The organism is Mesorhizobium sp. RCAM 06353 (assembly GCF_059683585.1).
Window position 1 is genome coordinate 576,715 of record NZ_JCASIY010000002.1, and the last position, 57,671, is coordinate 634,385.

Annotated in this window: 37 protein-coding genes and 9 pseudogenes (1 of these 46 running past the window's edge); 33 read left to right on the forward strand and 13 right to left on the reverse strand. The window is 59.4% G+C overall.

Annotation, left to right across the window (positions count from 1 at the left end; all coding sequences use genetic code 11):
- Positions 1-191, forward strand: the 3' portion of a protein-coding gene (gene panD / locus AC56QX_RS39025) for an aspartate 1-decarboxylase (protein ID WP_497118594.1). It extends 262 nt beyond the left edge of the window; 191 of the gene's 453 nt are visible here — the last part of the coding sequence; the start codon falls outside the window, past its left edge; the stop codon is at positions 189-191.
- Positions 192-594: 403 nt separating this feature from the next.
- Positions 595-1,584: an IS5 family transposase gene (locus AC56QX_RS39030; RefSeq protein ID WP_497118595.1), complete on the forward strand. Its 990-nt coding sequence runs from the start codon at positions 595-597 to the stop codon at positions 1,582-1,584.
- A gap of 68 nt (positions 1,585-1,652) precedes the next feature.
- Here AC56QX_RS39030 and AC56QX_RS39035 read toward each other — a convergent pair.
- A pseudogene (locus AC56QX_RS39035) lies at positions 1,653-2,222 on the reverse strand (recombinase family protein); the annotation flags it as partial.
- A complete protein-coding gene (locus AC56QX_RS39040; RefSeq protein WP_497118596.1) occupies positions 2,209-2,394 on the reverse strand; it encodes a hypothetical protein in 186 nt (61 codons plus the stop codon). The pseudogene AC56QX_RS39035 and the gene AC56QX_RS39040, both read right to left, overlap by 14 nt.
- Here AC56QX_RS39040 and AC56QX_RS39045 point away from each other — a divergent pair.
- Both AC56QX_RS39045 and AC56QX_RS39050 read left to right on the forward strand, forming a co-directional pair.
- A complete protein-coding gene (locus AC56QX_RS39045; protein WP_497118597.1) occupies positions 2,393-2,710 on the forward strand; it encodes a hypothetical protein in 318 nt (105 codons plus the stop codon). The two genes, AC56QX_RS39040 and AC56QX_RS39045, sit on opposite strands and share 2 nt — an antisense overlap.
- A 2-nt stretch (positions 2,711-2,712) precedes the next feature.
- Positions 2,713-2,922, forward strand: a pseudogene (locus AC56QX_RS39050) (transposase domain-containing protein); the annotation flags it as partial.
- A 603-nt stretch (positions 2,923-3,525) separates the two neighbouring features.
- On the opposite strand, the gene AC56QX_RS39055 reads toward AC56QX_RS39050, so the two are convergent.
- The gene (locus AC56QX_RS39055; RefSeq protein ID WP_497118598.1) at positions 3,526-4,089 is read right to left on the reverse strand and encodes a hypothetical protein; all 564 of its coding nucleotides are present in this window, start codon (positions 4,087-4,089) and stop codon (positions 3,526-3,528) included.
- Between the two features lie 95 nt (positions 4,090-4,184).
- Complete coding sequence (locus AC56QX_RS39060; protein WP_497118599.1) at positions 4,185-5,168, reverse strand: IS5 family transposase; 984 nt, start codon at positions 5,166-5,168, stop codon at positions 4,185-4,187.
- 53 nt (positions 5,169-5,221) lie between these two features.
- Between AC56QX_RS39060 and AC56QX_RS39065 the strand changes: the two are divergent.
- Positions 5,222-5,644 (forward strand): annotated as a pseudogene (locus tag AC56QX_RS39065) (transposase); the annotation flags it as partial.
- Between the two features lie 1,319 nt (positions 5,645-6,963).
- A complete protein-coding gene (locus AC56QX_RS39070) occupies positions 6,964-8,118 on the forward strand; it encodes a porin (RefSeq protein ID WP_497118600.1) in 1,155 nt (384 codons plus the stop codon).
- Positions 8,119-9,034: 916 nt separating this feature from the next.
- Here the strand turns inward: AC56QX_RS39070 and AC56QX_RS39075 are convergent.
- A pseudogene (locus AC56QX_RS39075) lies at positions 9,035-9,360 on the reverse strand (radical SAM protein); the annotation flags it as partial.
- A 633-nt stretch (positions 9,361-9,993) separates the two neighbouring features.
- Here AC56QX_RS39075 and AC56QX_RS39080 point away from each other — a divergent pair.
- The 3 genes from AC56QX_RS39080 to AC56QX_RS39090 are packed head-to-tail and all read left to right on the forward strand — an operon-like array spanning position 9,994 to position 12,748.
- Positions 9,994-10,683 (forward strand): response regulator, encoded by a 690-nt coding sequence (locus AC56QX_RS39080; protein ID WP_497118601.1) that lies wholly within the window; start codon positions 9,994-9,996, stop codon positions 10,681-10,683.
- Between the two features lie 27 nt (positions 10,684-10,710).
- Positions 10,711-12,174, forward strand: a complete 1,464-nt coding sequence (locus tag AC56QX_RS39085; RefSeq protein ID WP_416361697.1) for a type II and III secretion system protein family protein — start codon at positions 10,711-10,713, stop codon at positions 12,172-12,174.
- A gap of 10 nt (positions 12,175-12,184) precedes the next feature.
- Positions 12,185-12,748 (forward strand): CpaD family pilus assembly lipoprotein, encoded by a 564-nt coding sequence (locus tag AC56QX_RS39090; protein ID WP_258581019.1) that lies wholly within the window; start codon positions 12,185-12,187, stop codon positions 12,746-12,748.
- Between the two features lie 346 nt (positions 12,749-13,094).
- Here the strand turns inward: AC56QX_RS39090 and AC56QX_RS39095 are convergent, their stop codons facing one another.
- From AC56QX_RS39095 to AC56QX_RS39105, 3 genes are all read right to left on the reverse strand, one after another.
- Positions 13,095-13,454 (reverse strand): hypothetical protein, encoded by a 360-nt coding sequence (locus AC56QX_RS39095; protein ID WP_258581020.1) that lies wholly within the window; start codon positions 13,452-13,454, stop codon positions 13,095-13,097.
- A gap of 149 nt (positions 13,455-13,603) precedes the next feature.
- Positions 13,604-15,442, reverse strand: coding sequence for an HrpF/NolX family T3SS translocon protein (locus AC56QX_RS39100; RefSeq protein WP_497118603.1), 1,839 nt, complete (start codon positions 15,440-15,442; stop codon positions 13,604-13,606).
- Positions 15,443-15,734: 292 nt separating this feature from the next.
- A complete protein-coding gene (locus AC56QX_RS39105) occupies positions 15,735-16,439 on the reverse strand; it encodes a secretin N-terminal domain-containing protein (protein WP_475461241.1) in 705 nt (234 codons plus the stop codon).
- A 305-nt stretch (positions 16,440-16,744) separates the two neighbouring features.
- On the opposite strand from AC56QX_RS39105, the gene AC56QX_RS39110 reads away from it, so the two are divergent.
- The 13 genes and pseudogenes from AC56QX_RS39110 to AC56QX_RS39170 all read left to right on the forward strand — a co-directional run.
- Positions 16,745-17,119 carry a nodulation protein NolB gene (locus AC56QX_RS39110; RefSeq protein ID WP_497118604.1) on the forward strand — a complete coding sequence of 125 codons (375 nt, stop codon included), beginning with the start codon at positions 16,745-16,747 and terminating at the stop codon, positions 17,117-17,119.
- A gap of 9 nt (positions 17,120-17,128) precedes the next feature.
- The gene (sctJ, locus tag AC56QX_RS39115; protein ID WP_497118605.1) at positions 17,129-17,995 is read left to right on the forward strand and encodes a type III secretion system inner membrane ring lipoprotein SctJ; all 867 of its coding nucleotides are present in this window, start codon (positions 17,129-17,131) and stop codon (positions 17,993-17,995) included.
- 12 nt (positions 17,996-18,007) lie between these two features.
- Positions 18,008-18,640, forward strand: a complete 633-nt coding sequence (locus tag AC56QX_RS39120) for a nodulation protein NolU (RefSeq protein ID WP_497118606.1) — start codon at positions 18,008-18,010, stop codon at positions 18,638-18,640.
- Positions 18,637-19,260: a type III secretion system stator protein SctL gene (gene sctL / locus AC56QX_RS39125; protein WP_183455251.1), complete on the forward strand. Its 624-nt coding sequence runs from the start codon at positions 18,637-18,639 to the stop codon at positions 19,258-19,260. Before AC56QX_RS39120 ends, sctL begins: the two co-directional genes overlap by 4 nt.
- Positions 19,257-20,615 carry a type III secretion system ATPase SctN gene (gene sctN, locus AC56QX_RS39130; protein ID WP_497118607.1) on the forward strand — a complete coding sequence of 453 codons (1,359 nt, stop codon included), beginning with the start codon at positions 19,257-19,259 and terminating at the stop codon, positions 20,613-20,615. Before sctL ends, sctN begins: the two co-directional genes overlap by 4 nt.
- A complete protein-coding gene (locus AC56QX_RS39135) occupies positions 20,591-21,127 on the forward strand; it encodes a hypothetical protein (protein ID WP_258599962.1) in 537 nt (178 codons plus the stop codon). Before sctN ends, AC56QX_RS39135 begins: the two co-directional genes overlap by 25 nt.
- Before the next feature lie 227 nt (positions 21,128-21,354).
- Complete coding sequence (gene sctQ / locus AC56QX_RS39140) at positions 21,355-22,230, forward strand: type III secretion system cytoplasmic ring protein SctQ (RefSeq protein WP_497118886.1); 876 nt, start codon at positions 21,355-21,357, stop codon at positions 22,228-22,230.
- A complete protein-coding gene (sctR, locus tag AC56QX_RS39145) occupies positions 22,223-22,888 on the forward strand; it encodes a type III secretion system export apparatus subunit SctR (protein WP_475439107.1) in 666 nt (221 codons plus the stop codon). The genes sctQ and sctR overlap by 8 nt, the downstream gene beginning before the upstream one ends.
- 29 nt (positions 22,889-22,917) lie before the next feature.
- Positions 22,918-23,166 (forward strand): EscS/YscS/HrcS family type III secretion system export apparatus protein, encoded by a 249-nt coding sequence (locus AC56QX_RS39150; protein ID WP_183465589.1) that lies wholly within the window; start codon positions 22,918-22,920, stop codon positions 23,164-23,166.
- Positions 23,167-23,174: 8 nt separating this feature from the next.
- The gene (gene sctT, locus AC56QX_RS39155; protein ID WP_497118610.1) at positions 23,175-23,990 is read left to right on the forward strand and encodes a type III secretion system export apparatus subunit SctT; all 816 of its coding nucleotides are present in this window, start codon (positions 23,175-23,177) and stop codon (positions 23,988-23,990) included.
- The gene (locus AC56QX_RS39160; protein WP_497118611.1) at positions 23,987-25,024 is read left to right on the forward strand and encodes an EscU/YscU/HrcU family type III secretion system export apparatus switch protein; all 1,038 of its coding nucleotides are present in this window, start codon (positions 23,987-23,989) and stop codon (positions 25,022-25,024) included. Before sctT ends, AC56QX_RS39160 begins: the two co-directional genes overlap by 4 nt.
- A gap of 164 nt (positions 25,025-25,188) precedes the next feature.
- Positions 25,189-26,817, forward strand: coding sequence for an IS1634 family transposase (locus tag AC56QX_RS39165; protein ID WP_497118612.1), 1,629 nt, complete (start codon positions 25,189-25,191; stop codon positions 26,815-26,817).
- 546 nt (positions 26,818-27,363) lie between these two features.
- Positions 27,364-27,797, forward strand: a pseudogene (locus tag AC56QX_RS39170) (IS66 family transposase); the annotation flags it as partial.
- A 14-nt stretch (positions 27,798-27,811) separates the two neighbouring features.
- On the opposite strand, the gene AC56QX_RS39175 reads toward AC56QX_RS39170, so the two are convergent.
- Together AC56QX_RS39175 and AC56QX_RS39180 are read right to left on the reverse strand one after the other, a co-directional pair.
- Positions 27,812-31,336: an indolepyruvate ferredoxin oxidoreductase family protein gene (locus tag AC56QX_RS39175; protein WP_497118613.1), complete on the reverse strand. Its 3,525-nt coding sequence runs from the start codon at positions 31,334-31,336 to the stop codon at positions 27,812-27,814.
- A gap of 268 nt (positions 31,337-31,604) precedes the next feature.
- On the reverse strand, positions 31,605-33,788 hold the full coding sequence (locus AC56QX_RS39180) for a T3SS effector XopP-like protein (protein WP_497118614.1): 2,184 nt from the start codon (positions 33,786-33,788) through the stop codon (positions 31,605-31,607).
- 2,270 nt (positions 33,789-36,058) lie between these two features.
- Between AC56QX_RS39180 and AC56QX_RS39185 the strand changes: the two genes are divergently transcribed.
- The 8 genes and pseudogenes from AC56QX_RS39185 to AC56QX_RS39220 form a co-directional block, all read left to right on the forward strand.
- On the forward strand, positions 36,059-36,340 hold the full coding sequence (locus tag AC56QX_RS39185) for a nodulation protein NopC (protein ID WP_475461261.1): 282 nt from the start codon (positions 36,059-36,061) through the stop codon (positions 36,338-36,340).
- Positions 36,341-36,744: 404 nt separating this feature from the next.
- On the forward strand, positions 36,745-37,635 hold the full coding sequence (locus AC56QX_RS39190; RefSeq protein WP_497118887.1) for a SctD/MshK family protein: 891 nt from the start codon (positions 36,745-36,747) through the stop codon (positions 37,633-37,635).
- A 420-nt stretch (positions 37,636-38,055) separates the two neighbouring features.
- A complete protein-coding gene (gene sctV / locus AC56QX_RS39195) occupies positions 38,056-40,161 on the forward strand; it encodes a type III secretion system export apparatus subunit SctV (protein ID WP_497118615.1) in 2,106 nt (701 codons plus the stop codon).
- Between the two features lie 15 nt (positions 40,162-40,176).
- Entirely contained in the window at positions 40,177-40,707 is a 531-nt protein-coding gene (locus AC56QX_RS39200) for a tetratricopeptide repeat protein (protein WP_475461266.1), read from the forward strand.
- Between the two features lie 168 nt (positions 40,708-40,875).
- Positions 40,876-41,030: pseudogene (locus tag AC56QX_RS39205) on the forward strand (IS6 family transposase); the annotation flags it as partial.
- 2,360 nt (positions 41,031-43,390) lie between these two features.
- A complete protein-coding gene (gene glyA / locus AC56QX_RS39210; RefSeq protein WP_497118888.1) occupies positions 43,391-44,728 on the forward strand; it encodes a serine hydroxymethyltransferase in 1,338 nt (445 codons plus the stop codon).
- Positions 44,729-44,783: 55 nt separating this feature from the next.
- Positions 44,784-45,958, forward strand: a pseudogene (gene metK / locus AC56QX_RS39215) (methionine adenosyltransferase).
- 106 nt (positions 45,959-46,064) lie between these two features.
- Positions 46,065-47,054: pseudogene (locus tag AC56QX_RS39220) on the forward strand (adenosine kinase); the annotation flags it as partial.
- Between the two features lie 562 nt (positions 47,055-47,616).
- Here AC56QX_RS39220 and AC56QX_RS39225 read toward each other — a convergent pair.
- A complete protein-coding gene (locus AC56QX_RS39225) occupies positions 47,617-47,889 on the reverse strand; it encodes a lysozyme family protein (protein WP_183455267.1) in 273 nt (90 codons plus the stop codon).
- Between the two features lie 637 nt (positions 47,890-48,526).
- Here AC56QX_RS39225 and AC56QX_RS39230 point away from each other — a divergent pair.
- The 3 genes and pseudogenes from AC56QX_RS39230 to AC56QX_RS39240 form a co-directional block, all read left to right on the forward strand.
- A complete protein-coding gene (locus AC56QX_RS39230) occupies positions 48,527-50,617 on the forward strand; it encodes a prolyl oligopeptidase family serine peptidase (protein ID WP_497118616.1) in 2,091 nt (696 codons plus the stop codon).
- Between the two features lie 187 nt (positions 50,618-50,804).
- On the forward strand, positions 50,805-51,500 hold the full coding sequence (locus AC56QX_RS39235) for an OmpW/AlkL family protein (protein WP_497118889.1): 696 nt from the start codon (positions 50,805-50,807) through the stop codon (positions 51,498-51,500).
- Positions 51,501-51,632: 132 nt separating this feature from the next.
- Positions 51,633-52,453 (forward strand): annotated as a pseudogene (locus AC56QX_RS39240) (DPP IV N-terminal domain-containing protein); the annotation flags it as partial.
- A gap of 146 nt (positions 52,454-52,599) precedes the next feature.
- Here the strand turns inward: AC56QX_RS39240 and AC56QX_RS39245 are convergent.
- The gene (locus AC56QX_RS39245; protein ID WP_497118617.1) at positions 52,600-53,904 is read right to left on the reverse strand and encodes a lysine N(6)-hydroxylase/L-ornithine N(5)-oxygenase family protein; all 1,305 of its coding nucleotides are present in this window, start codon (positions 53,902-53,904) and stop codon (positions 52,600-52,602) included.
- 957 nt (positions 53,905-54,861) lie between these two features.
- A complete protein-coding gene (locus tag AC56QX_RS39250; protein WP_258581040.1) occupies positions 54,862-55,614 on the reverse strand; it encodes a carbonic anhydrase in 753 nt (250 codons plus the stop codon).
- Between the last annotated feature and the right edge of the window lie 2,057 nt (positions 55,615-57,671).

Below are 57,671 nucleotides of genomic sequence, written 5' to 3' on the forward strand. Positions count from 1 at the left end.
ACTCCATCTATCTGGACGAAGCGCACATTACCTCACTGAAGCCGCGGATTGTCACGTTCGACCAGGACAACAACATACTCGACCGCCTAAGCTACTCCGTCGATCTTGACGCAGATGGCCGCTACACCTTCTCGATCCTTGACGAGACTGATGAGGCTTTGGCTATTCCTGCGCTGGTCTCCGGGGCGTGACACCCGCCGCACATGTGACATCAGCGTTCGTCAATTGGTGGCCTGCTGGCAAGGCCGAGCCTGGCGCGTTGGCCATCGGCGAAATTCTCAGCAGGCGACTGCGCCTTGAACCGATGAACTGTCAGTTTGCCGTCCTCAACAACATGAACGACCCATCCCCCACCGCAACGTTTGACACGCACGTCGTTTGGTTCCCCAGCCACCATCGCTGCCCCTCATTTTAGTCACCCTGGACCGAGCCTGGAAGTCGCTCCATGCACAGCGAAAAACACGGGACCTTACGTTACGTCAAGCACAGGTTTTCTGATGGCTGATGGCTGATGGCTGATGGCGTTGGTGCACGGATCTTTTATTGGTGTGGGTTTAGGCAAGCGGTAACCGCAATAGCCTTTGTAGCGTAGCCATGCCTTTCAAACACAATACCAGCCGCCGCCATCGTATTGAGAAGATGAAGTTCAGGGTGACGAACTGGCCAGAATATGAGGCAGGACTTCGTCATCGCGGCAGTTTGACCCTGTGGGTGACGCCGGAAGCCCTGTCCAGGTGGCAAGCGCCAAGACGCAAGACACGTGGCGGCCAGCACCGCTATTCTGATCTGGCGATCGAGACCACCCTGACGCTGGGCCTTGTGTTTGGCCTGCGGCTGCGCCAGGCAGAAGGCTTGCTGGAATCGGTTCTGCAACTGATGGGGCTGGCGCTCGCTGTCCCCGATCATACCACCCTGAGCCGTCGGGCGCGGACATGGCAATCGCCCAACAAACGGCATGATCGCCAGGTTCCGCCGGAGGGACCAGTGCATGTTCTTGTCGACAGCACCGGCCTGCAGGTCTACGGCGCGGGTCAGTGGCTGGAGGAGAAGCACCGCGCCAGATCCCGTCGCAGTTGGCGCAAGCTGCATCTGGCACTGGATGCCGACAGCGGCAAGATCATTGCCCATACCCTGACTGATCAGGACACTGGCGATGTCTCTCAAGTTGAGCCACTACTCGACCAGATTGGCGGTCCGATCGGACAGTTTACTGCTGACGGCGCCTATGACAGAAAACCGACTTACGACGCAGTCATCGATCATAGCGCTGCCGCCGCAATCGTCATTCCGCCTCGCGTCAACGCGGTCGAACCATTCGACGATAGACCTGCCGGCCAAAGGGACCAGCATATCGCCGCAATCGGCAGAGACGGCCGGATGAAATGGCAGGTCTCCAACGGTTATGGCAAACGCTCGCTGGTCGAGACCGCCATAGGGCGATACAAGTCCACCATCGGGCGGCGTTTGCGGGCACGGTCGCTTCCCGTTCAGCAGACCGAAGTCGCCATCGGCTGCGCCGTCCTCAACCGCATGCTTGCCTGCGCACGCCCGAAATCCGCCCGCCGCAAGGCGGCCACGGCATAGTCTGCCGCTTCAAAGATCGACATCCGCTCAAGTCCGAACCCATGCACCAACGCCCTGCTGTACCCGAAGATCCGAAGATCAGGATCAAGCCCCAGACCGTATTCACGATGCCAGATATAGCCGATCGGAACACTGAGGCGCAGTTCCCCCCGCCGCGCTTTGGCGCGAGCCGCGTCAAGCATGCGCGTTCGCAATATGCCGAGCTCAAACTCGCTGATGCTGCCCTTCATGCCCAACAACAATCGATCGTTAGGCCGACAAGGATTGTACACCCCGTCGAGATCTATGACGCGCGCTTCAACCAGGCCGCACAGTTCCAGGAGGTGGTGCCAATCCCGCCCGTTACGGGAAAGGCGCGATGCGTCGAGGCAGAGCACTGCGCCAACTTTGCCTGTGCACAGGCCGCTCACCAGTCGCTCGAAACCAGGGCGGTCGACAGCGCCGCTGGCGGTCCGACCAAGGTCATCGTCGATCACCTCGACATCATGGAATCCCCAGCGGCGCGCAACATCCACAAGTTCATATTGTCGCCGCTGGCTTTCCAGGTTGTTCTGGACCTGACCGGGGGTCGACTGTCGAACGTAGACCACAGCTTTGCGCTTCAGCACCGTCGCTGGAAGGAGATCATTGCCCGTCATCGCTCGTCTCCTTCGTCGCGACGCCGGCCGCGGCCATCAGGAGGGTCGCCAGCCTGGCGACAACAACGCTTCGTTCCGGGTCGCTCAGGCCTCGCATCTGCGGCGTATCGAGCGGCATGCTCATCTGCTGGGTCAGCATCGGTGGCGACGAGGGTCGTGGTAGTGCCTTCATGGCGCGCCTCCTGGATGGCCGTGAGTCCATCCGTCGAAGTCTGCCTGAAACCGCGCTCGGTAAGCAGTCTATGAAGCTCTACAAGTCCAATCACCGCAACGCGCGGTTCGCCCATCTCCATGTCGGCGCAAAACGCCCGATCCAGCATCCACTCTGCGACCTGAATGATCTCACCCGGCCTAATCTCGACCCGAATGATCGAACCGTTAGCCCGATCCTCCCGACCTTCATGCCGAAAACGGCCGCCATAATATGGATGCCAGCGATAATGAAACTCTACCATCTGCCCGACATGGGCAGAATGACCCTGCGATGACCACCGGCAGAAAATCCTGGCTGTTCAGCGATACCGTGGATGGAGCCAGGGCCAGCGCCGTCATATACAGCCTGATGCTGACCTGCCGCGCCTGTGGCGTCGAGCCCTTGGCCTACTTGCGCCACGTCCTCAGCGAATTGCCGCAGCGCGCCACAGACGCCGACATCACCGACCTGCTGCCCTTCAACTTCGCCAAAACCGCCGCTGCATGATCCGATGCAGCTGTCTGACAGCGACCCCGTCAAACGGGCCGCGTCAACGCGCATGGAAATGAGCGCTTACCCTAAACCACACCAATAAAAGATCCGTGCACCAACGCCGCGGAATGACACTGTCCTCCACGGGCACTGAATCAGGAGAAGGCCACCGCCCGTTCCGGTGGCCGCTCTCTATGCCGAGGGCACGGAGCCGGCCTGCGCCCGTCTCCGCCGATCCCGGTAACGATCGCTTGTCCAGCGGCTGCTTGCGCACCCGGCACTGAGGCCCGCTCCGGGCCACATTGCTTGTTTCCGCGCCATGACATCGCCGGCCAGGCCGGTCAAGCGGCCCGTGAAGGTGGAAAATCTTCCGCGCCAGTCCGCGAGCGGACCCGAGAAGATCCCCCACCTTCCGCACCACGCCACTTGACAGTCCCGCCCGCCGCCGTGGGGCGGGCTTTCGCCATTCCCCCGGAAAGACCGGGGAGGCTTCGCCCGAAAGGGCTTTCCCTTCGGGAAACACACACTCAGGACTCAGACCATGACCGAACTCGCAAACTTCATCCGCCTCAACGAGGACGGCACCTATCTCGATGGCGTCGTGCGCTGGCGTCTGTGCTAATCGAAACCACGTTCTTCCACAGGTGCAATCTTGCTTCTGTCAAATAAAATCACCTCGTACGAGCTTCCATATTCCGTCTTCACTCCATCCAAGCCGTATCTCTGCGCCAAGGTAGCCCATGCGCCTAGTTCATCAGGTTCCACTTGATCACCCTGCTCGTCCATGACGGCTAATTTGAGGGGCTCTTGCGCCTCGATAACAAAGTACTTTCCAGAACTACCTGCATAGCCGCGTGCCGCGTTTACATCGTTTTCTGAGGTCATCCAAATTGCTTCGCCCGTGTGCCCGCTTTGCCCCGAACCGCCCCACACCCCATCCCTATTAGCGTGGTTGAACTTTGTTCCCGCCGGAAGTTCTTCCATCTTCTTCCTCTCCCAACCAACTGAGGCTGCCTGATGTATGTGGTGAACGGTTTGCCCCTTGTCCTCAGCCGAAACCTGACTACTCGGTACGAGGACGATCACGGTCGCAGCAAGGATCATCCCCTTCCAGAAAGACGGGGGATGCACTCGATGAATCGGGATGGCCGCGGTGGCGGTCTCTTTCGGTGAGGATCTCATGTAAGGATTTCCTTGTGCTCGTTTGTGAATTGTCCGCCATCGGCGTTGGTCCGCGGATATGAAATCGAACGCATTTCGATCTTTAATGTAGTTGGTTATGCCTGCGTGACTTGACGCCGGATAGACTCCGGGCGTGCCCATGCCAGCATGCGGTTGAGAACGATGCAACCGATGGCAACCTCGGTCTGTGGAGCCGGAAGAGAGCGTGCTCGCAGGCGCCGTCCGATCAGCCCCTTGTATCGTCCGATGGCTGTTTCGCTCAGCGCCCGCTTGCCGTAGCCGGTGGCTGCCTGCCATTTCAGCCGACCGTCGCTTGCGATTGCGGCAATGTGCTTGTCCCTTTGACCCGGCGGTCCGGTATCACCGCTTTCCACCGCCGTGGAACGCGGTGGAATGACGATGTTCGCGGTTGCGCTGTGCTGCAGGATAGACCGATAGGTTGGCTTGCCGTCATAGGCTCCGTCGGCTGTGAACTGGTCGATCTCGCCGTCGATCTGATCGAGCAGCGGTGCCACCTGGGAAGGATCATCCGTGTCCTGATCTGTCAGCCTTTGGGCAATGATCGCGCCACTTTTGGCATCCACTGCCAGATGCAGCTTGCGCCAGTTGCGACGTGATCTGGCGCCATGTTTCTGCTCCAGCCATTGCCCGGCGCCGTAGACTTTCAATCCCGTGCTATCGACAAGCACATGCAGCGGGCCGTCCGGCAGCGGCGGGTTTCGTCGGGCTGATGGCTCCCACTTCTGTGCCCGACGGCTCAGCGTCGTATGATCTGGAACTGGGACTTTCAGCCCCATGAGATCCAGCAGCGAGTGGAGCAATCCCTCGGTCTGGCGCAGCCGCATTGCGAAGACGCAACCCAGCGTCAGCGCTGTCTCAATGGCGAGATCGGAATACCGGGCTTGGCCGCCGCGGGTCTTGCGTCGCGGAGCGCGCCATCCCGCCAGTGCCTCCGGCGTTACCCATAAGGTCAGGCTACCACGCCGGCGCAGACCTGCTTCGTAGTCACGCCAATTCGTCACCCTGAATTTCATCTTTCCGACGTGATGACGACGATCTGCGTTGTGTTTGTACGGCATGGCACTCGCATCAAGCTGATTTCGATCCTGCCTGCCTATCGCCAAACCGTTGACAAAGGATCCATGCACCAACGCTGGTCGGCGCCAAAGGAGCCGACACCCGCTTCATCGTCACCAATCTGGCCAGTGGCAAGGCCAAGGCGCTCTACGAGGACCTCTACTGCCGGCGCGGCGCGGCCGAGAACCACATCAAGTCCTGGAAGACGCATCTTGCCGCCGACCGCACATCCTGCACAAGAGCGACGGCCAACCAGTTCCGGCTCTTCCTGCATGCCGGCGCCTACTGGCTAATGTGGGGCCTGCGCGCTGCGATGCCGAAACGCTCGAGCTTTGCCGTCGCCCAATTCGACACGCTGCGATTGCGCCTCATCAAAATCGCCGCGCGGGTGGTCGAGATGAAAACGCAAATCCGCCTGCACCTGCCGACATCCTGCCCCGACCAGCGTATTCTGCGCATCGTCCTCGATCGCATCCCCAACTCGCGACATAACGATGGGGCGCAGGCGCCCCGAAACGAACCCGCCGACCGCAACCTGCAAACCCCGCCTGCCTTCACGACGGATCATCGCCGGCGCCCGACGAGGCTTGTCAAAATGCACCCCGAGGGCGGCCAGATCGCCGAGGCAGGCCGCCGAAAGCCGATCGCCGTGCATCAAGGCGGCTAGCCGGTTAGCTACGGCGCTGTCGCTTCCGCCCGAGACCATCGCCCACACCGTTCGGCTGTACTTCCGCTCTCATTTTCAGCCGGGCGCCTAAATGTAACGTTGCTGGAGCGCGGCATTGCCGAATCCTGACGAAGTACGAGACTTTGCTCGCCGGCTGCTGGTTGAGGCTTATAAAGACCATCTGACATCTCGATGAGCTCGTGGTCACGCGTTGATCAGGACGGGAATGCGACGGGATTATCGAGGCCGCCGCAATGCCGAAACTGCCACGCACCTGCTTACCTGATTGCCGATAAAAGGACCGCGCCCAAGGCGCACGATGATCGATGCATCGGCAAAGCGCCAGGTGGTGCCGCAAGTCGAACATCGTTCTCACACGGTCTGAACAATCGCACCGAGAATTCGCATGCTGCTGCAAAAACCGAACGGGCCATCCCGGCCAGCGATCCAGAGTCGGTTTACAACGGTTCGCGTCGGTCTTCCCAGACCTGCGAAACCACCTTGTCCGGACTGGTTTCCACGCGATCATGGCCGGCTTCATACTGACTAGGCGCGGTCCTCCGCCCCAACCGGCCCGGCCGTCCTTCGACAATCGCGTGCCCGCCCTTTCTCGTGGATTGTGTCAGGGTCCGTTGGGGTCTCGTCTGATCATCGAGCGGTTCCGCCGAATGATGTCTCCCGAGGTTCCAAGCCGAACAAATGCTGTCACCATTGAACGAAACTGTCGCATATCGAACAAACAAACCAGATTCCAAACATTTGCCCTTCGTGCTCAGCCTGACGCCCAAAAACAAGAAACGCGACGCGAATGAGACTGGCCAATTTGAGGGTCAGCGCGCAGCTCACGTCTTCAGCGTGGCACGTGACTTGCACAATCGACTCTGAAAGCGGTTGTGACGGTCTGCCGATAATAGCGGAGATGACTATGGCCATGGCTCAGAAATGCGATTCCACGGGCCAACTAACAATTTTGGCTGACGAGTAGCGTCGAGCGCAGGGCGCCGACCCAGATCAGTGTGACGGATAATGGCGGAGAAGCAGCGCTATGCCATTCTCCTTCGATCATGGGCCTGGTGAAGGGCTCATTCTTGGTCGCCCGCCCCCTTTTAATCTTTGAATGGAGATCAAGAATGAATATCAATAGCCTTCTTGTCGGCTCCGCTGCGGCCCTGACCGCAATTTCCGGTGCGCGCGGCGCCGACGCCGAGCTGGGACCCGCTGAACACGTCAAGATCTGCGACGTCTACGGCGCTGGCTACTTCTACATTCCCGGCACCGAGACCTGCCTGCGCATTGGCGGCTATGTTCGTCATGACATCGGCGCCGGCGACCTCGGCTCGAATGACGGCGCAAGAATTTCAGCTGTGAGAACTGGCGAGGATCGGGGAACATGGCGGAACAACACGCGCTTGGCATTAAAAACCTGGACGGGCCAGGAGACCGACCTCGGCACTTTTAAGACCTATTCCGAAACCCTTTTCAACTTCGGCAACCGCAACTTTTATCCGGGTCCGGATAGTCCTCAGAACTATGCCATCAACAGTGAGGTCATGTTGACTTTCGCCTGGGTTCAGCTTGGTGGCCTGCGAGTTGGTAAGGACTGGTCGGCCTTCGACACCTTTATTGGCCACGCCGGCAACGTTCTCAATGGCAAGCTTGCTCCTTACGGCGACGCTGACACCAACGTAATTCAGTACTACTTCGACGCCAGCAATGGCGTTTCGACTTTAGTTTCACTCGAGGAAGGCTCGAGCGCAGTCGGTACTATCGACAGCTATGTTCCGCACGTCGTCGGCGGCATGCGGTATACGCAAGGCTGGGGCGCGATCACTGGCGTTGTCGCTTATGATAGCAATTACGGGTCGGTGGCCAGCAAGGTCCGCCTTGACGTGAATGTCACCAGCGAACTTTCCCTATTCGGAATGGTCGGCTACGGTTCCAACGGCAAGCTCAACGATGACTCCACTAACCTCATCGACGCCCACGGTCGTGGTTTCTACAAGCAGTGGGGGGGCACCTGGGCCTTCTGGGTCGGCGGCGCCTATTTGCTAAACGAGAAGACGTCGTTGAACCTTCGACTATCGGGCGATCAGTTCAAGAACTATGGTCTGGCTGCCAACGTCGCCTATACGGTCGTGCCAGGTTTTACAGCGACGGTCGAAGTCGACCATTATCACTACGGCAATTTCGGCGTCGGCATGGTCGACCCTTCCAACGTGAATTGGACTAACGCCGACAAAAAGAACAGCGTCGGCGGCATCGTCCGTTTCCAATACTCATTCTAACGGACTGAAAAGCTGCATCTCGGTGTCCTATTGAGCGGACCTATTGCCGCGTCCGTGTGAGCGAAAGCGAGTGTTAGCAGGGTCATGAGGAACTCGAAATTGCGGGATCTCAGCCGATAGTGCGACAGCTCAGTCCCAGGAATTCTAAAACCCCGTGTTGCTCTGGTTGCTTTGCAGCACGATCTTGACGACCGGTGCTGTACTGGTTCATTCAGAAGTTCCTGCTGCGCGCGATACTCAGGTGAGAATTTGCCCTTGCTGCTCAACCGGAAGACGCGGTCGGCGTGGAGGCCCGTCCCGTTCGGGAGGCCGCTGCGCAGCACAGCGCGCCGTAGGAGACAATCGGCTGGCCAGAGAAGCCGCTACGCGCATTCCAGCGCATCGCCCATAATCAGACGGTAACGACACAGCCGCGTTCCTGTTCGTGCCAGTGAACGATGCCAGTGCTACGGATCTTAGTCGCCGCGGCAGCCATAGCGCCAGGCGGCGCCCGCCTTGCTGCGAGCTCTGCTGCAGGCTTGTCATTGTATCCCCCGTTTGAGTCGCAATGATAAGCAACCGGCCTTTCCCGGTCGCTGCGGTCAACGAGCAGCAGCCATCTTGGGGAAGGTAATGAGGAAGGCGCCGTTCTATCATTGTCTCTCGTGCGAATGATTGACGACCAGGTTGTGGAGGTCCAGCAGGTCTGGCTGCCAGCTCTGCAATCGCCGAACCAGCGCCCGCGTGCCGTCCACCACAAAGAGGCCGCAATCACGAGCGTTCCGCTGCTGGGCCATGCGGGGCCGCCCGCCTGATGAGCCGTCGAAAAATACAGATTCCGCGGCCAAAGCGGAACGCGCAAAGACACAGGGGGGCGCAGCGGCAAGGATGACAGTTATCAGCAGGGGACGGTAACTGTTGCAGACCTCACTACATGGATAGCCAAGAACTCCGCTGGCCCGATGAGGGTCGGCGTTCCGCCGCCGAAATGGACGTCGCTCACGGGCAGCGGCTGCGGTGTTTGCTCAGAGGCCAAACGCATCTCGTCACGCACCACCGCCGTATCTTGGCGGGTGATGGTGGTAGGGAAGCCGCAATACCAGCACACCGATCGGCAGAACGGAATGTGGAGATAGAGCGACACTGAGCCGGCAGGTCCCTCAGCCATTCACCATGAGCCCTGGCACTGACCGCCGCGGAGAACTCCGGCACAGTCGGATAGATGGTGTACCAAGGCAGGCGGGCCTCTCGATATCTGGTCAGAAACGGTCACCGAGGTCGCCTTGAAACCACCAGAGCCGGTTTCTCCGCGCTCAGATGGGGCGGCAGCCTGGTCAGTGATCGCCGCTCTCGACGCTCTGATGACCCAAGCGCAAGCTCCCGGCCGCGGCACGAGCATCAGCCTCTGGCCGCGGCGCGTCACCCTAGATGGGCTTGATCGGGCCCGCCCTTCGGTGCGAACACATCATGCCACCGGCAGGGCAGCGTGCGACTCGCCGCCTGGCTGAAATGCGAATGCATCCATTATGTGTATACCTACGATCCGAACATTCGATTGTTCAAGTCACTTCTCGAAAGCTAACCCTTCGTAGCCACGGAATCATGGGGTTCTCGAGGGCGACCTCGGCCTAACGAATGCAGGGGCCGCACGTAGGTGGACGATGCACAGAGAAATTGCAGGCGGAGTTGTGGCATTTTGGGTTGACCAAGCGGCATTTCGGCCCGTCAACTCGTCTTCACATGTTCCATCCCCGCCTATTGCAGGAGTGCGGCTTCCACGCTCCTGCGATTACCCGTCGGAGAGAGGGTTACGAATACTGCGACGAGTTGCGCGACTTCTGCTGTCGCACCATCCCATAGCGGTCGGTCACCTGTCCTACCTTGATAGGAGATGAAATGCGAACGCTGCTCGTTGACCATCATGCGGATCTTACGCGCGCCGTGCGAGTTGCGCTCGGCGATAGCGGTTTCGCCGTTGACGTCGTTGGTACACTGGAACAGGCGTCGAGTGCATTTTGTTGCGCGAGCTATGAAATTCTTCTGCTGGAGTTGGTTCTGCCGGATGGCGATGGTCTGGATTGGCTGAGGCGGCTAAGGAGCGACGGACATTCAGTTCCTGCCGTCGTGATGAGCAACATCGACCATCTTGAGCAGCGAATTGCGGTTTTCAATGGTGGCGCGGACGACTTTCTGGTCAAGCCGGTGTTTACGGACGAACTCATCGCCAGAATGCGAGCTGTTCTGCGCCGGTCGACACAGATGACCGACCCGATCATCGTATTTGGCAATCTCCACTTCGATCCGATCGGCCGTCAGGTTTCCGTTGCTGGTCATCCGCTGATGGCCGCACGCCGTGAACTATGTATTCTAGAGCATCTGCTCAACCGTGCAGGCCGCATCGTGCCGCGTGCGCACTTGGAAGATCACCTCTATTCGTTCAACGATGAAGTATCTGCCAACGCGCTTGAAGTCGGAATCTATCGCTTACGCGGACATCTCAATAGGTCAGGTGCAACGCCACGGATCAAGACCGTGCGCGGCATTGGTTACATTCTCGAATGTCCGACTAGCGCGACATCCGCATAGTTGGTCGAATTGAAAGAAAAGACTGCCTTGAAAATCATTCCAACTGGTCATGCGGGCACTGATCCGCGGCCGCCGCTCATCGTCGGCCAGAGACCTATTTTTTCGCGCTACTTGAGCCATGTCCTCTGCGCGCTCATTTTGTTTTCTCCCCTTCCCGCCACTGCCCAGAACAAGCAGGTTCAAGCGGCACCGCGTGCCGCTTCCAACAGCATCAACGCCACGCTGAACCTTTCCTCTTCGCTCGGCAAGACAGTTCATTTGCCCGCGGCAGCCGCGACTATCTTTGTTGCCGACCCGGCGATCGCCGATTATCAGGCACCCTCAAGTAAAACCATCTTCGTATTTGGCAAGAAATCCGGGCAAACGAGCCTATTCGCCCTGGACGAAAACGGCGAGGCTCTCGCTGAGTTTCGTATCGTCGTCACGCAACCGATCGGGGAACTGCGCGCCATGTTGAGGGACCAGGTCGGCGACTATCCGATCCGAGTCAGCTATACGCCGCGCGGTGCCATCTTAAGCGGTACAGCGCCCGATGCCGAGACCGTCGACACGGCGAAAAGAGTTACTGAGCAATTTCTCGGGGACGGTGCGCAGGTCGTCAATAACATCAAGGTCGCTGGATCCTTGCAGGTTAACCTCAGTGTCCGCGTAGCGGAGGTCTCCCGTAGCGCGATGAAGGCACTCGGCATTAACCTGTCCGCCTTCGGTCAAGTCGGCAATTTCAAAGTGGGTCTATTAAGCGGCAAAGGTGCTGGCGCTGGTGCGGCGAATGGGGGCGGTACAGCAGAAATCGGATTCGACAATGGTGCTGTGAACGTCGGCGCGGTTCTCGATGCGCTCGCCGAGGAGCACATCGCTTCCGTGTTGGCCGAGCCAAACCTCACCGCTATGTCAGGTGAAACTGCCAGCTTCCTGGCCGGGGGCGAATTTCCCATCCCTGTCTTGCAGGAAAAGGGGCAAGTCTCGGTTGAATTCCGTCACTTCGGCGTCAGCCTAGAATTCGTGCCAACCGTTCTCAACAACGACCAAATCAATATTCGCGTAAAGCCGGAAGTCAGCGAACTATCGTCTCAAGGGGCTGTTCAAATCAACGGCATCTCCGTGCCGGCAATTTCCACCCGCCGTGCCGACACGGTCGTCGAACTCGCCAGCGGGCAGAGCTTCGCGATTGGTGGACTCATCAGGCGGAGCGTCAACACTGATATCAGTGTTTTTCCTTGGCTGGGCGAGTTGCCGATCCTTGGCGCCCTGTTTCGTTCGTCCTCATTTCAAAAGCAAGAGACGGAACTGGTTATTCTGGTGACGCCTTACATCGTAAGGCCAGGATCGAACCCCAACCAGATGAGCGCACCGACGGACCGGATGGGGTCGCCTTTGGACCAGGGGGCCACTCTGACGAATTCGTTGGCAAGTCCGCCAGGAGACCAGCGCCCTAGTCCCCGCACTGGTGCGTCAGGCGCTAAGGGCGGCCTCGGCTTTATCATTGAATAGCGGTCTACGAATGACGTTGCGGATCATAAGTCTGGTGGTCACTCTGACGGTAAGCGTAAGTGGCTGCACAAGCACCGCGCCGATTGTCGAGCCATTGGCACCGATCCTTATCGGGCAGGAGACCACCGTACTAACGTTACACAGCCTTCGCGCTTCCGAACGGCGGCGTTTGCGCGTTTTCCTTGAAACGGCAAGTCACGGCCGGCGCGATGCCCTTCACCTCCTTATCAGCGGGGCGTTCGGGCTCAGCGCAGAGGCCGTCCATGAGGCCAGGCAGATGGGCATCGGCGCCTACAACATCCATTTGCTCGACCAAACCAACGGCGGCGCAGTGCGAATAGAGGCGATTGTCTATCGTGCCCGCCCTCCTGTTTGTCCTTCGTATTCCGGCCCTTTACTCAATGACAAGTCCTTCGACCAGACGCTTGGCTGTTCGATACGCCATAACCTGGCGGCAATGGTCAGCGATCCGCGCGATTTGCTCGACAACAAGGCTGTCAAACCAAGCGATGGTGATCGTGCGGCTGTACCAGTAGCCAGATACAGGACCTTCGCGAAGGGCAATGACGGCTGATGTCAAGTCGTCTCGTCTCTACCTGGTACACCCTGGCAGCTGCTCCAGCACCTACGCGCGGACCCATCGGATTTGGCGCACGATCATCGCCTCATCGAGGTCGTTGACCTGCGACGATCCGGATGGAAAACAGCTGCCCCCTTACCACACTAGGGCGCACTTGAGTGGACGTTGCAGGCTCGCGACTTTCCTTGGTGAGACAGCCGCTACTGTCACGCTGATGGTGTGAACGGAGTTGAGAGGATCCGCTCCAAGGCACCTTTTGAGGCAAGACGATGGCATGCGCACTGAGCGGACTCTTTGTTGGCGTTTTAAGCTTCGCGTACCTGAAGTGCCACCGCTTGGATCAATGGCCAGGCGCCCAAATATTGGCCGGTTCGTGTCGAACAAGATGGCGCGGCGCCGTGCTCCAGGCGGCGAGTGTTGCGGGGCCGGCGGTGCCCCATGGCCGCCGGAGGATCACTTTCTTCAGCGGGCGCTGCGCCTCAGCTTGATGGCGCCGTGCGTCGGCGCGCCCGAGCTGGCCGGCGCCACGCTTAATTTTCTGCCGCAATCGAGAACGCGTTGTCAAACCCAAGTCGCATTGGGCCTTGATGATCGCTCTGCTTTGGCGCGCACAATCCCCTCTGCCGGGTTCTTTTGTCGAGCTCTCCTTCTCACCCGCCCGGTGTGACACCACTTCAAAGGCGCAGGTCAGCTGGATCAAGCCGGACCTGCTCTAGACACTTTGGAATAGATGGCGATCTGGCGATCTTCCAGGCGCGCCGGTCAGATCGATAGCGCCGCGGCAGCAAAGTTTACGCGGCCGCTGATTGGCAGGATGGGGGATCGCGCCGAGGAAGCGCAATCCGTTTATCAGGCCACGTTCTGAGATAATTGCGGCGTGCTGATCGGGCTAGGAATACCTGCGGCGGGGATCGGTTCCGCATTCAGGCGTGCCTGCAGATTGTTCAAATACTCTTCTGCATAGGTTTGCGCCGTTGAAAGCGGCAGATTGATGCCGGCCGTCGCAGCCTCTTCCATTGCCTTCCTGATGAGCCCGTTGCGAATCGCGAGTTTGACCTGGGGGCCGGCGACAAGACTGACCGCCTGCGCTGCGACACCGAGGCCAGCTTCTAGCAGCGCCTGCTTCATATTGCCTCCGGTAATAGCTGTACGGACAACATTCAACGCTTGCGCCTCGCACGCAAGCGCCATCGATGCGAGATCGGCCACTTGGCCCACGGCCGGAATGAAGCTGAGTAGACCAACCGCCGTCGCAGTCCAATCAACCACTGTCGAGTACACCTTGAGCACGTCGCCGACTGTGTGGATGAAGGCCCCGCCGTTCTTTTTGGAAGACTTGATATCGGGCTGGTCCGCCGCACCCATCATCATGTCCGCGACGGCCTCCTGCTCTGCAGCGGCTTCAGGCACATGGGTTTTCGTTTTCTGAACGGTGCTGTTCGCAACAGACATGTTGCCGTAGAATTGCGCGAAGTCTTTTTTGCTGATGTTACCGGAATCGACCGTATGCCCGCCGCCGAAGTCGAAGAACTCATTGTGGGTCTTATAGCCCGTAATTGAATTGTTCAGCAAACCGAACAAAAGCGGATCGGAGAGTAACTGCGAGGCCGTTTGGCGTACCTTCGGATCGAGGCTCTTGTCGTCTGCCATGCTCGCCAGCCTGTCACGAGTCAGGTCACCGCTCCCAAAGAAGGCGCGCTGATTGCTGTTAATCATCTTGAGCGTGTTCAGCTCGGTGTGCGTGAGGCTCATTGACGATGTAGCGGCTTTGAGGAACTCGTCTTTATGGACCGTATCTGAACCACCGCACAGCTGCTTCCAGGCATCCGGGTGATTTAGGAAGTGTTGAGCAGCCGCAATGACCTGAGGCGGACATTTGCCGGTTTTCGCTTGGCCGTCGACGATCCGCTTGAAATCAGCCAGGCTTAGATCCTTAGGCAGGTCGTCGGAGTACCGGTAAAGCTCGCGCAATGCATCGCTCAAGGTCATGACCGAAGGCTGAGCATTTCCGGCGCTGTCGGATGGAATGTAGTTCTGCTGGTAGCTTTGCGCCTGCTGGTCCTGAAATTCGGCAACTTGTGAGTGATGGTGGGAAAATCCAGACAAATCGTTCGCCGTGATCTTGCCTCCACAGCGACCATCGCCCTGCGATCCGATCGCGTAAAAGAGTTCGGGATCCTGCTGCAGTCCTTCGATCGCCGCTTTCAGATCCGGCGGCGTAGAGGGATCATTGGCTTTATCGCCAAGCGACTCCCAACTGAGTGGGCATTGGTCCTTGTGACGGTTCAGCACTGCCACGATCTGCAACTCGGCCTTGGTTAGCGAGCCGCCGTTCCACGTGATTCTCGAGCTTGGCACGGGAGCCGGCGATATGAAATCGGAGGCGATCGTAGGAGGCTGCGGGGCCTGATCCATCGATTCGATTGCCGCCTTCATATGCGACGGCAGCAGGTCCAATGGGTGCTGCCGCAAATCTTCCAACGTCGATTCGACATCCGGCGCCAGCGGACCCCGGAGCGCGCCAGGATTGGTCATGTCTCCGAGCAAGTAGGTGGACAGCATTGCCTCGAAGGACGATGCGCTTTGCTGAGTCTGCAATACCGCGGCAGAAGGCTTTAGGCCCGACCATGCCTGTACGGGCTGTGGGAGATTCGAGGTGATGGATGATGAAAGGTTGCTGGCCGACATTGTGCATCCTCAGACGTGACGTTGAAATCCCAACAAAGGCCTCATGCAAGCCAATGTTTCACGAACGTTCCGAGCGTTGGCCGGTCGCCAAAATGGCCCCTAGCAGTGCCTTTAATTGCTCCGCTCGTTGTTAGCCCCAAGGTCAATTCCAGCCAAAAGCCAGCGACATGGGGCTTCCGATTCCCATCATGAGCGGCTTAGCTTTCGAGAAACTGACGAATTTCAGAAGAATTCCCAATCATGAGCGGCCGACGTGATGATTTCTCCAGAAGCTGCGGCGTCTCCTTAGATGTCATCTCTGGCTCAGCTCAGGCTTCCCTGCAACGCTATCCGGTTGCGGCACGTCAGAAGAATAAGAGACTTCCGGTTGTCCGTTACGGACGACCGTGGTGGAGGAACCCCGAAACAATATCAGTACCGATTCCCTTGGCGGCGTCTCAGCGACGTGAGGCTGCGCCTGCGCCTCGGCCACAAGGCCGTTGAACGTCTGCTCCACGAGCGCGATGAAGCGCGGTGGGCCGGAAACAAGGACGAGGCCATTTCCGGGCGTGGGTCTCACTACATAGCGGTCATCGGAGATGCCAAGCCTATCGAGGGCGCCGTTGAAGGCATCGAAACGAACCGAAGTGAGCACAAGCATCCGAGTTTGCGCTTCTTTTGCAGCGGACACATAGAGCACAAGCCCATCATAGTACCATTGGAGATGGTACAGGTTGGTCAAGCGGTCCAGGAACTCGCGCGGTGGTAAATCCGGCATACGCCCGCGAATCCGCCCCTTCACCTCGGCGCTGATATTGACCCTGATGTTCAGGTTGTTGCCGAATTCCTGCAACGCGGCAGTGAGATCCTGATCTAGAACCGTATACCTATAGGGTGTCGAGGGAAGCGATAGGGGGGCGCCGACAGTTGTTTGGATGCCGGCGGAGAGAAACAACCCGACACAGAGAAGTCTTTTCACGCTGTGCAGGATGGTGGATCGTATGAACGTTCTTGGCATCTCGCCCTGATAAACCAAAGGATGGAATTTTCACAAGTCACCAAAGTCGTCAAAGTGACTTTAAGTGACCAACCGACGCTCCCGTCAGCTTGTCGTCAGCTCGCCTCCCTAAGGGATTGACTCAACAGCGGGCGATGAACCGGCTGGACTCATCACACGTTAAAGAGAAGCAATCGAGTCCTTGTATGATGATGCCTGTCACGTCGATCCCTGCCAGTGTTACTGACAGTCTCTCCAGGGTTGGCTCACCGTCATTCGGCGAGCAGGCCCAGTTTGACCACGCTCTAGCCCAGGCGGCTGCCTCGATGAAAAACGATACCGCTGCTGCGGCGCCTGTTCCTCCGCCCTTGGATGTTCAACGTGCGACCGCGCAGACAAGTCCACTGGGACACCGCGTGCTGCAGGCGATTTCTTCGATGCACGGGGACAATGCAGTTACCTCTGCCGCGCCCGACCATCAGGTAGTCCTTCCGAAGGGCGCTCTACCGGGTGCGGCTGAGAGGCTTCCGGTCGAAGGTGGGGCAACGGGGACGTCGGACGTTCCGCGAGCAGGGGGTGACTTCGAAGCGATGGTTGCTGGTCTGCGGGATCTCTACAACGGCGTTACCCAGGTTGCCCTTGTTTCCAAAGGTGTCAGCGGCATCACCTCATCGGTGAACAAACTAATAAAAGAAGGATGAACGGCGCGAATGATTGGCTTAGCCCATGGCGAAATCATGCGTAGTCGCTCGTCTGGTCGGCGATCGGTTCATTTTGTCGTGCTGCCACTTCTCTTCGCCTTGAGTGGTTGCAAGGTCGATCTCTACGCGCAATTGCAGGAGCGCGAGGCGAATGAGATGCTCGCGCTTCTGATAGACAACGGAGTTGACGCGGTCCGGGTTGCCGCTAAGGACGGGACCAGCACGATCCAGGTTGACGAAAAGCGGCTTGCCTTCTCAATCAACCTCTTGAATGCCAAGGGGCTGCCGCGCCAGTCTTTCAAGAACATCGGCGAGATATTCGAAGGATCAGGACTGATTGCCTCGCCGACCGAGGAGCGCGCCCGTTACGTTTATGCTCTGAGCGAAGAGTTGTCGCGCACGATCAGCGATATCGATGGCGTCTTCTCAGTACGTGTTCATGTCGTTCTGCCGAATAACGACCTGTTACGAGCGGGCGGCACGCCATCCTCGGCCTCGGTCTTTATTCGGCACGACGCCAAAGCAAATCTTTCCGTTCTGCTGCCGAAAATAAAGATGCTCGTCGCCGACAGCATCGAAGGCTTGTCCTACGAAAAGGTCGAAGTGGTTTTGGTGCCAGTGGAGCGGTCCGTACATGAGCAACCCTCCGTACCGGCGACTGCGTTGGCCCAAGCGTCTAAATCCTTTCCCGCGCCACTTCTGGCGATCGTGATGGGTGTTGCCGCAGCTGTGTTCGCTGTGGCGTGCTATCTCTTAGCAAGTGTTCTTCGGCATCGGCGCAGGCAATCATCGGGCGAATTATCCAAGATCGGGGGCCGCTCGGGTGTTTCCGCTGTCGAGGCCATTCGAAAAAAAATCATTGGCCGTGCGGCATAGAGGATATTCTCAATGCCCATTTCGATGCAGACTAGCGATCGCGATCATTCGCCGCAATTACGTTCCGTGTACTGGAGCGAGCTTGCTGCTTCGGCCCATCCGACTCGTCTTGCCGCCTGTCTGGATCCGACGTTATCGGCTGCGACAGTGGTGCAGTTGCAGACCTGTGCCAGGCTGCAGCCAAAATTGGCAGAATTGCTGCTTGACAATGACACGGATTCGAACGGATGCTGCTGGGGGCCGGATCTTCTGCAGGGGCATGACCCGCGTCGGGCTGCCCTCTTTGCGGGCAGTGTTTGGCATGCTCGTTCGCTGCTGAAGCTTGTTTCACAACGTCACCTCACGGTGCTAGTTGAACATATCGGCGCTGATGCGCACGCTTTTGGCATCCGACATCTGGCGTATGCGATCACAGGCAGTTTGATCGCTGATCCGAAAAAACTCGCGCTCCAAATTGAACACGATGGACATGCCTGCCTTGGTGCTTGGCTCGATCAGAGTCCAGTGCTTGAGCGTAACCGAGTGCTTCTACGGTTGCCCCTCGGGACAGCCGCCGAGAATCCAGCGCCCGAGCACGGCAATGCCTCAGGCCAGTTGTTTTCGCTCGTGCTAGCCCATTTTGAGACGGAGATCCCGGCGCCATGACAGCCGATGTTTCCGCGGCGCCCGTCGCACCGCAAATGCGCCCAGTTGGGCCACTGATACCGGCAAGTGAGCTCGAAATCTGGCAGTGCGCCGCAGAAGCGCGCGCTGCGGCAGAACGGCATCAGCAGCGGGTTCGCAGTTGGGCACGCGCCGCTTATCAGCGTGAGCGGGCGCGCGGCCAAATCGAGGGTTTGAATGCAGGCGCGGAGGAATTGGCACGGCTGATTGCGGGGACAGTCTCCGAAGTGGCGCAACGAAAGGCGGTTCTGGAGCAGGAACTGCCACAGCTCGTGATGGAGGTCCTAAGCGATATTCTGGGCGCTTTCGACCCGGGTGAGCTGTTGGTGAGGGCTGTTCGTCACGCCATTGAGCGCAAATACAGCGGCGCGGAAGTTTGCCTTCATGTATGCCCCATGCAAGTCGATATGCTCGCGCGCGAGTTTGCTGGATGCGACGGAAGGGAGGGTCGGCCGAGGGTTCGGATCGATCCGGATCCGACGTTGTCGCTTCAACAGTGCGTGCTGTGGAGCGAGTATGGCAATGTCGATCTGGGACTTGACGCACAGATGCGCGCGCTGCGTCTCGGCTTCGGGTTGCTGTCTGAGGAAGGCGAACCGTGACCACGCCGGTACCAGAGCATAATAATTTCGCTGGCATCCGGGCTCCCGATCCGGCGATCTCGTCTTTGAGGTCTGCAGCAAAGCAAATCGACACGCGTGTGGTGCGCGGACGGATCACGCGGGCTATCGGTACACTGGTCCATGCTGTCTTGCCGGACACTCGTATTGGGGAAATTTGTCTCCTACAGGATCCGCGAACCGGACTGTCGCTGGAAGCCGAGGTGATCGGCCTGTTGGATGATGGGGTGTTGCTTACGCCGATCGGCGACTTGGTCGGCCTGTCCAGCCGCACAGAAGTCGTGGCCACCGGACGAATGCGTGAAGTGCCAGTCGGCCCCGATTTGCTCGGCCGCGTGATTGACAGCCGTTGCCGTCCACTTGACGGCAAAGGCGAAATTAAAACGGCCGAAACTCGTCCGCTGCGCGGCAGGGCACCCAATCCGATGACAAGGCGCATTGTTGAGCGGCCATTCCCGCTCGGAGTCCGTGCCCTGGATGGTCTCCTAACATGCGGCGAGGGCCAGCGAATCGGGATCTATGGCGAGCCTGGTTGTGGCAAGTCGACGTTATTGTCGCAGATCGTAAAAGGTGCCGCCGCTGACGTTGTCATAGTCGCCCTCATAGGCGAACGCGGACGTGAAGTTCGTGAATTCATCGAGCGGCATCTTGGGGTGGCCGGCCTGCGCCGTACGGTCGTTGTCGTTGAAACGTCCGACCGCTCAGCAGTGGAGCGGGCGCAATGTGCTCCTATGGCGACTGCGCTCGCCGAATATTTTCGCGAACAGGGACTACGCGTCGCTCTCATGATGGACTCGCTGACGCGCTTCTGCCGCGCCATGCGAGAAATAGGCCTCGCTGCTGGTGAGCCGCCGACCCGACGGGGCTTTCCTCCTTCCGTCTTTGGCATGCTGCCAGGCCTGCTGGAGCGGGCCGGCATGGGTGAGCACGGCTCGATCACGGCCTTCTACACTGTGCTTGTCGAAGGTGATGGCACAGGTGATCCAATCGCCGAGGAATCGCGCGGCATTCTCGATGGCCATGTCGTCCTCTCACGCGCTATCGCGGCGCGATCGCATTTCCCCGCTATCGATGTGCTGCAGAGTCGCAGCCGCGTGATGGATGCGGTCGTTTCTGGGACACATCGCAAGGCAGCATCCTTCTTCCGCGATCTCCTGTCGCGCTATGCCGAGAACGAGTTTTTGATCAATGTCGGCGAATACAAGCAAGGCGGCGACCCCCTAACTGACCGGGCTGTCGCGTCGATTGGCGAGCTGAGGGAATTTTTGTGCCAGACCGAAGGCGAGGCATCGCATTTCGAGGAGACGGTCGCATGGATGTCGCGTCTGACCGCGTGAATCGTGTTCAGGCCTCGAGGTTACGGCTCCTGAAGGAAATGCAAGAGCGTGGTGCCCGTAGGGAGCTGTCCAGGAAGGAAACCGAGCGCCATATGGCCACCTTAGCCGTACACAATGCCTCGCAGGGGCTTGCAATCGCGCAGCAACATTGCGCTTCGGCCGAAGCAGCGCTCTACCAAGAGCTGATGACGCTCGACAGCTTGTCCAGCGCAGCACTCGACCGTCACGACCTTTGTATTGACCGGCTTGCGGCTGAGATCGCTTTCAAACGCCAGATGCTTGATGATGCACGCCTTGCTCAAGAAAAGGCCGAGATAGCGGCATCTGAGAAGAGGGAGCTATGGGTCAGATGTTCGGCGGCAACGCACAAATGGCAACAAATCGACGATGACGTCAGGCGCGCCGTCGATATTCAGTCGGATGCCGCAGGCGAGATAGAGGCCGACGATGAAATGTTGCTTCGGTATGGGCGGGTTTCTCTCGCCCAGATGTCCCGCAACCAGATCCGATAACCGCAGGTTCTGTGAATGACGCGCTCGTACAGTTTAGAGCCGCTTTGGTAACCACTGTGGTCAGACCCGCTATACTCGAACCAGCGCTAACACTGTCGCACGAGGTCGCCTCGTGGCTCAATGATATAGCGACTTCCCGCACGCCGTTTCAGAGCCGGATCGGCGACAAGTCGCTATCGCTGCGGATGGGCGGAGTTGTGTGGCAGCAGGAACCTACTGCCATTCCGATGCTTGACTGCATTTGGCGGGTGGGAGGTGAAACGGTCGTCTTGTCGCTGTCCCGACCGCTTGTAGAGGCGCTCGTCTCGACAGTGCAGAGTGGCCTTGCTTTCCCTTCCGAGCCAACTGCTTCGCTCATTCTCGAACTTGCACTCGAGCCGCTGATAGCTCGCCTGGAGCATAGGACACAGCGGAGCGTGCGCCTCCTTTGCGTGCGTGAAGCCATGACACCGGCACCTTATCTCGAGCTGGATATCGACTTCGGTCCCGTCAGTGGCAAGGGTCGTCTGTCCCTGTTCTCGCCTCTTGATGGCTTGGTGCCGTCTGCGTTCCGCGCTTTGGGCGTACTGATTGGGCAGTTGCCGCGACAGCCGCGCGGGCTTTCCACAGAGCTTCCGGTCATAGTTGCAGGAGAGATCGGCACGCTTCGCGTTCCGGCGGCGCTTCTTCGAAGAGCATGTGCCGGTGATGCTCTGATACCAGACATAGCGCCGTTCGGCCGTGGCCAGATCACCCTATCAGTGGGGCAGTTATGGACCGAGGCAGATCTTGAGGGCGACCACCTAATCCTGCGGGCGCCTTTCCGCCCGCGATCGTGCCCGTTGGAGAATGCGCATATGAAACAACCCGAATCTCAACTAGGGCCGTCGGAAGCCGATCTCGACGAAATCGAGATCATGCTTGTCTTTGAATGCGGCCGCTGGCCTATCCCTCTAGGAGAATTGAGGAGTGCCGGCGAAGGGCATGTTTTCGAACTTGGTCGGCCGATCGATGGTCCAGTCGACATAGTTGCTAATGGTCGGCGTATCGGGCGTGGCGACATTGTGCGCATCGGAGATGAGCTGGGCATCAGACTCTGCGGCAGATTGGCATGCAATGACTGAGATTCAGCCGGCCGTCCTGACGCTTCTTGCGGTTACCGCCGGACTTGGGCTGCTGGTTTTAGCAGTCGCCACGACCACGGCGTTCGTAAAGGTATCGGTTGTTCTATTCCTCGTCCGCAATGCGCTCGGGACCCAGACGATACCACCGAACGTGGTACTATACGCCGCGGCATTGATCCTCACCATGTTCGTTAGCGCGCCTGTTATTGAACAGACCTATGATCGCCTCACAGATCCGAAACTGCGTTATCAGACGATCGATGACTGGATAAGCGCCGCTCACGAAGGAAGTGAACCCTTGCGCGATCATCTCAAGAAGTTCACGAACGAAGAGCAGCGGCGATTTTTCCTTTCCTCGACTGAAAAAGTCTGGCCAGAGGAAATGCGCGCCAAAGCCACACCTGATGATTTTGCCATTCTCGTACCATCTTTTCTAATTTCAGAACTCAAGCGTGCATTCGAAATCGGCTTTCTACTTTATCTGCCCTTTATCGTCATCGATCTTATCGTAACGACAATCTTGATGGCGATGGGCATGTCAATGGTATCCCCGACGGTTATATCTGTACCTTTCAAACTATTTTTGTTTGTCGCTATTGATGGCTGGTCGAGATTGATGCACGGACTTGTGTTGAGTTACACGATACCGGGAGGTTAACTATCACTGAATCGACTATTGTCACACTTATGAGCCAATCTTTGATGGTTTTCATGATCTGGATTCTGCCGCCGCTTATTGCATCGGTGGTTGTTGGCCTGGGCATTGGCATCATCCAGGCGGCAACGCAGATTCAGGATGAAAGCTTGCCGCTCACGGTGAAGCTTCTGGTCGTTGTCGCGGTAATTGGCCTGTTTGCCCCTGTGCTGAGCGCTCCGCTCATAGAGCTAGCCGACCAGATCTTTACTGAGTTTCCCGCAATGACACCAAGCTACTAGCCTCCGCCATGTATGCGTCATCGGGCGAGATTCAAATCCTGATCCATGCGGCTCTCGAGCTCGTCGTTGCGGCCAGTCTTGGCGCAGCCCGCGCGACAGGCATTATGCTGGTACTTCCTGTATTTACACGATCTCAGGTCGGTGGGCTGATCCGCAGCTGCCTGGCTGTTGCCTTCGGACTGCCGTGCTTGGCACAGGTGAGCGACGGGCTGCGCGCGCTGGATCCTGAAACGGTTCTAATCCATGTAACTCTGCTCGGTTTGAAGGAGGTTTTTGTCGGCGTGCTACTTGGCACTTTGCTCGGCATCCCCCTATGGGGCCTTCAGGCGGCTGGTGAGTTTATCGATAACCAACGTGGCATCACCAGCCCGTCCGCTCCGACCGACCCCGCGACGAACAGCCAGGCTTCCGCTATGGGCGTTTTTCTCGGGATCACTGCAATCACGATCTTCGTCGCATCAGGAGGTATGGAGGCTGTCATCAGTGCTCTTTATGGCAGCTACCTGATCTGGCCCGTTTTTCGGTTTCACCCCACATTGAGCCCGCAAGGAGCAATGGAGCTATTAGGGCTCCTCGACCACATTATGCGCACGACATTATTGGTCTCCGGCCCTGTCGTGATCTTCCTGCTGCTGGTGGATGTATCAATGATGATACTCCGTCGCTTTGCGCCGCAATTCAAGTCGAGCCAACTGTCCCCCACGCTCAAGAATATCGGCTTTCCGATTATCATGGTTACCTACACCGCCTATCTGGTCGAGGGCATGAAACTGGAGTTTGCACAAGCGAATGCGCTTGAGTGGTTCGGCAAGTTGCTGAAATGAGCGACACGAGTGAAGAAAAGAATCTCGCCGCCACCCCGACGAAGCTAAGGGAAGCGCGCAAAAACGGGCAGATACCGCGTAGCGCCGATTTCGTCCGCGCGGCCGGCACTTGCGCTGGGTTCGGCTACCTTTGGCTGAGAGGGAGCGTAATCGAAGACAAATGCCAGGAAGCGCTATTATTGGTCGACAAGCTGCAGAACCTTCCTTTCGATATCGCGGTCCGGCAGGCATTGGTCCTGCTGATCGAACTCACCCTGGGGGCCGTTGGCCCGCTGCTTGGAGCTCTCGTCGCCGCGGTAATTTTGGCGGGATTGATAGCCAATGGTGGATTTGTCTTCTCTCTCGAGCCTATGAAGCCCAAGTTTGAGAAGATTGACCCTTTTCAAGGGCTGAAACGCATGGTGTCTGCGCGTTCAGCAGTCGAGCTTGGGAAGACACTGTTTAAGGTAGTGGTCCTCAGCACCACCTTTCTTATCTTGCTTTTCGGCATGTGGAAGACGGTGATCTATCTGCCAGTCTGCGGCATGGGCTGTCTCGGCTTGGTCTTTACGGAGGCGAAACTGCTGATGGGGATTGGCGCCGGTGCACTTCTGGTGGGCGGGCTGATCGATCTCCTGTTGCAGCGTTCGTTGTTTCTGCGCGAAATGCGCATGACCAAGACCGAAGTGACGCGCGAGTTGAAGGAACAGCAGGGGACGCCAGAGTTGAAGAGTGAACGGCGTCGCATCCGCGACGAGACAGCTGGCGAGCCTCCGCTTGGGTTGAATCGCGCCACGTTGATCTTCAGAGGAAAGGCGATACTGGTCGGTCTTCGCTACATTCGTGGTGAGACCGGGGTGCCGGTCCTAGTTTGCCGCGCCGAGGGCGAGGCCGCTTCGCACATGTTCTATGAGGCGCAGGCGCTACATCTCACTATTGTCGATGATCATGTCCTAGCGCATCAGCTCATCAGCGCAACGAAACTGGGCAACGCCGTTCCCAGGCAACATTTCGAGCCCGTCGCGAGAGCACTCTTCGCCGCAGGCTTAGCCTAGCCCGACTTGAACAGTTGGAGGTGAACGGATGGCGAACGCTGTCAGTTAAGCTATTGAATTCACTTGCCTTGAATTTCCGGCGCGAAAATGTGTGGTAACAACATTTGTGCTGTTATCGTGGTTCTGTATGGATTTGACGGCATTTATTCGCTAACAACGCTGGCATGTTTGTCGTTGAGAGAGTCGCGCGCGGCCACCGCTATCTCTACCTCGTGGAAAGTGTCCGCGACGGCAAAACCGTTCGCCAGCGCACGATAAAGGCGCTGGGCCGCAAGGATGCGCTGGTTGCCAGCGGCGAACTTGACAGATTGGCGGCCTCGATTGCGCGCCATGGCGAACGCAGCCTCATCCTGTCCGACATTGACGCGGGGCGGATTGCCTCTCGCCGCATTGGCGGTCCGCTGTTGTTCGGGCGGCTGTGGCAGCGGCTCGGGATCGGCGATGTGCTGGAAGAGGTGCTGGAGGGGCGCCAGTTCGGCTTTGCGGTGGAACGGGCGGTGTTCATTGGCACGTTGCATCGGCTGTTCGTGTCCGGCTCGGACCGCGACTGCGCGAACTGGATGGCCGATTATGGTATCGAGGGCGCCGAGGGTCTGGCGCTCCATCACTTTTACCGGGCCATGGCGTGGCTGGGCGAGGAACTCGGCGAAAAGGCGCAAGGCGCGCTGGTGGCGCGCTGCGTGAAAGACGTGATCGAGGAAAAGCTCTTCGCGCGCCGGCAGGACCTGTTCACCGACCTCAGCCTTGTGTTCATGGACACAACCTCGTTGTCCTTCCATGGCGCGGGCGGCGAGACGCTGGGCAAGCGCGGGCATTCCAAGGACTTCCGCCCCGATCTGGCGCAAATGATCCTGGCGCTGGTCGTTGATGCCGAGGGCCGGCCGATCTGCACCGAGATGGTGCCCGGCAACACCGCTGACGTGACCGTCCTGTTGCCGGTGGTCGATCGGCTGCGAACGCGCTTCGGCGTCACACGCGCCTGCGTTGTCGCCGATCGCGGCATGATCAGCGCCGATACCATCGCCGCGCTCGAAAAGCTGGGCATGGAATACATTCTGGGGGCCCGCGAACGCTCGAGCAGCGTGATCCTCAACGTCGTGCTCAATGACGCGGCACCGATGGTTCCGCTCGTTCTCGAGCGCCAGCGCGGTGAAACTCAGTTGTGGGTCAAAGAGGTCAAGGTCGGTAAAGACCGCTACATTGTCAGCCGCAATGACGCCGAGGCCGAGAAGGACAAGGCCGACCGCCAGGCGATCATCGCCGGCCTCGAGGCACAGCTCAAGAAGGGCGACAAGGCACTGGTCGGCAACTCGGCCTACCGGCGTTACCTCAAGGCCAGCGGCAAGAACTTCAAGATCGATGTCGGCAAGCTTGCCGAGGAAGCCCGGTACGACGGCCTCACCGTGGTGCGGACCAACGCGAAGGTGACCCCGCTCCAGGCCGTGCTGCGGTATCGCGATTTGCTCGAGGTCGAGAGCCTGTTCCGCGCCGCCAAGGCAACCTTCAATACCCGGCCGATCTTCCACCAATCCGATGCCGCCATCCGCGGGCATGTGTTTTGCTCGTTCCTGGCGCTCGTGCTCAGCAAGGAACTGCGCCGCCTCTGCCGGGCCAAAGGCCTGACGCCCGAATGGCAGCCGCTCCTACGCGATCTCGACCGCCTCCAGGAAGCCACCATCGAAAAGGATGGTCGCATCGTCACAACCAGAACTCACGTTACGGGCCAAGTGGGCAACGTCTTCAAGGCATCTGGCATCGCTCTGCCACACAACCTCGACGAACAACTCGCCTGAGATCATCCCCAAAATGTAGTGGTAACACGCGCCGGCGCGCGCCTAACGTGCTGATATAATAACATATTCTTACAGGCGGTGTTTAAGTGGGGCCTAGATGTGGCGCCTCAACAGGCTGTCCTCGGTGAAGCCGAGTCTGCTGATTGGCGTTGTGGGATTAGGCTGCGGTCTGTTCCACTATTCTAGCCATTAAGCCAGGCAGGCAGCTCGACGGCGCGATCATGGGAAGTCGGGCATGGGACGGCATAGGCCTATTCCCCAAGACCACGCTTGATGAAGCGCCCGGCCTTGCGTTGGTCTTGGCGTGTAGGTTTGATGCGGATGGGCTTGAGCCCAAGGATGCGGCAATCCTCGCGAAGGCTTTCGCCTTGTAGCCGAAGCTGGCGTAGTAGGCGACCGCCTCGTATGGTCGAATTGGTAGCTAGTCCGATATCCCTGCACGCGTAGTGCCACCAAGCAGACGGATGCAGGAGGGCGTATCACCGGATCGACCTCGATCGCGGCGACTTGAGAGGCCTTAGCCATTAGACCGCCAGGACCGGGTGTTTTGCGCGTGAAGGAGTGCCGCTGAGCCTGCCGACGCTCGCCGACCAGGTTGGCGCGGCCACATTCGCGCTCGTGCCCATCCATCGTCGATCGAGCCTCATGTCCTCCTCGCCCACCGATGGCACGGCGGCGATACAAACGTGCCGGTCCTCGCCAAGGGCAAGACCGATACTGGCAGGCTGCGGGTCTATGTCCGCGTTCGGCGGTGTCGATCCGCCCGCCGGGCTGTTTCATTATTCGCGCTACCGGCGTGGCGAACATCCACGGGTCCATCTTGGCACCTGGTCCGCGATCCCGCAGGCCGACGCCTATGGCGGCTATGGCGAACGCCACGCGCCGCCGGTACTCGAAGCAGGGCGCATGCGCGCCGCAAATTGTTCGAGCTCGCCGGGAGCCGAGCTTTGCCACAATCGCCTAAAAGAGGATCATGCGCCTACCAGGGCAATCTTTACGTTAAGGTCGGATTGCACAGGGATATACTTGCCACAGGAAGCGGCTTGTTCCGCCGTTCCGGCTCCGGTTTTGCCTCTGCGCTTTCAAGGCGCGCCAGAAGCCGGGCCCGCTCTCCCGCAGCCTTTTCCACGCTGGCCTGCTTGACGTGGCCGTAGCCGCGAATGAGAGCCGGGACTGACGCCAAGGCAGCAGCCGCCTCTAACTTCGCTGGCGTCAGGATGCGGGCGATGCGGTCGACATCGGCCTCGTAGCTTGCGAGCAGGCCGCGCTCCGTCCGCCGCTCGGCGGAATAGCCGAACAGATCGAGCGCTGATCCGCGCAGGCCCTTCAGCGACGCAAGCAGGCTGAATGCCTTCATCATCCCCGGCCCGAAACTTGATTTCTTTGGCTTTCCGTCCGTGCCGCGCCGGCCCATGATCGGGGGCGCGAGGTGGAATTCCAGCCGGTCGTATTCCTGGAATTGCGCCGCCAGTTGGCGCTGGAACGATCCGTCCGTGTAGAGGCGGGCGACTTCATACTCGTCCTTGATAGCCATCAGTTTGAATAGGTTTCTCGCCACGGCCTCGGCGACCGGGGCGGAGCCCGGCAAGACTGCCTGCTCGGCCTTGCGGACGGCCGCGACACGATCGGCGTAACGCTTCGCATAGGCGGCGTTCTGATAGGCGGTCAGGAACTCCACTCGACGCGCGACGATCTCGTCAAGCGTCTGTGCGATACCGGGCTCCGCCGCCTGGCCAGGCCGGCCGAGCATTCCTTTGACGAAATCCGGCTGATGCGCCGCGCGCCGTCCCCAGCGGAAAGCTGCGATATTCATGGCGACCGACTCGCCATTGAGTTCGATGGCGCGTTCGATCGCCTCCGCCGGCAGCGGCAGCCCGCCATGCTGGTAGGCAAAGCCCAGCATGAACATGTTGGCCCCGAGCGAATTGCCGAACAGCGCCGACGCAGTGCGCGTGGCGTCGAAGAAATGCGCCTTTTCGCCGGCAGCCTCGCGAATGGCCTCCTTCAACCGCTCCACGGGCAGCGAAAAATCGGCCGAGCGCGCGAAGTCGCCCGGCATGATCTCGGCGGTGTTGGCGACGAAGATCGTATGGCCCTCGCGCACCGCCGCCAGCACCTTCTTGTTGCCCGACACGACCAGGTCGCAGCCGAGAACGAGGTCGGCCTTGCCCGCCGAGACGCGGATGGCGTGGATATCCTCAGGGGTTTTTGCGATGCGGACATGTGAAAAAACCGCCCCGCCCTTCTGCGCCAGGCCCGCCATGTCGATCATGCCGCAGCCCTTGCCCTCCAGATGCGCCGCCATGCCGAGGATGGCGCCGACTGTGACGACGCCGGTGCCGCCGACACCATCGATGATCGATGACCAGCCGTCGCCATTGAGCGCAAAAAGCTGTGGTTCCAGCACGCCTTCGAGCGGATCGGATTTTCCTGCCATGCCTTCGGCCTTGCGAATCTTCGCGCCATGCACGGTGACGAAGGACGGGCAAAAGCCGTTGACGCAGGAGAAATCCTTATTGCAGCTCGACTGGTCAATGCGGCGCTTGCGGCCGAACTCAGTTTCGACGGGTTGGATCGAGGCGCAGTTGGATTGGACGCCGCAATCGCCGCAGCCTTCGCAGACGAGCTCATTGATGATGACGCGCTTGTCGGGGTCCGGGAAGGTTCCGCGCTTGCGGCGGCGGCGCTTTTCGGCCGCGCAGGTCTGGTCATAAAGCAGCACGGACACGCCCTTCACCTCGCGCAACTGCCGCTGCACCAGGTCGAGATCATCGCGATGGTGGATGGTGGAACCGGCGGGAAACCCTATCCCTGCGTCGGCATACTTGCGGGGTTCGTCGGTGACGATGGCGATGCGCTCGACGCCCTCGGCGTGCACCTGGCTCGCGATCATGTCGACGGTCAGATTGCCTTCGAGCGGCTGGCCACCAGTCATAGCGACGGCGTCGTTGTAGAGGATCTTATAGGTGATGTTCGCGCCCGAGGCGAGCGCGAAGCGCAGCGCCAGCGAGCCGGAATGGTTATAGGTGCCGTCGCCGAGGTTCTGGAAGATGTGCTCGCGCGTCGAGAACGGCGCCTGGCCGACCCATTGCGCGCCCTCCCCGCCCATCGCGGTGAAGCCGACCGTGGAGCGGTCCATCCACAGCGCCATGAAGTGGCAGCCGATGCCGGCGGTGGCGATCGAGCCTTCGGGCACTTTGGTCGAGGAATTGTGCGGGCAGCCGGAGCAGAAGAATGGCGTGCGCGCGCCAATGTCCTTCTTGTCGGCAAGCATCGCCTGGAACTGCTTTAGCCGAGCGACCCGTGCAGAAATCTCCTCCGACGGTCCGATCGTCTCGACGATGCGCTCGCCGAGCGCGATCGCGATATCATTCGGGTCGAGGGAACCCTTGGCCGGGAAAAGCCAGCCGCCGCGCTCGTCCTTCTTGCCAATCACCATGGGCTGCATGGCCGTGTTGTAGAGGCTCTCGCGCAGCTGGACTTCGATCAGCGAGCGCTTCTCCTCGACGACGATCACCTTCTCCAGGCCACGCACGAAATCCGCAATGTGCTCGAAGTCGAGCGGCCACGGGCAGCCTATCTTGAACAGCCGCACGCCGAGCTGGTTGGCACGGGCTTCGTCGACGCCGATATCCTCCAGCGCCTGGCGTACGTCAAGATAGCTCTTGCCGATGGTGATGATGCCGATCTTCGGATTTCGGCCGCCCGAATAGACGATTCGATTGAGATCATTGGCCTTGATGAAGGCCGCCGCTGCGGCACGCTTGTGTTCGTGCAGACGCGCTTCCTGGCCGAGCTGGTCGAGCTCGTGGCGGATATTCAAACCGCTGGGCGGCATGTCGAACTCGGGGATGATGATGTTCAGCCGGTCGAGCGACGCATCCACCGAAGCCGTCGATTCGATATTGTCCTTGACGCATTTGATCGCCGCCCAGGTGCCGGCGAAGCGCGACATGGCGTAGCCGTAAAGGCCGTATTCGATCAGTTCCTGCACGCCCGCCGGATTGAGGATTGGGATCATGGTATCGACGAACACGAACTCGGTGGCGTGCGCGTTGCTGGATGATTCCGCCATGTGGTCGTCGCCCATCAGGGCGAGCACACCGCCATACCTGGACGATCCGGCGAGATTGGCGTGGCGAAAAACGTCGCCGGAGCGGTCGACGCCCGGACCCTTGCCGTACCAGATCGAAAAAACGCCGTCATATTTGCCTTCGCCGAGCAGTTCCGTCTGCTGCGTACCCCAGCAGGCCGTAGCGGCCAGTTCCTCGTTCAGCCCGGGCTGGAAAACGATGCTGGCGTCGGCAAGCTGCCGTTTGGCTTTCCAGAGCTGGAGGTCGAGACCGCCGAGCGGCGAGCCGCGATAGCCCGAAACGAAGCCGGCGGTGTTAAGCCCCGCGCGGCGATCGCGCTCGCGCTGCATGAGGAGCATACGCACGACCGCTTGCGCGCCCGACAGGAAGATGCGCTCCTTGGAAAGGTCGAATTTGTCGTCGAGCGCAACGTCATGAAGCGTCATCTGCAATTCCTTCGACGCGACAGCTCAAATCGGGCGTCCGCTTCAGGCAAGTTTTGGCCGGGGTGTTCCGCGCACCAGCGCCGCTCGCCCTTTTTGCGATAGTTGAGGTGCGGGGCCGGCAACCCGTGCAGTTCGCGGCATACGCTGTTTGGCTCAAGACCAGAGAGGCTCAACTGCCAGCATCTGGACCAACGACCCTCTGGCCTCCAGATTTCGGAGGTATGACTCATGGTGTCACCACAAGCGGCACTTAACTGCGAGCCCCCGACTATATCGCGTGTCGAGCAGCCGGTGTCGACCGGTGCTCCACCGCGGCAAGCGGATGGCGTGGGTGGCCGCTGAGCCCTCCGGTCAACAGGGACTTGCAGAACGCAGGGGTGAGCTTGCCGCGGTGGATTACGACGTTCTCGTGACCGATCGCAGCCCGGGCGTCCTGCCACTGGCGATTGTGGCCGCGCTGTTCATTGGATTTGACGTGGCAAGCGACGAAGTCGGCGTCATTCAGCGTCGCCAACTGCCCCGCATGTACCGACTCCTTCGTATGGATGTGCACCCACATCGGTTTCGGCATTGCACCATTGCGCAGCGCCTTGGGCTGCAGCCGGATTTCGAATAGCGTCCCTGGCTCCCCCCTCAACGGCTGCGGTGGATCCGCAGGCGTCAACTCCTTGGCCTGCCGCAAGTGTTCAAGGTACTTCTGCGACGGAAATGCGTAGGTCTTCATGCATTCGATCGTAATCGTGGCCTTTTGTTCTTTCAAAGCCTTGGCCAGTCCTTGCGCCTGGCCCAACATTCTCTTGAGCTGTTCTGTGTCTTCGTGCACTTTGGGTACTTGCGAAGGCGAGAGTCGGAGGAGACTATCATGCTGCTTAAACGCGGCCAGACAGGCCTGCATCTCGGCGGCCTGGGTCTGCAGACGCTCGACCACGGTGTCCACGACGTGTTCGGCGTTCTCGGGTTTCATCTGGCGCGCTTGCGAGACGGCCTTTTGCTGACCAGCCAGATCGAACTTCAGGAGTTCGGCCAACCGTGCCAGCATCTGCTCCGAAGCCGGGGCCTGCCAGATCGCCAAGCGTGCAGCCGCCACCGACGCACTCGCATCCGGCGCCTCCTCCGCACTCACGAGCTTTTTCGTACCTAGATCGGAAAGCACGACAACCTTGGCTGCTGGCGCCGGATCGCCGTCGTTTGCAGCGACTTGCGGCTCCGGCTGGCCGGCGGCCGAAGAGCTAGCACCGGCGGCCGAAGTGCCGGCGCCAGCGGCCTGCTTGTCTTTCCCTTTCCCGTTCGCTTTCCGTTTCTTGCCCACCGCAGTGCCTTGGGCCCCTGCAGCCTCGCTGGCAGTGTCGGCCGGTATCGCAGCGCGAGCGTCGGCCGGCGGTGCAATGATGGCTTTGGTCTGCAGTTGTTGTGCCAAGGTTTCGGCGATTGTAGCCGTGCCGGCAGTGCCGGCCGGTTTTGCAGCACCAGCGGCTGCCGGCGATGCAATGATGGCTGGCGACTTCGGCTGCAGTTCCAGGAAGTGCATGACCTCGTCCGCAGTGATCCATGCGTCGTCCACGATCTGGCCCAACAGTTCCAATGGGAGGCCCGCACCTGTTCGGTCATCGCCTAACTTGGCAAGCATGTCGTGCAACGCCAATCCAAATTCCGAAAGCCGCTCCATGACTCCTTCCAGCACGGCGCAGTGCTCTGCGTCGAGTGGGCGCCCTTCGCTGGACATCACAGCGTCGCCGGTGGAGTGGAATGCCGGAAAAACGTCGCTGATGAAGGTCCCCAGCAGACGCACCTTCCGGTCCTCACCTATGAGGATTTCCCTCACGGCTGCTTCGAACGTGCTCGCCAGCGGTTCAATCTTGATCTGCGCGAGAGCGACCCGCGATTGCAGCACCATGACCTTCAAATTCGCTGCCCAGCCGGTGTGCAGGCGCAGTGCGGCCTGTTCGCCCTCTCGCATCTCGGCCGTTGCGCTCGGTAAGTTGGCAGTGGCGGCGCAGACGGACCGCATTCGTTCGCAGCGCCGCAGCTTCTTTTCCCACCACTCCATGAGGGCCACATAGTGCTTCGCCACACTGGAAACTGCTCGGCTCAGCGGGTCGCGGGGAGTGTTGGATGCGCGCAACTTGTGGAGTACCGCGTCCGCAGCCTCCCTTTTTTCGCGCAAGGCGTAGAGTATATTGGTGGCCAACAGGTTGCAGTGCTTCGCCCGATTGAGCGTTTCGTCGCGGAATTCACGCGCCCGATCGTCGGACAGAATGCTACGCGCCACTGCCGGGGGCAGGCTTGCGTAGTAGTTCAGAACTGTCGAGCCTGCATTGATGAACCGATCCATCTGATCTTGCGCCTCCTCCAACGAATCGTGTCCGCGCAGCGCCGCATTACGGCAACCGTCAAGCTCGTTAAGCAGGCCGAGCATTCGTATCTTTGCCGCGTTGATTTCTTCGCCTGTCAAGGAAATGGGAACTGCCACACTCGAGCTTGGAGGCTGGCTGGCGACCGGCGCCGTAGCTCCGCCCTCGGACGCCGTTGCTCCACCCTCCGAGACTGAGGGAAAATCGCTTTGCCGCGCAATCGCTGCAGGTGGCGCAGCGGCTTCACGTTGCGCAGCAGTCAGGGTTCGATGTGCGCCAACGGAGTGGCCGGAAGACCCGTCGCCCAGGGCATCATCGGCACCGCGCGCGGAGGACGTCCCTCTATCTTGAGCCCCAGAGCGGATCCGCTCGACAACGGATCTGAACGATTGACTGCCTTCCCCAAGAGCAACACTGGATTGCGAGCGCGAACTGCTCGCCCCCAACGTGCTGTCGGCTCCAGCATTCCCTATGCGCGATCTGCCAGGTCGACCAATGCCCGTCATATTACATCTCCGATATCGGCAAGAATGCGCCCATTGTGTTGGGGCTGATGTCGCTCAGCCGTAGTGGATCTAGGCCCTGACCTGCGGGAGCTTGGTGCGCCCTGTACCACTGCTCTCTGTCCTCTGCCGAGACTAGTGGAGGCTTGCTTGCTGCCTTTCACCGGCACGGTTGTTCGCCCACTTACGCCGAAAATGAGCTGCCGCTGGCACCTGCTCCGGCTAAGCGCATCCGGGCAGCCATGTCTGCAAGCCTTTGGCTTCTGCGTCCGATCGCCGGGCGGTTACCAAGGTCAGCTTAGCCAAAGTGGGGTAGTGCACATCGGACGAGCCACCAATTGACCATACATGACGATTCGCACTCCTATGTTTCGCATTGAGTTCAGGCTGGCTTGGCGTGGCAGGTCTAGACCGCCTAGCTGACGATTAGCTGACGAAGGGCTCCTCGGGACGCAAAAACCGACCTGGCTCATGCGTTAGCGATTGGGGTATCTTAGTTGGACGTGAAGGGAGCGCAGACGAAAATGTCAGGCGGAGGCTCGGGCCATAACTTTCCGTTCCGCGATAGCGTTGACGCGATGGAGCTCTTTGAGCCGGCTGCGCGAACAGATTACGGAAGGTTGAGAAGATCGAAGAAGTGCTGCAGGTTTTCCAGCGAACGGAAGCCTTGCTCGTGCGCTTTCGCAGCGGCTCGTGGGAATTCTTGGCCCAATGTTAGGGCCCCTGTGCGCGGTGCTCGACATCCGGGATGACCTGCCGTTTCGTCGCTCTGTAGGAGCGCAGCTGTCGGTAATGATGCGCGTTGGTGCCAGGGCTGTTGTTCAACAGACGGTGAGCAGGCGCCTAGCGGCCTTGGTACTGCGGCGATCCTGGACGTTCCCGTCGAGAACATATCAGTCCTGCTCGACAGCCCGCCACAACCCATGAACGTGCGTCTACCCCAGCGCCTCCTCACAAGATCAGCGCGAGAGCCGTGCCCTCCCCTGATGCGGTCGGCTGCAGGTTCCCAAATGGGCGATTTCCCGGTTCGGCCAATACCAGTCATGGTCTAGCTCCGATGCAGGGGAGATACGTTCAGCGTTGTCGGTGATCCTTAGACGCTTGGTCGTCGAGCGCTGCCTGGCCCAAATGAACGCAACCGCCGCCTTCGTGCCACGTCGATTCCGGCGTGGCGCCCTGCTTGATGTCAACGCTCTCGCGCAAGAAGGATGGCAATGATCCAGTGGACACCGCGTTTAGTTCCCCGAAGCTGCGTTGGTGGCCCGCTGAAAAAACTTCGCATCGAAGGCGGGGAGCACAGACGCGCTCAGGCCGGCGGGTCACTGACCGGCAGCGGATATTGATAGCGCGGTGGCGCAGCCTGGACGCGCCGGAAGCGTAGGACGACCGAATGGATATCCAGGTGATGCGCACGCAGTAGCGCCGTAGGTTGGGCGGCCGACGCACGGATCGCAGACGTTTAATACCGGCACAAACAGGCGTCGCGTGCGTGCAATCGGTGACTAAGAGAGAGCGGAGAGCAGGAGTACGGCCACAGCACAGCCTGATGGCAGGCGGCAACCGGCGTCACCTGTGAGGAGGACCGCACCGACGGTGGGCGCTCAGTCACGGCCTGACATGTCCTGGCTTTCTTTGCGCGTTCTTAAGGCGACAACATCATTCGCGTCACTACAACTGCCGCGCTAGAACCGACTGTCCACATCATGACCTTGCCGCGCACGAAGGCCAGATCGTGCACGACCATTTATTTTGCGGTAGCGCGGCATTTTGTTGAGACTCGTCAGCTTCTCGAAAGCTCACGCTCATAGCTTGAGGAGATTGAGCTCGTTACGCGTCGCCGCCAATGGAAACAGATGCCGGAGTAACTGATGGTCGCAGCAATTGGTAGTGGAGGTGGCAACATCGGTGTTTCCTTGGCCCAAAAGGGCCATGGACATTCGAATGGACAGCCGCATCAAGGATCCACCGCGTCTTCTGGTCAGAGCAGGCCGGTTGGCGGGAGCGAACCGGCGGATCGTCCAACCATTTCTGACCAAGCTGCAGTTCAAAGCGAGTTCGAAAGCACTCTTCGTGCGGTTGCGCTGCAAATTGCGAGCGATGCCATGGATGAAGCGGAGGATGCTATGGCAGAAACTGAAGAGGATGCCTGACGTTGGATGGTCCGCGTCAGGACGTGCGTGCTGTTGGTGACGGCACGGTTTGAACAGAAAGGAAAACAACATGAGTAAAGTAGGTACTGCTACTAGTGCGGCTGGAACTGCCGCCTCAGGTGCTGTAGACGTAGCTACCAAAGCTGCTGGGGCTGCCGCGTTCCAGGCGCAACTCGCGGAGCTAACGGCGGTTAGCTTGGAGGCTACGGCTAGGAGTATACAGCTGCGCACTCTTACGACCAACCTCAACACAATCAAGAAGGCGGCCGACGAGCGCGTTCAGTAGTGTCGGAAGCGGGGCTCTAGAGTGGCCCCGAACGTGTCCCCAAGTGGCGCGATGTGGAACCAAGATAAGCCGCATGGCAATTGCCGTGCGGCTTATCTTCTTGTTCGGGAGATCATCCTTGAATGACGCCGTTTCCCTTCATTTCGAAGTTCTGTCGGGGCTCTATTGCGGACTGACCGGTAAGGCGGCTCTAGAAACGGGCTTGATCGGCAGTGGCCTCGATGCGGATATAATCTTCGTCGAGCAAGGACTCGCGCCGCATCATTTTCGTATCACTCTTCTTGGCAATTCGATCGAGGTCGAGGCGCTTGCAGCCGGCCTCAGGATGGAAGACAACAGGAATATTGCGGCAGGGGAGTGCGTTGTGGTGCCCCTTCCGGTCGTCATTCATGCAGGCGCGATGTCCATTCTCTGGTCAGTGCAGGATGCTGCGCCAGCCAGTGCGATCGGCATACCACGTCTTTCCATCTCCGTGCTTGCCTTGGTGTTACTCGGCTCTCTCGGGATCGGCGCGCTCTCGGCCATTTTCTCCTACTACGGCAACGCTGGGGCATTGAGCGCCAATTCACCTGGTGCCGACCTTGAGTCCAAGCTTAGCAATAACCGCGCTGACGATCAGACTAACGTGGCAGCGGCCAAAGACCTGCAACAGGAAGTCGACAAAGCGGGCCTGCTCAATATTAAGATCGGCTCCGCCAAGGGTGTTGTGACCGCTGAAGGGACCGTCACGTCTGCATCGGTCATCCGTTGGCAGAAGGTTCAGCAGTGGTTCGATCATCGCACGAAGGGCGCTCTAACACTGGTCAATGGAGTGGTCATCAAAGAGGAGAAGGCGCCATCCGCAATCGCCGTTGAAGCTGTTTGGCGTGGGCCCCTGCCGTATGTTGTAATCGCTGGTGAGAAGTATTTTGTCGGCGCCATTTTGGATGATGGGTGGATGGTCGATCGGATCGAGGACCGTCGTGTGCTGCTGAGCCGAAATGGCCGCCTTGCTGCTCTCCCGTATTAATGATTTCCAAGTTCGCAGGCCATATTAAGGAGAACGCCATGGTCAAGCTGCCCCACCTATCCTGTCGCCTCGCTATCGTGCGCTGCGTGAAGGCATCGTCGTCCCGAGGGACGAGTTACGGTGAATTGTGCTGCTCCGGCAGAACCGGAGCAGCTTGATCAAAGGCTAGCTGCTCCGGTTGTGGCTCGCTGCCCACGGTAGTTCTCGGGATATTCAGCTGCTGCGGCTTTTCGCGTATGCGTTCATCTCGAAGGTCATCGGCGGTGAGGCCCTTACGGTTCTGGACAGACTGGGTACACCTCCTGGCAAGCCGTCCTCGTGCCTGCCTCTCGTTCTCAAGCGCAAGCGATGCCCTCTGATGGGTCTTCGAAAGCTGCGTAGCAGCAGAGCAATTCTCAAACCATCATAGAGGGGCCTCGGATGGCCAACGTTTTGCGTAACTTCATCGAGCGTGCGCCGGCCAACCCGGACTTAATGGTCGCGTTGATGCTGCTTCTAGCCGTAGCTATGATGGTCATGCCAATCCCGATCATGGTGATCGACACGCTGATCGGATTCAATATGGGATTGGCCATACTGCTGTTATTGGTCGCCCTGTATGTCAGCACGCCACTCGATTTTTCGTCGTTGCCCGGCGTCATTTTGATATCCACGGTATTCCGTCTGGCGCTCACCATCGCAACGACGCGACTGATCCTGGCCGAGGGGGAGGCAGGTAGCATCATCCACACCTTCGGCGATTTCGTAATCTCAGGCAATATCGTCGTAGGTTTTGTCATATTTCTGGTCGTGACCATGGTGCAATTCATGGTCCTCGCGAAGGGCGCCGAACGTGTCGCAGAAGTGGCGGCGCGCTTCACGCTCGACGCTCTGCCGGGCAAGCAAATGGCGGTCGACGCAGAGTTACGCAACGGCCACATCGATGCCAACGAATCGCGCAGGCGGCGCGCCACATTGGAGAGGGAAAGCCAACTTTATGGCGCGATGGATGGCGCGATGAAATTTGTGAAGGGCGACGCCATTGCCGGGCTGGTGGTTATCTTCATCAACATGCTGGGTGGGATTTCGATCGGCCTGCTCTCGAAGGGCATGTCGTTCGGCGAGGTGCTGCATCACTATACTCTGCTGACGATAGGTGATGCGTTGATCTCGCAGATTCCGGCCCTGCTGCTCTCAATTACGGCGGCGACCATCGTCACTCGCGTAACTGGGGCTGCAAGTTCCAACCTTGGTACGGACATAGTCAAGCAACTCACCGCCAGTAAGCGAGCATTGCGGCTGGCGGCCTGCGTCTTGGTTGTGATGGGGTTCGTTCCTGGTTTCCCCCTGCCCGTCTTTCTGATCTTGGCCGCAGTCTTCGCCGCGGCAAGCCTTGTCAAGGGTGATGTGCCGGGCGCCGGCAAGGTCGATGCTGCAACTGCAGCGCCAGTAGAGAAGGAAACCGTCCCTGCAGAGGCATGTCCGATCGCCTTCTTCCTTGCGCCGAGCCTTACGCATGCGATCGACCAAGTTGAATTGCAACAGCACATTGCACGCGTTTCGCAACTAGTCTCAGCCGATCTCGGCATTGTCGTTCCGCGCATCCCAGTCGCGGTCGACCAGCAGCTGCCCGAGTCGCAATTCAGGATAGATGTCGAGGGCGTGCCAGTCGAACAGGATTTGATTAATCCGACACAGCTCACCCTCACAGACGATCTGGCGAGCATTGAATCGAGCGGCATCCCATTTCGGCATGATCCAGAAATGGACAAAATCTGGGTTGAACAAAGCCATGCGCCGGCTCTCAATGCCGCCGGCATCGGGCATCACCGTCCCAGCGAACGCCTCGCGTTGCGTATCCATGCGACCTTGACCCGCTATGCACCGCGATTGGTGGGCATCCAAGAAACCCGCCATTTGCTGGGTCGCATGGAGCAGGAATACGCTGATCTGGTGAAGGAGGTGCTGCGCACCACGCCAATCCCTCGGATTGCCGAAGTGCTGCGCCGCCTGCTGGATGAAGGTATCCCCATCCGCAATACCCGACTCGTCTTGGAGGCATTGGCCGAATGGAGCGAACGTGAGCAAAACGTCGCACTGCTCACGGAATACGTCCGTTCTGGCATGAAGCGGCAGATCTGTCACCGCTATGCCACACACGGAATCGTGCCCGCCTTCGTTATCGAACGTGAGACTGAGGATTTCATGCGCAGCGCCGTTCGGGATTCGGCTGCAGGCCCATATCTCGTGTTAGAGGATCGGCAAAGCGAAGCGCTGCTATCACAGGTGCGTCAAATCCTTTCCAACGCAGCACCGGGTCAGACCCTCCCTGTCGTATTGACTTCAATGGATGTCCGGCGTTTCGTCCGCGGTTTTCTAAGCCGAAACGGGATCGATCTTGCTGTTCTGTCTTATCAGGACCTCGCCTCCGACTTCACGATTCAGCCCGCCGGATCGATCAAGCTCCGACTGGAACCAATATTGGAACGTCACGGAAACCGCGCAATATCGGCGTTGCCGCCAACTGACAGCCAAAGCGCTCGATGATAGGGAAAACCAAGCATGAATTCACATGAGAATGCAGTCGCTGCGCCGTACTCAGTTCTCTTCGCAGTGCTCGCCATTCTGCCTCTCGCGGGTTGCACTAGCTGGAATAAGCCGGGTCTTTCAGTGAAGGAGACATCGCCACCAGAGTTGCTGGGCGCCAATAACATCGATCCGGCTATGCGCGAACGCATTTGGCGCGCAGTCAGTCAGGATTCTCAAGTGCAAGCTTTGCGGGATGATCTGAAGCAGCATCCGGACAATGTCGATGCGGCAATCCGTCTTACGAAGGCCTTGCTGGCGCAGGAACGCGCGCATGAGGCGCTTCAGGTACTCGACAGCGTCTTAGTTGCCGTCCCAGGAAATTTGCGTGCATTGAATGCGAAGGGAGTTGTCTTGGATAACGAGGGGCGGCATGACGCGGCACAAGCGCTATACCGCCAAGCTCTCGAAGCAGAGCCAGAGAATCAGATGTTGCACCATAATCTCGACCTGTCGCTAGCGTTTGACGGGAAGTCCAAACGGAGTGCGTTGGCACCATCGCGATAGAGGCATAGCGGGAGCGCTGTACGCGAGCTGTGACGGCATTGGACCTACACAAGCAGACACAGCAGGTATGCAGGCGGTATTACGTTAACTGGCGGTCAGCTTTTGGAGCATAGGGCGACGGTATGAACGGTTCGCCCGTTAGCTACATCGCCACGGCCGCCCGAGGTCATTGCTCACGCGGTCCGGCTTTATTCCGATTTCCGCTGAGCTTGGGTCTGGTTGACGAAATGCTGCTGGAGCGCGGCATTGTGGTCCCCTACGAGACAATCCGTCGTTGGGTCAGGAAGTTCCGGATCGAGTACATTCGACGACTGAGCAGGCGATGATCGACAAAGTATTTGAGACGGTATTGCAGCGCGGGGCGGCGGCTCTTGCATCGAAGCGGCAATCTGCTGCGGCGTCCCCGCCCTGGTGGTTATGCGGGGCGCATCTATGATGCGACATGGCGCGGCACAAGCGCTATCTTGGCAAGCTCTCGAAACAGAGACGTTGCACTCCGGGAAGTCGAGCGGAGTGCACTGGCACGATCGCGGGCGCGGCAGCCATGGTCGTTCCTGATCCTGCATGCTGCGGCCGAGCCGTCGGGCACATTCCATCCCCTTTGCTAGCCTCACGAGGCGTGCACGCGAGAGAGCGATGGCGCTGAGGCGAGCACCGCATGTGTTCGAGCGGGATGCCGGAACTGCACCTGATGTCGAGACGATCTCTTCCATGGCGGGGGCGCTTGTCGCGTGGTGGTAGCCGCCATCCGAATCGCGCGGCGGACCTGGAAGTGGTGCCGGAAGTTCGTCCGCCGGATCGACCAACGGCAGCCGAGCCTCATCCCATGATGAGCGGTCATGTTAAAGTCGGGTGCACCGTTGCAGCGGCGCCGGAATGGGCGAGGCGGGATCAATCCTTTGCCGCAGGTCAGATGGGGGGCTTGAGGCCAACGAGGTGGCGGCCGTCGAGATCGGCACGCCTGTCGCCGCCGGAACCGAGATCCGCCGGTTCGGTGGCGCACTCCGGGGGAGCGGATCCGGCAGCCCTGCGTGGGTCACTGTCTGGCGTGTGCGTTCCGGCAGGACTCACAGCCGACACTGTTATGGCCCCTCTGGTTGATCAAGGCTCGCAAATTGCCACCCTGCCATGAATTTCCTCATTGCTCTGACAACTGGCGCTTTCGAGAAGCCGACGAGTCGAAGGTCGTCGAAGGCCAATGAGGGCCGCGGTGATTTGGCCCTCTGGGCGGGGGCAACTGCGGTCGAGCATCCGGACGACAGACTGACTTCGCGGGCCGCGCGGTTCAGCACAAGCGTCAGCGGCTCGCCCGATTGCACAATTTACTCGTTGCCGTTCTCGCACCTCGCGCTCCGTGTTGTCGGGTTTGTCGCGTCCCAAACAGGGTGATGTTTCAGTCGGCGTGCCGCCGCACTCTCAGTTGAGCCATTGAATAGACATTCGGAACGGTTGTTCTGAGGCGCTTCCTGCGCGGGTTGGCATGACTCTTGAGGTTCTCATTGTGCGGCGGCACCTGCCGCGGACCGGCATCACGGATTCATCGTCCTATTTGAGCTCTAGAAAGGAGACAACAATGAGGGCGGATATGTCAGCTTACGGTTTGACCGAATTATCTCCAGAAGAAGCCTCTGCAATTTCGGGAGGGCTATTCTGGGGAGTAGTTTCATTTTCCAGGAAAGCCGAGGTTCGATCCGACGCTGACCCGTGGGCGGGGGGCTACGAGCCGGTGCCGGACCGAACCGTCTCAGGCAACGCCGCGTATCTCGTCAAACATTGGGGCATCGGCGCGGCTAAATTGTGGCGAAACCGTGTCACATTGTCACCAATCCCAACAGACACTCCCTCAACGTGACAGGACGTTTCGCAAACAGCGCGGCGCCCCCTACTGGCCGGGCTGAGGACGGCATCGAAAGGTTTACCGGCCGACGCTTCCAAAAACACTGATCCAGTCGTGCAAAAACGACAGACGAGGTAGACGTTTGATTCCGCATACCTGCCTGGCCAAGCAGTTCGCCGGCCTCACTGCCTGACCAGCATATCGCAATGTCCATTTTCTGGGGTTGAAATATATCCTTCAACGAAATTCACAGAGACTTAGCGCAAAAAAATTGTCTGCAATGATACGCTCGCCACAACATCCAAGTCCCTGGCGGAAAAACCCTGACTTGTTTCATATGTCCGGCCGCCGCGCAGCATTTAGTCTTCGATTGAGCGAATGCCAAGAAGAGATCTCATCCTGGTTGAAGGAGATGGAAGTGGCAATGTTTGCTTATGCTACCCGGATTGGTGCTGACCGATGATGACACTGGTCAGACGTCTGCGGACGGCAGCGCATCTTGATCGCCTTCGAATCCTGGGCCTTTGCGCGCATGCAGACCTAACTGTCTGCCAGCTGGCCGAGATTATGGGTCTGCGTCGCGAACACGTTCTGCGACACCTTAGGCTGCTCGCCAGAGCCGATTTTCTTTGGTGCGACGATCAACGTCGCTCCTACTATCTGAAAGCAGGAGGCAAGGACGGCGGGCTGGTTCAATTCTTGGTCGATCTCCTGCCCCCCAACCATGGCCATCATAAACGAGACCTACAACGCCTCGAAGCGACGATGCAAGACGCTCGGGCGAAGGGGACCTCCTGCTTAATCGTCGAGACAGACCAACCCAAAAAAGCGGAGCGCGAAACTATCATGGACAACTCCGCCGACGGCGCCATCGCGCAGCCCGACACCTACGGACGGTCTCCCTTGGCCGCGGTCGATTGCCGCGTTCACGAACTGCTTCTAAGACAGGAGCGGCAGGAGCGCACGACGCTCAAACTGATCGCTTCTGAGAACTTCGCCTCTTCGGCCGTGCTGGAAGCGGCCGGCTCGATTTTCACGAACAAGTACGCCGAGGGATACCCCGGTGCGCGCTACTACGCGGGAAACGAGATCGTCGATGAGCTTGAGAACCTCGCCATTGAGCGCTTGAAAACACTATTTGGCAGCGAACACGCCAACGTCCAGCCTTATTCCGGCTCGCCGGCCAATCAGGCTGTCTATCGCGCGCTTTTGAGCCCGGGCGACAAGGTGATGGGCTTGTCTCTCCCCGGTGGGGGTCATCTGACACATGGATGGGCCGTCAACTTCTCCGGCGCTGATTACAAACGCGTCCCCTATGGGCTGCACGAAAAGACGCAGCAGATTGACTATCACCGCTTGCGCGAGACGGCCAAGCGGGAACGGCCGAAACTCATTTGGGTCGGCGGAACGGCTTATCCGCGTGTTTTTGACTATGCGGCAATGGCCGAAATCGCTTCGGAGGTGAACTCCTATCTGGTGGCCGACATCGCACACATCAGTGGCCTGATTGTCGCAGGAGCGCACCCGAACCCCGTCGGCCATTGCGACGTCGTCAGCAGCACGTCTCACAAGTCAATCCGCGGTCCCCGCGGGGGCTTCATTTTGTCAAGGAATGAAGATCGCTACCAGGCGCTCTATCATCCGAAAAGCAAACACAATCTCGCCAAACGTATAGACCGTGCGGTGTTCCCTCTCCTGCAGGGCGGACCGCATATGAATATCATCGCCGCTCTAGCTGTCACTTTGCAGGAAGCCGCGAACCCGTCCTTCCGTGTCTACGGTCAGCAGATCGTCAAGAATGCCAAGGCGCTGGCCCAGGCGCTTCTGGAGCGAGGGTATGACCTGGTCACCGGGGGGACTGACAATCACATGCTGATCCTTGATATGCGCGATCGACCACTGTCAGGCAAAGCCTATGCGGAGCGATTGGCAAAGGCAGGCATCATTACGAATTTTAACATGGTGCCGGGCGACCCGCGCCATCCGGCGGTCACAAGCGGAATTCGCCTGGGGTCGCCAGCAATGACGTCCATGGGCATGCGCGAGGCGGAAATGGTGCAGATTGCCGCCTTCATCGACCTGGTCTGCCGCCAGCCCAATGATCCGGATGTCCATGCCAGGGTGCGGAGAGAGGTCGCCGACTTCTGCGCTGCGTTCGAGGTCCCTGGCATCACCGACAGGTAAGGCGGGCAAATCGAAGGTTGCCACCTAACTCCAACATCTGAAGCGAGGACATTCAATGACTAGGCAGTTCGTATTCTCTTCCGAATCCGTCGGCGCGGGACACCCGGATAAGATGGCCGACAACATCTCGGATGCCATCCTGGATGCGATCCTCCGCACCGATCCGAAGGCGCGCGTCGCGTGCGAAGCGTTGGTGAAAACAGGGATGGTCGTTCTGGCTGGCGAGATCACTAGCGATGCGCAGGTCGATTACAGCCAAGTTGCCCGCGAGACGATACTCGATATTGGATACGATGACGATGCCATCGGCTTTGATGGTCGCCGTTGCGCCGTCGTTCTGGCTCTCACCGAGCAGTCGCCCGACATTAGCCAGGGCGTTGACGAGGGACGAGGGCAGGATCTCGACCAGGGAGCGGGGGACCAGGGCCTCATGTTTGGCTTCGCATGCAGCGAGACCGATACACTCATGCCTTTGCCGATCCAACTCGCCCACAGTCTGACGAAAAGGCAGGCGGAGGTGCGGAAGGCGGGACAGCTTGGCTGGCTGCGCCCGGACGTAAAATCTCAAGTGTCCGTCCGCTATGAAGGTTTGCGCCCGGTGGCGCTGGATACCATAGTCCTGTCGACGCAGCATGCGGAGGAAGTCTCACAAGAAACGGTCCGCGAAGGCGTCATCGAGGAGATCATAAAGCCGGTCCTGCCTCCCAACTTGGACACGACGGGGATCAGGTTCCTGGTCAATCCAACCGGCCGGTTCGTGGTCGGTGGGCCACGCGGCGACTGCGGGCTCACCGGACGCAAGATCATCGTCGATTCCTACGGTGGGATGGGTCGTCACGGCGGCGGCGCCTTCTCGGGCAAGGACCCATCCAAGGTTGACCGCTCGGCCGCCTATGCCGCGCGGTACGTCGCAAAGAATGTCGTTGCCAGCGGCCTTGCGGAGGTCTGCGAGGTTCAGCTTGCCTACGCAATCGGCGTGGCTGCCCCGGTGTCTATCCTCGTCAACACTTTCGGGACCGCAAAGATCGAGGAAAAAAGATCGAGCACCTTATTCTCGATCTTTTCGATCTCCGACCGAAAGGCATCATCAAGATGCTTGATCTCTTGCGCCCGATTTACCGCAAGACCGCGACATACGGACACTTCGGCCGTGAAGAGCCTGAGTTCACATGGGAGAAGACGGACAGAGCTGACGACTTGCTGCGTGAGGCAGGACCGGCAGCTGCGTGAGGCGCCGATGTTGGATCCAGCTACATGCGGCAACCCATTCCAACTCCCGAGACCCGCGCCCGGCCGGCATGGCAGAAGGCCAGCGGACCGTTGAGCGGAGACTTTGATGCCGGAATATGACGTGCTTTGCATCGGCAATGCCATTGTCGACATCATCGCCCAGTGCGACGAGGAATTCCTCGAGACCAACGGCATCATCAAGGGCGCGATGAACCTCATCGACACCCAGCGCGCCGAATTGCTCTACAGCCGCATGGGGCCGGCGATCGAGGCCTCCGGCGGCAGCGCCGGCAACACGGCGGCGGGTGTCGCCAGCTTCGGCGGTCGCGCCGCCTTCTTCGGCAAGGTGTCGAATGATCCGCTCGGCGAAATCTACGCCCACGACATCCATGCGCAGGGCGTCGCCTTCGACACCAGGCCGCTCAAGGGCCTGCCGCCGACGGCGCGCTCGATGATCTTCGTCACCCCCGACGGCGAACGCTCTATGAACACCTATCTCGGCGCCTGCGTCGAGCTAGGGCCGGAAGATGTCGAGGCCGACAAGGCTTCCGGCGCCAAGGTCACCTATTTCGAGGGCTATCTGTGGGATCCGCCACGCGCCAAGGAAGCGATCCGGCAGACAGCGAGGCTGGCGCACGCGGCGGGCCGCGAGGTGTCGATGACGCTTTCGGATTCGTTCTGCGTCGACCGCTACCGCGACGAGTTCCTCGACCTGATGCGTTCGGGCACCGTCGATATCGTTTTTGCCAACAGCCACGAGATCAAGTCGCTCTACCAGACATCGTCGTTCGACGAGGCGCTGGCGCAGATCCGCAAGGATTGCAAGATCGCCGCCGTCACCCGCTCGGAAAAGGGCTCGGTCATCGTGCGCGGCGACGAGATCGTGGTCATCCAGGCGACGGCGATCAAGGAACTGGTCGACACGACAGGCGCCGGCGACCTCTATGCCGCCGGTTTCCTGCATGGCTACACGCAAGGACGCGACCTCAAGACCTGCGGCGATCTTGGCTCACTGGCGGCCGGATTGGTGATCCAGCAGATCGGCCCGCGCCCGCGCCAGAACCTGCGCCGCGAGGCCGAGCAGGCGGGACTCGTCCATCCGCACGTTCCAATCGCTGGCTCTCGCCTTCCCGTTGAGAAGGCTGTCCAGGGACCGCGGGTAAATTGAAACCCCACGATCCCCGATAGGCGGCGGCTTTCCGTCTGCGTCCAGATCAGCAGAGGGATAATATCTGGGTTCCATCGTGTCTTCGCGGCGGCAGAGCCAAGCCTCGTCTCAATCGGATTTAGGCAGAGAGTTGCTGCTGGGCAAAGCGAAACCTTGGCGCCGGAGCCGTGCTTCAGTTCTCCTTTGGCACCACCGTGCCAGATTCTGGCCGGGCGGTTTAAAACACCCACAGAAATCGCGCACCGATCCCTCGCGGTCGACCTGTTCTTCCTTTTTGAATAGTTAGGACCGACACAGGGCAGTTCGCGAGATAGCTGCGTCTCGGCGCTACGCCCTTCAGCTAGCCCGCCTTAGCCCTTTGCGCCTTCTCGGCCGCGGGTCTCAAATGGGCAAGTGCTGCGCATGGCTCCCTCATAAGCGGATCGTACGAGACAGATCTCGGCGCCCCCTTCAAGAATTCGTCGCGCATGTCGACCGCAACGGCTGCCTATCATCGCCTCGTTGCTCCCTCCGCCGTCTTTTCCCGTCGAGGCCTCATCGATCGTATTGCCGTACCATCTGTGTTGATGCCGTAGCCTTGCCGAAAGCTCCATGCCATACGGATGTTGGCGCAGGCGTCCGCCAGGTCGGGCTTCAGCTCCAAGGAAGCACCTACCCCATCCGAATACCGCGTGGCAGGGACGCGCATGACGGCCGTGCCGATATACTGCCCGGACAAAGCGATGGCTTGATCAAGGTGTGGTTGTCCGGGGGGAACCAGCATGACCCGATTGCCGGATCAAAGGTAATGGCAAGCGGATCGGGCTCAATGAACTCGCGACGATCTCCGGCGCCAAACCTGGATCGCCGTGCGGCTGAATAGGGCAGCGTAGAGCATAGGTAGCTCATAATCAAGGTTTGAGACAGGAGCGGCAGCCGACGAGCCGCGCCAGGCGATCGTGCTGGAGTTCTGGATGGTACGCTGGCGGTGTCAGCGGTCACCAGCCATGCCGGCGGGGATGACGGCGTGGGCAATGCAGTTGACGATGAGTTGCTCGTCTTAAACCAAGACGTCGCGTCCAACCAAGTTCACGATGAGCCTCACTGCTTGAGTCTTCCGCAATGCCCAACGAGCGCGCGCAGGAGACCGATCAGGCGCTTACGGATGCAGTCGTTGTCGGATTTCCGACGATGTCGGACATGAGACACAGCGCCATCAGCGTGATCGCATTGTTCTGAAACGATGTTTCTAGTTGGCACGACACATGCAGTCCTATCCGCAATGGCACTGCCGCGCCGCACCGACAGAGAAGAACCCACCTGATGATTACGCTTTTCGAACATGCGGTCGCCGCCGCGAACACTGAGCGTTCCCGAGCCCACGAAAGCCATTGCGCCTTCATTCCTCTGGTTATCCCGACATGACCGAATTCGATTTCCGCCCCACACTGAACGCTCCCGACGATGATCCCTACCTTTGGCTCGAAGATGTGGAAGGCGAACGGGCCCTTGACTGGACCGCCAGCCAGTCGGCAAGGACGCTGAAGCACTGCGGGGGAACGCGGTTCGAGCGCGACCGCGCGGCCCTGACAGCGATTTTCGACCGTCCCGACAAGATTCCCCTGATTACGCGCCGCGGTCAGTACCTCTACAATTTCTGGCAAGATGCCGGAAATCCGCGCGGACTGTGGCGCCGGACCACCCTTGCCGCCTACATGAAGGCGGATCCCCAGTGGGAGCTACTGCTCGATCTGGATGCCCTCGCGGCTAGCGACGGAGAAGACTGGGTCTGGGGCGGCGCGTCGATCGAGCCGCAGAGACGCGAAAAGGCCGTTCTGCGCCTGTCGCGCGGTGGCAGCGACGCGGTCGTACATCGCGAATTCGACCTGATGTCTCTGAGCATTGTCGCTGACGGTTTCAATCTCCCGGAGGCCAAGGGCTCCATTGATTGGCTCGACCCTGACACGCTTCTGCTTTCCAGTGCGCTTGGTGATGGCATGGCCACCCGCTCCGGCTACGCGCGCACCGTGCGGCTGTGGAAGCGTGGCGCGGATCCCCTCACCGCGCCGGTAATCTTCGAGACCGGTTCCGAAACCCTCGGCGTGTCTGGCTATCTGGACCGCACCACCGAGAGCGAGCGCCTTTGGTTCATTGAGAATACTGGCTTCTTCGAGCAGATAGTCCGAACCGGCGACAAGAGCGGGCCGAAGATTGAAATCGACCTTCCTCGGGACGCCTGGTGGGATGGCTTCGGCGACTGGCTGGCGGTAAAGCCGCGCAGAGCATGGACGGTTGCCGGGACGACCTATGACGCCGACGCGCTGATTGGCATCTCGCTTTCCTCCTTTCTGGCCGGCGAGCGCGGATTTAGTACCCTGTTTGAACCAGCCGAAAGGCGTTCCCTGCAGTCATTCTTCTGGAATGAGGGGAAACTCGTCAGCTCCTACTTCAGCAACCTCGTTCCGCGATTCGAGATGTTCACCCCCGGTCCCCAGGAATGGACGCGCCGAACCCTGGACACCGTGCCCGGCGCGAACAATGTCCAACTCTGGTCACTCGACGCAGAAGGTCACGAAACCAATGGAGAGGTCTTGGTCTGGACTCAGGATCCGATTACGCCGCCGCAGCTTTCCCTATTCGATCTCAATGCCGCGCCGCCTCTCAGCGCTTCACTAATCCTGAAGCGCAACCCGGAGAATTTCGACGCATCCGCACTGGTGGTCACGCGCCACGAGGCGGTCTCGATCGATGGTGAGATGATCCCCTATACGCAGGTCGGCCCGGCGAACGGAAACGGGGATGCCCCGGTTCACCTTACCGCCTATGGCGGGTTCGGCATATCGCGCCTGCCCCACTACAACTCCTCGATCGGCAAGCTGTGGCTCGAACGCGGCGGCACGTGCGTGGTGGCGAACATACGGGGCGGCGGCGAGTTCGGCACCCGCTGGCACGAGGCGGGGCGCAGGGAGGGCAAGCGCCTCACCCACGACGATTTCGCCGCCGTTGCCGCCGACCTGGTGCGAAGGGGCATTACGCGGCCGTGGCGGATTGCCGCCGAGGGCGCCTCAAATGGCGGCCTCCTGATCGCCAACATGCTTACCCGCTATCCTGAGCATTTCGGCGCGCTGTTCTGCACAATCCCGCTTATCGACATGCGCCGCTACACCAAGCTTTTGGCGGGCGCGAGCTGGATTGACGAATATGGCGATCCCGACAAGCCGGACGATTGGACTTTCCTGAAAGAAATCTCCGCCTATCACGCGGCGATACCCGGAGAGCCCTATCCGCCTATCCTACTCGCCACCACGAAACGCGACGACCGCGTCCACCCAGGCCACGCCCGCAAGATGGCTGCAAAGCTGCAGGCTCTTGGATATCCCGCTTACTTTTACGAGCCCAGCGCGGGCGGGCACGGCTACGGCAAGGACAATCGCGAGCGGGCCGCATTCATTGCCCTGGGCAACAATTTCCTTCGCAGTGCGATCGGTTGGCAAGCCGATAGCGGTCGATAGGTAGGCGCAACCCAGAGGATGACTACGTTTCAAATAAAGTTAGCACATGTCGATGATTGCGGAAGCGTGCAAATAATGTCGGCATAGTCTCATGCAGAATGAGCATGAGGCTCCATCAATATAAGTTAATCCGAGGAGACTCTTAGTAGTGCAGTTCATCATTTCTGAAGGCAAAGGAAAGAATATCATGGCGAGAAAGCGAATGGGCGTGGCGCGGGGAGTAACAGCGGCCGGCGTTCTGATGATGGTGGGACAGCAGGCCGTCGCGGCGGAGCCTCCGGTAGCCGCAAGCGTCCCGCAGGCAGGGGTCTCGGTCACGGAAGCGCCAAGCCCTTGGCAGATCCGCCTGCGTGGGTTGGGGGTCATCACTGAGGATTCGGGCTACGTCAACGGAGTGCCCGGCTCCGGGCTTTCCTATTCGGACACCGTGATCCCGGAACTCGATATCTCGTATTTCTTCACGGACAACATCGCCGCCGAACTGATCCTCGGCACCACCTATGCCAACATCGACGGCCAAGGAACGCTCGGCGGGCTGGGCAATATCGGCAAGGTTTGGCTGCTGCCGCCCACGCTCACAGTGCAGTATCATTTTACCGATTTCGGCGCCTTCAAGCCCTATGTCGGTGCCGGCGTGAACTACACGATCTTCTATAACCAGCATGCCGGCAGCGCCGATGCTCTCAAGGTTAAGAACACGTTCGGCACCGCGCTGCAGGTCGGGTTCGACTACATGGTGGATCAACACTGGGGCGTCAACTTCGACGTGAAGAAGCTTTTCCTGAAGCCAGACTTCGACGTCACCGTGGCCGGGGCGAAGCTGACGGGCAAGGCCGAGCTCGATCCATGGTTGATAGGCGCAGGTGTCACTTACCGCTTCTGATACGGAAGGCGAAGGTGGCTCTCCGACAGCCGATCTGACATTAAGGGCGCCTCGTGCGCCCTTTTGCCGTCGGCCCGCCGGTCCACTTTTGTCAACCAGCCGTCCACCCAGGTTGTCCGAGCTGTCGGATATGCGACCTATGCCTGCACCAGCACAACATGGGATGTGGAGGCCCCGGACACGCAGCTCAGCCATGACTACACGCCACCGGCTGAGAATACCACCCCGACCAGAGGAGCGTCTCGCCCGGCGGCAAATGGATCGCCTCTATCGATTGCAGGATGTTGCGCTGAGCCGGGACGGATCCGAGGGCAATTACTACGTCTTTTCGACACTGAGCTGGTCGCCGGACTCGCGCCACCTCGCGGCTTACCGCGTTCGCCCCGGCTACAAGCGGGAGATCCCTTTCCTCAATTCGTCGACGGACCAGTTGCAGCGCGAATATTCAACGATGGTCTATCCCAAGCCGGGCATGTCCTTCCGCTGCCCCAGCCGGACCTGTTCGACATTGCCAGCCAGCGCCAGGTCGCGATTGACAACGCCCTGTTCTCGAACCCTTTCGAAGTTTCCTCTCTCCAATGGTGGGAGGAAGGCCGCGGCTTCACTTTCGAATATAACCAGCGCGGGCATCAGCTCTATAGGCTCGTCGAGGTAGACGCCACCACTGCCGCGCGCGCTGCCTGATCGATGAAACCAGTGAGACCTCCGTCGATTACCGGCCGCTGGCGGCGGGATCAGGAAGGTACCGGAAAAACCTTTCGTCACGATGTCGATGACGGGAAGGAGATCATCTGGGTGTCCGAGCGCGACGGGCACGAGCACCTGTTCGACGGACGGACGGGCGCGCTCAAGAGCCAGATCACCGAGGTGAGTACGTGGTCCGGGGGGTAAACCATGTCGATTCGGTCAGGCGCCAGATCCGGTTCGAGGCGAGCGGGTTGAACCCGCGAGAAATACACCCTCCCGGAACAGTGCGATGCGCCGATGGGTCCAAGGCCTCGTTCCGTCACGGTCATTTTTGAGCAGGCGCCGGCCTTGGCCGCAACCGACGCGGACATCATTCCTTTGATGCCACCGCCGATGATCAGTAGTCGGCGAGTCATATCCCGCTGCCCATTTCTTCGCCTGCGGTGTCGGACCAGCTGTCGACGGAGGTACGACTGATGAATCCAGGATGCTCGGGGTTCGCGTATGGCGAGCGCCCAAGAAGGCTGTTGAGGATGCGACGTGCGCGCCAGGCCAGCAGCCTAAGATTCGGATCGGCCAGCCCGCGCTGCCCGAGGTTCACGTTCTGTACGAAGATGCGTCTGTCACGCGGTCCGTCCCAGGACACCGAAAAGTCCTCGCCAATAACCATCTCTTTGTCGATCTGTTCCAGCCGGTCCGCGATCGGTTCCAAGAAGCCTGGCACCGCGTTCTCGTAACCGGTGGCCAGGATGACGATGTCGGCCGTGACTTCTTCGATATCGTCAATGCCGCGCTGCAGGGTCAGCCTGTGACCCGCGCCGGCGTTGATGCAGCGCGAGACGTTGCAACCCGGCCGCAGTGTGATTTCGCATCGGTTTGGCTCGAGAAATTCGTGGCGGTACAGCGCCTGATACACAGCGCGCAGCGTGCTTTCCGAAATGCCGTCCGAGGCAAGCACAAAACGCCGAAGGAAGAGCTTCCGCTGCGACTCGCTCATCGCCGCGAAACGATCCGAAAAGCAGGGCATGAACAACTCGTTTGTGAACGGGCTGTTGTCGATGGGCAGGTAGTTTTCGCGCTGTGAGACCCAAGTGATCGAGGCAGGCCGCTGTTCGTTCGGCCGGCTGACAAGATGCAACAGCACCTCGGCTCCCGACTGTCCCCCGCCAACCACGCAGACATCCTTTTTCCGCACTTCTGGATGGATGTGCAGTACATCAGATGAGTGGAACAGGTTGGCCCCAGTCCAGCCCTGAAACTGAGGCGGAATTTGCGCCTGCTTGCCAATGCCGACCACCACGTTTCTGGCGCCAAGAACCGCGTCGTCCGTCCGCACCCGAAACTCGCCGTCAAAGCGGATTTCGCGCACCGTCTTTCCGCCGCGGACAAGCGGATTTTTTTGGAAAGCCCAGTTCAGGTACTGCTCGAACTCAGCTCTGAGCACGGCCTCGAACTGTGCGTTCAGGAAGTGGTACAGACGCCCGTTCTCGTGCAGGTAGTTTACGAAAGTGTAGGCCGATCGCGGATTCACCAGCGTGACCAGATCCTTGAAGTGGCTGACCTGGAGCTCCGAGGAATCGAATGCGCTGCCTGGATGCCAGCGGAAGTCGACTTGCCGATCCAGGAACAGTGCCCCTTGCCCGATTTCCTCGTGTAACTGACACGCAAGGCTCAAATTAGACGGGCCAGCACCGACCCCAATGCAAGAGTGCTCCACTTGTCTTGCTCCTATAGCGTTTCCCAATAAGGGATGTTCGCGGCAAGTATCGGCCATAGCTGTTGGGCTTACCCTCCAGCAGGGATTCCCGACCTTGGTGCCGCTGGATTTGCAGCAGTTTGTCCTCGCGTTCGTGTTGTCGGGTGTGAAGCCTGTGGATCCAGCCCAGTGATAAGATCAACAACTCATGCCGGCGACATGTCGCGCTTGGGCGGATTGTCGTATGTCCGCCACGTCGCCGTCAGCGACATGCTTCCAAGCCTCCCGTATCTAATCGGCGCAGTCGCCCGCCTTGGCCATGATGCGCCGACCTTCGACCGGCTTGGTGACCGTCAAGGCTGCGGTGTTGAATGCAGCGACAGTATTTTTCGATGAGGCTGATCATAGGAGGACATCCGCTGGGGCGTTCTGAATGTCCCCTGCATCGAACGTGCCAGAAGGAAATTATGTCAAACCAACGGGCAGCAGGTTCGTGATCGGGTCGGGTATCTGCTCACGGCAGACTCAGACCAAGTTGCAACGGCCAAAATGTTTAGAGAACGATTCCCCGATAAGCAGATCATTAGTGTTGCCCGCCAGGCGATCTCACAGCAAAAGTGATTTTGCCTCACGTTCACGATATCCGGTCAATCGAGAAAGCGACTTTTGAAGCCTGCCAGTTTGAGGGTGCGGTCATAATCGTGAACGGTGAAAGGGTGGGTAAACGACCAGCTGAATATGCGCCGCCCGAAACCGCAGCGTTGTGCAGACTGTTGCGGATGGAATGCTGGACGAGACAATTAGAGCGTTACTGCATAGGACCAGTGACGCGTCAGACGCGATAAAAAGTTCCAAAGGGCAAGGCCGTTCTCCTGGTTGGAAGTGATGCGGGTCGGCAGCTCTCGCCGACTCGCACTTAAGTTTCAAAGCTCGTGCCATTTGCTGAGCTTTGCTGGATGGAACCGCAACAGAGCCGACTCAACCGAGGCCTAGAATGAAGCGCCGATTAGGTGAATGGATAGGCCGCGCGTTCAACGGGTAGAGTGAGGTAAATCGCTCGATGTCTGCGGGGTCGACGTCGACCGGCTCCATTGCCACCATCCACTCGACGTTTTCGGTGCATGGCGGTGTCGTCAATGACCCCTCGTAGGTCCAGTAGCCAAGCGACGCCGGCAGGAGCCCGTTGGGATCGACCTCGTCGACCGCGATCTCCTCGCCTGACTTTCCGGGAAAGGCCGCGGCAAGGCCGGCAAAGCTGACATTTGTCGCGCCCGGCCTCAAAAAGACACCCAGCACACCCAGACCACCGCTCTGTGTGTCCTTATGAACGAAATGCGCTTCCATCGGGAAGGTCTTGCCCGCCATCTGGTGTTCGCTCGGCGCATGAAAATGGAACTGTACCAGTTCGTAGACACGATCCCCGCGAGTCAGCGTGCTGCCTTCCGGCATATTGATTTGGATGGTGTGGCCGTTGTTCACCATCTTGCCGCCGCCTTTTCCCCAACCGATGGCGATATGTGGAATCTCGGCCTTGACTGCGCTCTTGATATTGATCGGTGATTGCTGCGTGCCTGCCGAGCAGGCGAAATTTTTCTTGTCCAAATCGGCCCAGTGCTCCGGTCCGTCCGGGCCTGTATATCCCCAATGAGTGCTGGCCGCATGCGCGGCTTGAACGCAAACCGGGCATGCTCCGAGGGCGACGAACCCTTTAATCAGATTACGACGATGCATATTGTTTTTGCTCCTTAATGCGAACTGATGTTTCCGATTGCGGCTGTCCTAGCAGGCCCCTGATCGCCAATAGGGCGACGCATGTGGTCAAGTGCGGGGCGACGCCTGGCGCAAGCCTTGGCTTCCCTCCATGAAGCAGACTGGCGGCTTCGACCCCGCAACCGCGCTGATTTAGGCTAACCGATTACAGATTGACATTGAGCAGACCTGAACTTGGTGGCACACCAATAACTCGCGGCGGTACCCCATCTAGGGTTGCGTACAATCTTGCGAATTGTTCTCGCTATTCGCGGCGGCAGAGGCAAAAGTGCTTCGACATTCGATCGTGGAACTGGAACATGGCGCCCACGGCAGCCGTCACCAGCGTAGGGGACTTTTCGCCGGGATCGTAGAACTTCTCATTCTCCTCACAGAAACTACGCGGTTTGTCGCGGCCGCTGTCACGGGAGAGTGCGTCCCAGCCTTGTTCGCGACCGATTGATCCTTGCCCTCGCAAGCCAAGGTGGCGTCATCGCCTCGACTAAACGTCGTTCCAGACATTGCTCTTGAAAATCCAAGAGCACGTCGTGACCCTCGCTGCCGAGGGTTTCGGAACTTGAGCTACCCGAATACCATTGTTATCCCAATACTACTTTTGATACGGCCCACCAAAACCAAGCGCCTTCATATATTTCTCGGCGGAGCTTTGGAAAATCGATTGGTTGGATGGCGCACATTTACGGGATGGATATCTTGATGTCGCGTTCGCCTTTCTGCTTACCAATGCCGCGGCAGCGGCGGATGAGCAGGGAGGATCCGGCGGATGCGGAGGCGAAGATGGGTTTCGGTGTTCTGCAGCACCCCGCGCTGGTCTCTTTAGAGCAAGTGATGATCTAGTCACCCCGACGATGGCGCGTGTTATACGGCGAACAAAAAAAGGCGACGGGCGGCGGCGGGCAGGGACGCTGGCGACCAGCTGCGTTCCTGCGCGTCGGTGGCATGCCTGGCGACATAAACAGGTTAGGGTCCATCGCTACTTCGAACCCAACATGGCTGAAACCGTTCTGGTCGCCATCTGGTTTATCTCGGAGGTCAGTGTTCATGCACCGGATTGAGATCGCACTGCTGATCACACAGTCGGTCACCAGTAGGTTGTACAGTCCCGCCGGAGGCGGCTGTTGCGGAGGCAGTCCACCCGCCACAAGCGCGGATGAGATCGGTCGCGAATTCAAGCAGCTTGGGCCCTCCGCGACGCGCGGCCGACAGGCAGAATTATCGAAGCAAGTTGCGTGCCGGACTTGCGCCGATGATGCTGCACCACTTCTCCGTGCGCGCGGCCCGGCCAGGTCACGATTTCGTCGGGCTTTCGACATTCTCGTCCAGTCTCAGACACAACATGGTTTGCTCGTAGATACCTCACCTCACCCCACCTCAGTCGCGCAAACGGACCGACCTGCCCTGAACGAACGCGGCAGCCACCTGAGCCAGAGCGGAAGTTGTGACCGCCTGACAGTACGCGCCCGTTGTGCGACCTTCGGGGTGTGATTGGACGCCCACCGCAAACTGCCTGTCTTGCGAGCCCGCGGATTTAAGAGCTTTACGACATAGCCGATCGATACCACTTCGATCCAGGGAACGCTGATACGGTGACCTGGTCGAGCCCAGTACCTTTGCTGAGGGGCGAGTAAACGACTAAAGGCGCGCCCCGCTCCTGCTCGCGCCGAACGGTTGCCTGCGAAGCAGTGAACCCCTGCTTCAAGTCAAATGGCATGGCGCTTGCGATGTAGTCCCTAGAAGGCATCCAGCACATATGAAAGCCACGAACGAACCATGGCCTATACGCGAAGCTGCATGCAAGCGCCTGAGGAATCTATGCCCATTCCGGCTATACATCGAAGTATCATCTCATCCAGACCTCCGTGCTCGGTAGCTGTCTTGCGCATGGCTGTTCTGGGACCGACGCGCCAATTCATGGCGCTCCCCCAATTGCTGGCCGGTCCTGATCAATGTGTGAGTGTCAAAGAACTCCCAAAAAGGGATGCCCAAGCTGACGTCGGCGCGTCACTGCCAACCACCTT

Coding starts and splice junctions, on each gene's coding strand:
- AC56QX_RS39150 (WP_183465589.1), top strand. CDS start 22,918: ATGAGCCAATCTTTGATGGTTTTCATGATCTGGATTCTGCCGCCGCTT.
- AC56QX_RS39165 (WP_497118612.1), top strand. CDS start 25,189: ATGTTTGTCGTTGAGAGAGTCGCGCGCGGCCACCGCTATCTCTACCTC.
- glyA (WP_497118888.1), top strand. CDS start 43,391: ATGGACAACTCCGCCGACGGCGCCATCGCGCAGCCCGACACCTACGGA.
- AC56QX_RS39185 (WP_475461261.1), top strand. CDS start 36,059: ATGGTCGCAGCAATTGGTAGTGGAGGTGGCAACATCGGTGTTTCCTTG.
- AC56QX_RS39230 (WP_497118616.1), top strand. CDS start 48,527: ATGACCGAATTCGATTTCCGCCCCACACTGAACGCTCCCGACGATGAT.
- AC56QX_RS39160 (WP_497118611.1), top strand. CDS start 23,987: ATGAGCGACACGAGTGAAGAAAAGAATCTCGCCGCCACCCCGACGAAG.
- AC56QX_RS39235 (WP_497118889.1), top strand. CDS start 50,805: ATGGCGAGAAAGCGAATGGGCGTGGCGCGGGGAGTAACAGCGGCCGGC.
- AC56QX_RS39090 (WP_258581019.1), top strand. CDS start 12,185: ATGACGTTGCGGATCATAAGTCTGGTGGTCACTCTGACGGTAAGCGTA.
- AC56QX_RS39070 (WP_497118600.1), top strand. CDS start 6,964: ATGAATATCAATAGCCTTCTTGTCGGCTCCGCTGCGGCCCTGACCGCA.
- AC56QX_RS39030 (WP_497118595.1), top strand. CDS start 595: ATGCCTTTCAAACACAATACCAGCCGCCGCCATCGTATTGAGAAGATG.
- AC56QX_RS39100 (WP_497118603.1), bottom strand. CDS start 15,442: ATGTCGGCCAGCAACCTTTCATCATCCATCACCTCGAATCTCCCACAG.
- sctV (WP_497118615.1), top strand. CDS start 38,056: ATGGCCAACGTTTTGCGTAACTTCATCGAGCGTGCGCCGGCCAACCCG.
- AC56QX_RS39110 (WP_497118604.1), top strand. CDS start 16,745: ATGAAAAACGATACCGCTGCTGCGGCGCCTGTTCCTCCGCCCTTGGAT.
- AC56QX_RS39105 (WP_475461241.1), bottom strand. CDS start 16,439: ATGCCAAGAACGTTCATACGATCCACCATCCTGCACAGCGTGAAAAGA.
- AC56QX_RS39225 (WP_183455267.1), bottom strand. CDS start 47,889: ATGCTGGTTCCCCCCGGACAACCACACCTTGATCAAGCCATCGCTTTG.
- sctT (WP_497118610.1), top strand. CDS start 23,175: ATGTATGCGTCATCGGGCGAGATTCAAATCCTGATCCATGCGGCTCTC.
- AC56QX_RS39200 (WP_475461266.1), top strand. CDS start 40,177: ATGAATTCACATGAGAATGCAGTCGCTGCGCCGTACTCAGTTCTCTTC.
- AC56QX_RS39040 (WP_497118596.1), bottom strand. CDS start 2,394: ATGAAGGCACTACCACGACCCTCGTCGCCACCGATGCTGACCCAGCAG.
- AC56QX_RS39060 (WP_497118599.1), bottom strand. CDS start 5,168: ATGCCGTACAAACACAACGCAGATCGTCGTCATCACGTCGGAAAGATG.
- AC56QX_RS39045 (WP_497118597.1), top strand. CDS start 2,393: ATGGCGCGCCTCCTGGATGGCCGTGAGTCCATCCGTCGAAGTCTGCCT.
- AC56QX_RS39080 (WP_497118601.1), top strand. CDS start 9,994: ATGCGAACGCTGCTCGTTGACCATCATGCGGATCTTACGCGCGCCGTG.
- sctR (WP_475439107.1), top strand. CDS start 22,223: ATGACTGAGATTCAGCCGGCCGTCCTGACGCTTCTTGCGGTTACCGCC.
- sctJ (WP_497118605.1), top strand. CDS start 17,129: ATGATTGGCTTAGCCCATGGCGAAATCATGCGTAGTCGCTCGTCTGGT.
- AC56QX_RS39120 (WP_497118606.1), top strand. CDS start 18,008: ATGCCCATTTCGATGCAGACTAGCGATCGCGATCATTCGCCGCAATTA.
- AC56QX_RS39135 (WP_258599962.1), top strand. CDS start 20,591: ATGGATGTCGCGTCTGACCGCGTGAATCGTGTTCAGGCCTCGAGGTTA.
- AC56QX_RS39055 (WP_497118598.1), bottom strand. CDS start 4,089: ATGAGATCCTCACCGAAAGAGACCGCCACCGCGGCCATCCCGATTCAT.
- sctQ (WP_497118886.1), top strand. CDS start 21,355: ATGCTTGACTGCATTTGGCGGGTGGGAGGTGAAACGGTCGTCTTGTCG.
- sctL (WP_183455251.1), top strand. CDS start 18,637: ATGACAGCCGATGTTTCCGCGGCGCCCGTCGCACCGCAAATGCGCCCA.
- AC56QX_RS39175 (WP_497118613.1), bottom strand. CDS start 31,336: ATGACGCTTCATGACGTTGCGCTCGACGACAAATTCGACCTTTCCAAG.
- AC56QX_RS39250 (WP_258581040.1), bottom strand. CDS start 55,614: ATGCATCGTCGTAATCTGATTAAAGGGTTCGTCGCCCTCGGAGCATGC.